Genomic DNA, 57671 nt, shown 5'->3' with positions numbered 1-57671 from the left:
ACCTGAGCCCCTGTCAGGGTCTGGCAACTGCGAGCACCAGCGCGGCGTCGGCCGAGCCGGTCGCCGGCAGGTGATTAGCGCTTTGGTAGGCCTTCAGCGCATCGCGGGTGCCCGGGCCGAACACACCGTCCGCCGTCACCGTAGGCAGCGTCTGCGACAGGCCGACCTGGAGATGGCGGACGTCGAGGCCACGCAGGACGGAGCCACCGGCGGTCCAGGCTAGCGGGCGGCTGCCTGGCGGGTGGTCGTTGTTGAAGCAGTCCGGCGGCGGCGCGCTAAGCGTCGTGCTGGAAATCTCCTGCCCACGGACGACCATCGGCAGGTCGAGGTTCCACAGGTTCATCTGGATCATCGCCTGGAAGGCGTCCATGCGGTACACGGACGTCGCCAGGTCGCCCCTGCGCGAGAGCAGCCAGTTGCGACGCTGGGCGACGTACGCGGCCACCCATCGGTGCTCGTCCGTGCCCGGCATGCCGCCGACCGCCGCATCGGTGAGCGCGCGAATCGCCGGAAAGCTTCCCTGCACGTAGCTGTCGTAGACCACGGCCGCCCCGAGGGCGCTGTGGATGCCGAGCCGCGCCGCGGTATCGACGGCAGGCATCAGGTAGTTGGCGTCGAAGTACGCATCCTGGACGGCGCGCATCACGCTGTCATCCGCCGCCGCGCGCAACAGGTTCTGGAAATACCTATCCGTATCGAGCCCCACGTCCAACGCCAATGCACGCGGCACGTAAGGCTGGATGGCGGTGACGTACGCAGCGCCCGCCGCCGTGACGTAGGCCTGCAGCAGGCGTCCGAGGTTACCGCTCTTCAGACTGACCTGTGCCCGTCCGTAACTCACGTGACCGGCATCGTTCTGGCTGAAGGTCACCGTGCTGTAGCGGCCCACCACGGACGAGGTTTCGAACACATTGCCAATCGCGGCAATGGTGCGGAGTTGAAGCGTCTGCAACGCTTGCGCGGCGGAATTCATCGGCGGCTCCCCATTTGGCCGTTCCGCCAATATTACACAGCGTTTCCGGCAACGTGGACTAAGTGTTTCTACGGCACGGGGTCCAGTTTTCCGGTGTAGTACGGCAGGCGTACCTCAACGTCCGGCTTCACCTGCAGGCCATCGTCCATCAGCGTCTTGATGTTCTTCTGCGCCTGCGGCCGCTTCACCGACGTGATGAAGGCATCCCATCCCGCGCCGATTTCCTTGTCGGGCGGCAGGCTGTTTTCGTTGACCAGGTTCTTGATATCGGCGAGCGACTGCTTGTCGAAACGCGAGATGCGCCGGGCCAGCTTGTCGACGAAGTCGTCCAGCTGGGCATCGGGCAAGGAGCGATTGACGTAGCCGTAGCGCTCGGCCAGATCGCCATTGATGTCGTCGCCGGTGAGGACGACTTCGAGTGCACGGCCGCGGCCCATCATGCGCGGCAGGCGTGCCATGGGGCCGCCGCCTGGCACCAGCGCGGCGCCGATTTCCCATTGTGAGAACAAGGCCTTTTCGCGGCTGGCAAAGCGCATGTCACTGGCCAGCGAGAGCTCGCTGCCAACGCCCGTCGCGCGTCCGCGCACCTTCACGATGGAGACCACCGGCGCCTTGCTCAGCCGCACGAGCATGTCCGGCAGCGGTGGCAGGCCGGTGCTGCCGTTCTTCATGCTCGTGGTGTCGGTCAATGCCGGTACGAAGTCGTAGTGGGTCAGGAAGAAGCCGGGCACGGCGCTCTCGAACACCACGACGCGCACCTTCGGGTCGGTCTCGAGCGCCGTGATCACCTTGTTCAACTGCGGAATCGTCTCCGGCCCGAAGATGTTGAAGGGAGGATGGTCGATGACCACGCGCCAGTACTCCGGCGTCACCTTCACCACCTTGATTTCGTCCTTCGACGGCTGGTTGCCCTTGGGTGCATCCGGTGCCTTCTCGGCAAACGCGGGGGTAAACGCCATGAGGCCTGCGGCGACGAACGCCGAGGCAAGGAGGGTCGCTTTCATCATTTCAGGCCATCCGGGTGTTGCCGGCGGAATTCCAGGGCGGGTAGTCCGCCCCAGCCCCAGTTTTCGAGCGGTACTTCCTGGATCACGACAAAGGTGGACACCAGCGGCTTGTGCAGTACGCGCAGCAGCAGCTCGCTGGCGCCCTTGATCAACTCGGCCTTCTCCTGCTCGGTGACGCTGTCGCGCCCGTCGCCGGAACCTTCGCGGGTGATCTGGATGGTGACGATGGGCATGCAAGCTCTCCCGCCGTAGGACCCACCGATATCGCGCCCGCTTCCGTGACGTTTGGGTTAAGTGCGCGCTAAAGATTCGATCTGGAAACGACGCGACGGCAGGCTAGTCCAAGCCACGGAAAGTTAGCGGGTGCATGCTCCCGCCACAGTCACCATCCCGTTCCTGGAAACCTTTTATGCAGATCGATACGGACCCTCTACGCAGGCATTTCCTCGCCATGGCCGGCACGTCGATTGCCGTGGCACTGGTTGGCCCGCAGGCCGTTGCGTCGTCGTCATCGGTACTCGCGGCGACGGGCGCGCATGCCGCGCCTCCGACCCCGGCGACGTTTGGCCCGGTGAAGCAGATCCATGCCGGCGTGCTCGATGTCGGTTACATCGACATGGGCAAGTCGAAACACCCGGCGGTGCTGCTCCTGCACGGCTGGCCTTATGACATCTACGCCTTTGCCGACGTCGCTCCTGCCCTCGTAGCCAAGGGCTACCGGGTCATCGTGCCCTTCCTGCGTGGCTACGGTTCCACGCGGTTCCTTGATGAGGGAACGATGCGCAACGGCCAGCCCTCGGCCATCGCGGCGGACGCCATTGCTCTGCTCGACGCGTTGAAGATCAAGAAAGCCATTGTCGCGGGCTTTGACTGGGGCGCGCGCACGGCGGACATCATGGCCGTGCTGTGGCCGCAGCGTTGCAAGGCGCTGGTGTCGGTGAGCGGCTACCTGATCGGCAGCCAGGAGGCCGGTAAGAAACCCCTGCCGCCGAAGGCCGAGCTGCAATGGTGGTACCAGTTCTACTTCGCCACGGAGCGCGGTCGCCTCGGCTACGAGCAGAACCGCCACGACTTCAACAAGCAGATCTGGCAGCTGGCGTCGCCGCAATGGCACTTCGACGATGCGACCTTCGATCGCACGGCGGCCGCGTTCGACAACCCGGACCACGTGGCCATCACCATCCATAACTACCGGTGGCGCATGGACCTGGCCGAGGGTGAGGCAAAGTACGCCGACGATGAGGCGAAGCTCGCCACCGGCCCGACCATCGGCATCCCCACCATCACCATGGAAGGCGACGCCAACGGTGCGCCGCATCCGGATCCGTCCGCGTACAAGGCCAAGTTCACCGGCAAGTACGAGCACCGCAACATCACCGGCGGCATCGGCCATAACCTCCCTCAGGAGGCGCCGGAGGCCTTCGTGCAGGCCATTGTCGACGTGGACCACATGTGATGGCGTGATCCGTTAGCGCGCGAGCGCCTCGCGGTTATGCCGCGGGACAATCGTCGCGGCTGTTGTCCGCGATCCCCGCGATGACCCACTTGCCGTCCGCACGCACCAGATGGACGAGGTCCGTGCCGCAATGCACGACCTTGCCGTTGAGGCGGAAGTCGTAGCGCGTCCAGATGATGGCCAGGTTGTCGTCGATGCGAACCAGCGGATCGTAGATCCGCTCTTCGATCTGGTCCTTGCCCGGCTTGATGTGGTCGATGAAGCCGGAAAGTGTGTTGCGCATCACCTTATCCTTGCGCAGCAGCGCCACGCTGCCCTCCGGCTGCACGGTGGCGCGCATCGCCGCCTGGTCGTATTTCGCCATGCCATCGAGGAAGGCCTGGAACGGCGCCAGCACCGCCTTCTCCGCGGCGGTGGGTTCGGCCGCGATCGCGGGCGCGGCGGCAAGAAGGCAGGCAACAACGGCAATCGTGCGAACGGACATGGGGTTCCCCTCCCGGTGGATGTGTCGCCGATGCTAGCCGCGTCCCCGTGCGGCGCGCCTGTGTCTTTTGGGACGTGAGTCGCAATTTCTTGCGCCGCGTGCACGGATGAAACATGAACGTTTCGCACGTTTCTGCTGCGCCGCCAGATGACAGCCGTGTGTCGCTCGCCCATCCTCGCCGCCGCGAGCACGAGGGGCGTTCGACGCACTAAAAATAACGTCACAAGACGCGGGGAACTCCATGAATTTTCGCTATTCGACGCGCGGCCTCGCCGTGCCTGCCACCCGCCACCGCCCGTTGGCGACCGCGTGCGCCATGACCCTGCTGCTCGCGTCCGGCGCCCTCCAGGCGCAGGAGCAGGCCCAGAACCCGAGCCAGCCGACGACGCAGCCGGCCCCCACCGACGCCAATGCAAAATCGGCAAAGGACGCGAAAGCCAAGAAGCCCACCAGCGCCGACGGCATCAGCAACCTCGACGCCGTGGTCGTCACCGGCATCCAGGCATCGATCCAGAATTCGCTGAAGGCGAAGCAGAATTCCAGCAACATCATCGAAGCCATCTCCGCCGAAGACATCGGCAAGCTGCCCGACAGCAGCATCGCCGAGAGCCTCTCGCGCGTGCCCGGCCTGGCCACGCAGCGCGTGGACGGCCGCGCCAACCAGATTTCGATCCGTGGCCTGTCGCCGGACTTCGTCGGCACCACGCTCAACGGCCGCGAGCAGGCCACCATCGGCGAGAACCGCGGCGTCGACTTCGACCAGTACCCGTCCGAGCTGATCAGCGGCGTCACGGTGTACAAGACGCCCGACGCCACCCTCGTCGGCCAGGGCCTCTCCGGCACCGTCGACCTGCACACCATCCGTCCGCTGGACCAGCCCAAGCGCACCATGTCGGTGAACCTGCGCGGCGAGACCACGGACAACGGCAACCTCAACCACGGCAGTGGCGTGGGCGACACCGGCCATCGCGCGAGCTTCTCGTACATCGACCAATACTTCGACCACACCCTCGGCCTGGCCGTGGGCTTTGCCCAGCTCGATTCGCCGATCCAGGAGAAGCAATACCAGGCCTGGTGGTGGAGCCTCAACAATGGCTCGCAGGGTGCCGAGACGAACTGGGGCGCGCCGCACACCCCGGGCATCCCGGACAACGTGCTCTCGCAGGAGGGCATGCAGCTGCGTGCCAAGTCGGAAAACCAGCTGCGCAATGGCCTGATGACGGTGCTGGAATGGGCACCCGACGACCATTACCACTCCACGCTGGACCTGTACTACTCCACGTTTGACCAGAAGACCCACCTCAACGGCGCGCAGTGGTCGAGCAGCCCGTCCGACAATGTGTCTTACTCCAATGTCGGCACCGTGCCGACCCTGCCCTACCCGCTGGTCACCACGGGCCACATCGATGGCCTGAAGGCGATCCTGCAGAACGAATACACGAAGGAACAGGACAACCTCTTCTCCGCGGGCTGGAACAACCAGTACGACTTCGGCAACGGCTGGGCGATCAACGCCGACGCGTCGTACTCGATGTCAAAGCGCCGCCTGCACGATGGCTACCTGTTTGCCGGCCTGCCCGGCAACGCCACCAGCTCCACGGATTTTGCCACGCCGGTGCACGAGCACTTCCCGGATTTCATGCCGGGTACTGACTTTGCCGACCCGTCGGTGGTCCAGTTCACCGATCCGAACAACTACGGTTACAACGGCCGTTACGAGTACGACAAGCAGAAGGACACCATCAAGGCCTTCCGCCTCGAAGTGACCCACCCGGTGGGCTGGATCTTCAGCGATGCGGTGCTCGGCGCGAACTACTCCGATCGTGAAAAGACCAAGTCCGCCGACGTATTCTTCGCCTGGCTCAACGGCAACGGTTCGGACGCCGACACCTACGTCCCGGGTTACGGCTCACCGATCGACCCGTCGTTCCTGAGCGGCATCACCGACCTCAGCTACGGCGGCTTCCCCGGCGTGGTCAATTACAACGTGATGGACGCGCTGGGCAGCCAGTTCTACCTCACCCAGCGCAATGGCCAGTCGGACTGGAGCCGCAACTACACGGTGCGCGAGAAGGTGCCGGTGGGCTACCTGAAGTTCAATATCGACACCAATGCGGGCGGCATCCCCATCACCGGCAACATGGGCGTGCAGGTGGTCCGCACGGACCAGTCGTCCACCGCGCTGCAGACCAATGGCGACACGCTGGTGGGCCGTATTTCCGATGGCGCGAAGTACACCAAGGTACTGCCCAGCCTCAACATCGTGGCCGAGGTAGCCGACAAGCAGTTCGTGCGTTTCGGCCTGGCCAAGACCATGGCACGTGGCCGTATCGACGACGAGAAGGTGGCGACGTCCGCCGGCGTGGCCCAGATCGAGGACGGCCCGGCCGCGGGCCAGGTGCTGTGGTCGGGTAGCGGCGGCAATCCGAAGCTGAAGCCGTACATCGCCGTGGGTGCGGACCTGTCGTGGGAGAAATACTTTGGCGATGCGAGCTACGTGGCCGCCGCGGTATTCAACAAGAACCTGTTGAACTACATCTACAACGAGACGGTGCTCGATTACGACTTCTCGAAGTACGTGAACGACAACCCGACGCTCACCCCGACCAGCACGGTCGGTTCCTTCACCACCCCGCAGAACGGCACGGGCGGCAAGATCCAGGGTCTGGAATTGCAGGGCGGCATCGAAGGCAAGCTGATCGCCTCCTGGCTGGATGGCTTCGGCGCGCAGGCCAACTTCTCGCTGACCAACAGCACGCTACCCGTCAGCGCGGTGTCCAGCATTCCCGGCGGCCCGAGCACCCTGCCCGGCCTCTCGCGCAAGGTGGCAAACGCCGCCGTGTACTACGAGAAATACGGCTGGTCGTTCCGCGTGGCCGAGCGCTACCGCTCGTCGTACACGGGTGAAGCCGTCGCGCTGTTCGACCAGCTCGGTTACACCACGGTGCTGGCCGACAAGCAGACCGATATGCAGGTGGGCTACGAGTTCCAGGAGGGGACGTACAGCGGCCTGTCGATCCTGCTGCAGGTGAACAACCTGACGGATTCGCCGATGAAGACCTCGCAGACCTCGGCGCTGCCGAACAACGTGAAGATCCAGCGCCCGCTGGAGTTCGACACCTACGGCCGCACCATCATGTTCGGCATCAATTACAAGATGTAACCGCCGGGGCGGGCGCCGGGCTGCATGCCCAGCACGGCAAGGTCACGCGACAGCCGACTTCCTCGTCGACGTACGTGACCTCGCCGGCCCCCTGGCAGATCGGACATGGGGTGGATTCGGGGGTACTCATGCCCCCGTTATACGCCCCCGATCCACCCTCAGCACACCCTCAAGGACGACCCATGAAGCACCTGCTAGCAGCCGCCTTGCTGATCGCACTGCCCGTTCACGCCGAGGACTGGGCCAGCGATCTGCGCAAGGACGCGCAGGCGATGCACGACGACATCGCACGCAACCATCCTGGCCCGGTGGACCCGGCGAACCCCGGCTTCGCGGCGGCCAACGACAGGGGCCTGAAGCTCGCACTCACCCGTGCGCAAACCACGACGACGTACGGCGGCTACCGCTTCGCGCTGCAGGCCTATGCGGCCAGCTTCGACGACGGCCACCTGGCGTTCTCTCCCGCGGACCTGGCGAAGGAACCGAAGCTGGACCTGCAGTGGCCTGGCTTCCTGACCAACTTCGACCGCAACGACGTGCAGCGCGTGGTGTCCCGCGCCGCCGACGCGCCGGTGCCCAACGGTGCGCGCCTTGTCGCCTGTGACGGCGTGGACGCGACGACGCTGGCGGCCCGCAACGTCGGAACCCAGTACGGGCGCTGGAATCTCCACGCCACGCGCGTGGTGCGTGGCGCGCGCCTGTTCATCGACCCGGGCAATCCGTGGATCCAGCGGCCGCGCCACTGCACCTTCGAGGTGGACGGCAAGCCGCGTGACGTGGACCTGGCGTGGCGGCCGTTCACCGACGCCGATGGCAAGCTCCATCTCCCCGCCGCCTGGCACCGTGCGGCGGAACCCATTGGCCTGCGCACGCTGGACGATGGCACGGTGTGGATCGCGCTCAGCGACTTCGATGGCGATCTCGACCATCCGGCGGCCAAGGCGCTGACGCCGCTGATCGCGCAGGTCACGGCGCAGCGCGCGACGATCCTGGCGGCGCCCCGCGTGGTCCTCGACCTGCGCGGAAACACCGGGGGCAACTCGGAGTGGGCGATGCGCATCGCCGAGGCGCTCTGGGGCAAGGAGGCGTTTGAAAAGGTCAACGTGAATTCCACCAGCGTCGACTGGCGCGCCTCCACCGGCGTGGTCGACCGGCTCAGCGAGATCCTCGCGATGGAAGAATCGCACCCGGGCACGCCCGCCACGGACATCGAGTGGATCCGGACGACGCGAGCGGGTGTCATCGCCGCGATGAAGGCACACAAACCCTTCTACCACAGCGCCAACGATCCCCAACCGCCCACGCCGGCGCCGCCCAGGACGCATGCGCGGATTTACATGGTGACGGACGCCGGCTGCGCCTCGGCGTGCCTGGACGCGGCGGACGTCTTCCTGGCGCTCGGTGCCATCCACGTGGGCGAGGAAACCAGCGCCGATACCCTGTACATGGATGTGCGCACGCCCGTGCTGCCCAGCGGCTACGGCAAGCTGGCGGTGGCGATGAAGGTGTACCGCGGGCGCCCCCGTGGCAATAACGTGCCGCTGGTGCCCAGCCATCCCTACCCCGGCGACCTCGCGGACACCCCGACGCTCGAACGGTGGATCACGACGCTGTAAACGGCAGCGTCAGCCGGGCGGCGCGTCGCGCCTGAAGCGCGCGGGCGTCTGGCCCATCACGCGCAGGAAGGTCTTGCCGAAGGCGGATTCGGAACGGTAGCCGACGCGCTCGGCCACCGCGGCGGCGTTGAGTTCACCACGGCGAAGCAGCTCGGCCGCCAGGTGCATGCGCAGCAACGTCAGTACTTCGTGGGGCGACTGCTTGCCCTTCGCTTCGAAATGCCGCGCAAACGTCGCCCGCGACATCGCCGCCTGCGCCGCGAGGGACTCGACGGTCCACTCGTGCGCCGGGTCACGGAGCATGGCGAGCATGGCGCGACCCAGGCGCGGGTCGGCAAGCAAGGTGAGCAAGGAGGGCGGCATCAGCCCGTGGGCCAGCTGGGCGCGCAGGGCAAACACCAGCAGCGCCTGGCTGAGCGCCGTGACGACGGCGAGCGCTCCCGGCGCCAGCTCACCCACTTCCGCCCGGAACACGGCGACAATGGCTTCCAGCGTGGCGATGCCGTGGCTGTCCGCCAGCGACGCGTGCAGGACATCGGGCAGGCTCGCGAAAAGCAGCTGGCCGGCGTCAGGGGCGTGGACAAAACGCCCGCAGAGCAGGTCCAGCACCTCGCCCTCACCTTCCGTCCGCCGCACCGCCAGTGGGCCGGACGTATCCAGCGTGATCGGAGCCTGGGTGCGCGCGCCATGGGCATCACGGATTCGGTGCGTAGTGCCCTTTGGAAGCACGACGAGGTCACCGGCCTTCATCTGCAACGCCCGCTTGCCGGGCAGCTCCATCACGCCCTCACCCGCAAGCACCAGGTGGAACGGCGCCTCGCCCGGCGCCGCGTCGGCGTGGTCCAGGCTGAAGCCACCCGCGAGCTGGCAACGCAGGTCTAGCGCGCCGCGCACGCGGGCGAGGTCGAGGATCCGGGTCAGTGCGTCCATGGTTCCGTCAGGCGCGAGTGTGTCGCGAGTATCGGCACGTAAGGCGGCATGGACAAGACCCGGAAGGCATCACAGGCGATAGCCGACGCTTGCGCCGTACACCCACGGGTCGACATGGGCGGTGCCGACGCGCGCACCGTTCACTTTCACCTTTGAGTCGATGTCGATGTAACGGGCGTCGACGGTGAACGTCCAGCGCTCGTCGAGGCGCACATCCACGCCGGCATGCCCGGCGGCGCCCCAGCTGTTTTCCATCTGCACGTGCGTGCCCTGCAGGGCGTTGCGGCCTTTCTTGTCGAAGAACCAGGTGTAGTTCACGCCAGCGCCGATGAAAGGCGACACCTTCGCCCCTTCCATGAAGTGATAGTTCACGCCCAGCAACGGTGGGAGCTGCTTGACGCTGACCGCGCGCGTGCCGTCCAGGCGCACCTCGTGCTGGAACGGCAGCGCGGCCAGCAGCTCGGCCGTCCAGCCCGGCGCAAACCGGTATTCCACGCTGAAGGTGGGTCGGGTGCTCTTGCTGACGCGGGCGGGTATGCCGGCGAGCTGGCCGGTATCCGACTTTGGATCGACGACGTGGGCGCCAAAGTGCAGCGTCCACGGCGTATCGGCCGCCTGTGCCGCGAACGGCGCGGTGAGCAAGAAGGCGGTGGCGAGGGTCTTGAGATGAAGCACGGGGTGACTCCTTGGGGGCGATGGCGAAAGGGTAAAAACCTCGCGCCCGTCGCTTCCTGACCTCGCTCAGTTCCTTCGGCGATCGCCCACGCCGTCCACCATGCACAACGCGTCGAGCAGATCGCGACGGAAGATCCGCAGGTGACGCCCGCTGGCGGAGAGCACGCCGTTCTCTTCCATGCGCCCCAACGCCCGGCTCACGGTTTCCACCGCCAGGCCGAGGTAGCAGGCGATGTCGCTACGGCCCATCGGCAGGCGCAGGCAGTCGGTAGGCCGCGACAACCTGTCGTAGCGCTCCAGCAGGCTGCGCAGGAACATCGCCACGCGTTCGAGCGCCTGCTGGCGACCCATGGCAAGCACATGTTCCTGTGCACTGGCCACTTCGCGCCCCAGCTCGCGCATCATCTTCGGCTGCAGTTCGGGGACCTGGTGGAACAGCTCTTCGAGCCGGTCGAACGGCACTTCGCAGATGGTGGTCCGCTCCAGCGCCGTGGCGTCGGTGCGGTGGCTGTCGTCGAGCAAGGCATCGATGCCGAGGATCTCACCGGGAAGGCGAAAACCGAGCACCTGCTGGCCGCCATGGGCATCGCCCAGCGCGACGCGCACCGCGCCGGAACGCACGACATAGAGCGCGTTGAAGGGTTGGCCCTGGCGGAACACGGTATCACCGCGCTGGTAGGTGCTGCGCTGGCGGGTGAGCCGGTCGAGCCGGGCAAGCCCGCCTTCGGTCACGCCCTCGGGCAGGCAAATGGCGTGCAGGCCGCAGTCCGAGCAGCCAAGGCGTGCCGCCATCGTGGTCGGCTGGTTCATGAGAATTCCCTCTCGTAGTCAATTACCGCCCGACCGTACCAGCGGCACGGCGAGGCGCCGCCGGCTGTCAGCGGGGTGCGACGTCCTGTCCCCGAATCGGCCGGAACCACGTGGGTGAGACGAATCCGCCAAAACACGCGTCATTTGAGCATTTAGCGGCCCACGGGCCGGTGCCAAACTATCTCCATGGGCAGCGCATGCCGCGCTGCCGTCTTGATGGAGTCACGGACATGCTTGACTGGGTTGCTTATAAGAAAGAGCTCATGGGCCGTATCGGCGAGATCGGCAAGCTGAGCCCGGATACGTTGAAGGGTTACCAGACGCTTTCGGCCGCGAATGCGAAGGAAGGCCAGCTCGGCGCGAAGACGCGTGAACTGATTTCGCTCGCCGTCGCTGTCACCACGCGTTGCGATGGCTGTATCACCGTGCATACCGACGCCGCCCTGAAGGCGGGCGCCAGTCGTGAGGAGATCAGCGAAGCGCTGGGCGTGGCGATCGCGATGAATGCGGGTGCGGCCCTGGTCTACTCGGCACGCGTCATGGATGCGGTTGAGGCGTACAGCCCGAAGGCATAACGCCTTCGCCGCTACATTCGCGTCGGGACATCGATGCCCAGCAGGTCCAGCGCGCGCTCCAACACCGCCAGGGTGAGCTGGCAGATGCCCAGGCGGTGTGAGCGAACGGCGTCGTCGGGTTCGCGCAGGATCGGGCAGCGGTCGTAGAAGCGGCTGAAGCGCTGGGCGATGTCATAGGCCCAACCGGCGAGGACACCGGGCTGAAGCAGGTGCGCCGCTTCGCTGACCTTGTCGCCGAACGCCAGGCACGCGAGCACCAGCTCGCGTTCGGCAGGCTGCACGGCATACGGAGCGCCTGCCGGTGTGTCGTGGGCCTTTTCGAGTACCGAACGCATGCGGACCACCGCGTACTGCAGGTATGGGCCGGTCTTGCCTTCAAACGCCACCAGCCGCTCCGCATCGAACACGTAGCCCGACAGCCGGTCGCCTGACAGATCGGCGAACTTCACCGCGGCGCTGCCGATCATCCGCGCGAGCGCTTCCCGCTCGCTGGCGTCCACGCGATCGGATCCATCCACGCGCTCACGCGCACGTTCCACCGCCTCATCGAGCAGGTCGCGCAGGCGCGCGACACCGCCCTGGCGGGTCTTGAAGGGCTTGCCGTCCTTGCCGTTCACCGTGCCGAAGCCCGCATGCACCAGCTCGACGCCGGCGGCGATGCCGCCGCGACGTGCCGCGCGGAAGACCTGCTCGAAGTGCAGCGCCTGGCGCTGGTCCACCACATACACGACCTTCGCCAGCCCGGGCATCGCGGCACGAGCCTGCAACGTGGCAAGGTCCGTGGTGGCATACAGGGCGGCACCATCGCTCTTGGCGAGCAGCAACGGCGGCACCTCGTGCGTGTCGCCGGGCAACGCCACATCCACTACCAGGGCGCCTTCGCTTTCGCGGGCCACGCCACGCGCACGGAAATCGGCAACGAGCGGCGCGACCGCATCGCGGACATCGCTCTCGCCATCGAGCGCATCGAAGTGCACATCGAGCAAGGCGAAGTCCCTGGCCTGCGCATCGACGCTGAGCTTGCGCAGGTTGCGCCACAGCGCCATGAGGCCGGGGTCGCCCGCTTGCAGCGCCGCCGTGTCCGCGCGCGCCTCGGCCATCCGCGCCGGATCATCGCGACTCGCGGCGGCCGCTTCCGGGTATAGCCGCTCGAGTTCATCCAGCGTCACAGGTGCCTCGGCGGGGTAAGACCCCGCCCCCGTGAAGTAGGCCAGGCCTGGCGCCTCGCGGCGAATGGCAGCACTGAGCATCCCCATCTGCAGGCCCCAGTCACCCAGGTGCGCATCGCCATGCGTCCGCCAGCCCAATGCGCCGAGGATCCGGCGCAGGCTCTCGCCCAGCACCAGCGAGCGCAGATGCCCCACGTGCAACGGCTTGGCGACGTTAGGACCACCAAAATCCAGGACCACGAGGCTACCCTGCCCCTCATCGCTCACGCCCAACCGGGGATCGGCCAGGGTGGCGGCCGCCACCTCCGCCAGGAAGGCATCGGACAGGCGCAGGTTCACGAAACCGGGGCCGGCGACTTCCACGGCAGCAAAGCGGGGATCGCCGCGCAGCGAGGCGGCGATCTCCTCGCCGATGGCACGTGGCGGCTTGCGGACCAGCCGGCCGGCGGCCAGCGCCGCATTGCACTGCAGATCACCCAGCTCAGGCCGCGCGGACGGCTCCGCACGGGCTAATTCGACGGGCAAAGAAAGAGTCTGGAAGACCAGGGCCAATGCCTGGTCTACCTGCGACATTAAGGACGGCATGGCACGGATGTACATGAAAGGTAGAGGCTTCGCAAGCAAGCGACAGCTTTCCTTTTATGCTCGGGGTCAGTTATTGCGATCAGGAAACCCTTCCATGACAACAAGCAGGCATCGGGTAGTGATCGTTGGTGGCGGCGCCGCCGGCGTGGAACTGGCCACCCGGCTGGGCAGGCGCGACGCCTGCGATGTGGCGCTCGTCGACCGCGATCCCAGCCACTTCTGGAAACCCCGGCTACACGAACTGGCCGCCGGCCTGCTCGGCGATGGCGAGGAGGCGGTGCCGTTCCTCGCCCACGGCACGGTGCATGGCTACCGTTATGAACCGGGCGCCATCAAGCATGTCGATGTGGAAGCCAAACAGATCGACCTGGCCGAAGTGCACCTGCCAGGCACCGATGAGCTGATCCTGCCCGCACGCAAGCTGTCCTACGACACGCTGGTGCTCGCCTTTGGCACCCGCGTGAACGACTTCGGGACGCCCGGCGTGCTCGAGTACTGCGACATGCTGGATAGCCCCACCCAGGCCGTGCGCCTGCGCCGGCGCATCCTGGCCCTGGCCCTGCGCACGGCCGGTGATCCGAACTTCAAGATCCGCATCGGCATCGTCGGCGCGGGTGCCACGGGCGTGGAGCTGGCGGCCGAGCTGCACCATGCGTTCAACGACATGCACCGCTATGGCGGCCTCTCGCCCGCGACCAAGCTGGAAATCACCTTGATGGACATGGCGCCACGGGTGCTCCCCGCGGTGGATCCACGCACCTCGGCGTGGGCGCAGCGCATCCTGCAGCGGATGGGCGTGAGCGTACGCGTGGGTGTCGGCGTGAAATCGGTGCAGGAGGGTTCGTTCACCCTCACCGATGGCTCGCATATCCCCTGCGATATCCAGGTGTGGGCGGCGGGCGTGATCGGCCACGATTTCGTGACCGGCCTCGGGCCGTTCGAACTATCGCGTGATCGCCGCATCGTGGTGGACGGGCATCTCGCCGCGAAAGGCGTGCGTGATATCTACGCGATCGGCGATTGCGCGTACGCGGCGTTCAGCCCCGAGGGCACGGTGGTGCCGCCGACGGCGCAGGCCGCGCACCAGCAGGCTACGTGGTTGGCGAAGGCGTTGCCACGCCTGATGCAGGGGCAATCCGTCACGCCGTTCAAGTACCACGCCAAGGGCACCCTGGTGTCGCTGGGCGTGCGCCAGGCGGCCGGCGAAGTACCCACGGTACCGCCGGGTCGTTCCGTGCTGCCATTGCGCGGCTGGCTGGCGAAGATGCTTTACGTATCGCTGGAGCAGATGCACCGCGTGACGCTGCACGGGTACGGGCGCGCGACGGCGCTGTGGATCGCGGACCGGTTGCGCCGTACGACCTACCCACCGGTCAAACTGCACTGACGCGACGGCCGAAACCGCGCCGGGCGCGCCCGGCGCGGGTGTTCTGCTTATTTCACCGCGTGTTCAAGGGCTTCGAAGTCTTCCTTCGAGAGCTTCACCGAAGCGCCCTTCACGTTTTCCTCCAGATGCTCCGGGTCACCCGTGCCGGGGATCGGCAGCATGACCTTGGAGCGCTCAAGCAACCACGCGATGGCCACCTGGCCGTTCGTGGCGCCGAGTTTCTGGGCGATCTTCGACAGCACCGAGCCTTCTTTCGCCAGTTCGCCCGCGGCCAGCGGGAACCAGGGGATGAAGCCGATGTCGTGCTTGTCGCAATAATCCAGCACGGCCTCACTCTGGCGGTTGCCCAGGTTGTAGAGGTTCTGCACGGTCGCGACCTTGAAGAACTTCTGCGCGGCTTCGATCTGCTCGACGCTCACTTCGGAGAGGCCGGCGTGGCGGATCAGGCCTTCCTTCTGCATCTGCTTGATCACGTCAAACTGTTCATCCGCCGGGACCTTCTCGTCCACGCGGTGCAGCTGCCACAGGTCGATACGCTCGATCTTGAGGCGGCGCAGGCTCATGAGCACGCCCTGGCGAAGGTACTCCGGGCGGCCCACCGGGGCCCAGATGTTCGGGCCGTGGCGGGTGAGGCCGGACTTGGTGGCCACCACCAGGCCCTTGTACGGATGGAGCGCCTCGGCAATCAGGTCCTCACTCACGTAAGGGCCGTAACTATCTGCCGTATCGATGAAATTAACCCCAACCTCAGGCAATTTCTTGAGTACGGCGAGGGCCTTGTTGCGGTCCTTGGGCTCGCCCCAGATGCCGTCGCCGGTGATCCGCATGGCGCCGAACCCGAGGCGGTTCACCTCGAGGTCGCCGCCGATCCTGAACGTACCGCTTGCTGCCGCGTTGATGCTTGCCATCGATGGACTCCATGGGTGTGGAAGGAAATCAACTCCATCGACATTGGTACGCGTTGTCTTGTTTAAAGTGGGCGAAAGAACCTTCGATCAGAAGGTGACACGCACCCCGACGTTCGCCGACCAGCCCTTCAGGCCGTAGTTGCCCACGTAGTGCTGCCAGGTGCCCTCGCCGTAAAGCTGCACATGATCGGTGAGCTGGCTGGTGGCGCCGGCAGCCACGCGGTAAGCGTTGCCGGTGTTGCCGGTCTGGAAGGTGTCACCCGTGTTCCAGGCCTCGCTGGAAGCGCTCAGCGTCGGGTTGCCGTTGCTGGTGTGGATGAGGTCCAGGCGGCCGTAGGGGGCCAGCACGGGGTTGGCGGTGCGGCCCACCTGGATGCCGAGGCGCGAGGTGGTCTGCACGCTGTTGCCCAGGCGGATATCCAGGCCATCCTTGTCGCGGAAATCACGGAAGTTCAACTGCTGCGCGCGGAACTGGAACTGCGGCTCCACGGTCCAGTCGCCGCCCAGTGGCAACGGCTTGCCGACCTCCACCGACATGGTCCAGCCCTGTGCGCGCAAGCGGCCCACGTCCCCGCCACGCAGGTCCGTGCTCACGTCACCCTGGAAGCGCCGGACGCCGAGCACGCCGTCCACCCACAGGCCGCTGCCATGCTGGTAGGTCACCCAGATGCTGCCACCGTTGGCGTAGTACTTCGCGTGGCTGTTGCCATCGGCCGCGCTCGGGGTCACGCGCGTGGTGCCATGGTCCAGCGCCCAGCCAGCGCGGATCGAACCCTGGTCATCGTCCACCGCGACGATGCCGCCGCCCACTTGCAGCGCATTGATCTGCTGATCAAAGTCATAGCCGTAACGCTGGAACGAAAGGTTGCGCGAATAGTTCAGCTGGCTGCCGATGGCGCGGGCGAACACTTCGCCGCCCACATCCACACCGTAAGCGCTATCGCGGATTTCACCCAGGCGCTGGTGCAGGCCATCGCTGAGGGTGTTGCCGTAATTCTGCAAGGCCATCGGTGCAAGCATGTACGAAGGCAGCTGCGGCACCACGGCGACGCGATCCACCGGACCGGGCTCGCCTGGCAGGACCGGATCCGCGGGATCGACGGGGGTCACGGGGTCAACCGGATTCACCGGGTCAACGGGGTCCACCGGATCCACCGGATGGCAATCATCCCCGCAATCGCTCACGTACCGGTTGCCCAGGCGGTAATCCCACTGGAAATCGCCGCCGCCCAGCTCGCTTTGCGAGGGATCGACCTGGCCCGGACCGAAGCCGTGAAGCGTGTACTGCCAAGGGCCCGCTGCGACGTAACCGCCAGCAAGCACAAACGCATTCTCGTGCGAGCTACCTGCCACCTGGATGAGCGAAATGCCTTCGTTGTTATCGACGCGCCCGTCGCGGTTCGTGTCGGTCAGCGCACCCTCGCCCGTCGGAACCACCGAAATGATGGTTTTGCTGCCCGCATCCACGTTGCCATGCACCAGCAGGCGATCCGTGAACTGCCCTTCCGTGCCGCCCGCGTTCAACAGCGTGTTGAACGTCATGCGGCCGCCGGTGCCAGTGAAATCTCCGCTCACGTTGAGGGCTTTATAGTCGCCGGCCTTCGCGAACGAAGCCTCGCCATCGAGCCGCAGCGCGGCTACCGTGGAGTCGCCGGTAAGCTGCCAGCCACCGGTGGCGTCGATGCCCATCGTGACGCTGCCCTGGCCGGACACCTGGCCCACCAAAACGCCCTTGCTGCCCAGGTTGACGCTGGCGCTCGCGAGGTTCGCCGCGGTGATATTGCCCACCACGCTGCTGTTCGCGACGCCGACATCCGCATGCATGCGGGGGCCCACATCGATAGCCACACCGTTACCGCCGATGAGGGCACCGCCATTGACCACCGAAATGCTGGCGTTCGTATCCGTCGGGATACCGTAACGCACGGCGACCGCCGCCCCGGTCAGGCCCTGGACCGTGGAGCCGTCCACGATGAGGAAGCGGCCCGGATCAGGCACGCTACCGCCATGCGAATCACCAAACAGCATGGCGCCGTTGGTCCCGCCGGAGACGAGGGTACCGTTCTGAAGCGTTGCCGTGCCGCTGTCGACCTCGATACCCACGCCAGCGCTTCCCGTTCCCGTGATCTGGGCGTTTGAAGTGGTAAGCGTGCCGCCATTGCCGACCGAGGCCCCGCGATTCCCGCCCGAGATAGCCGCACCGGTCACCGAGGCACTCGACGGCCGGTCATCACCTTCACTGCCACCCTGGCCCGTCACGGCAAGGCCGATGCCCATTTCCGAACGGATCTCACCACCCTGGATCGTCGCGACCGATCCGTTGGCGACCGACAGCGCCAGATCGAATCGCGTGCCGCCCGTCGTCCGGATGGACGCATCCGTCGCGTCAAGGGTGGATGTGGTGAGCGCAATACCCAGCGTGCTGGCGCCGGGGTTCAGCGTGAGCATGCCGTTACCGGTTACCACCCAGTTCTGCACTGGGTCACCCGCGCGCACGGTGTACTGCTCACCGGGGTTGAGCACGCGAGCATGCGTGCTGAACGCAGGTACGGCCAGCGCCAGTGCAATGGCATGACAGAGGGCGGCGCGGCGGGCAAAAAGGGGACGTGACGTACGCATGGCGGGTGTTTCCTTGGACAAGAGGCACGCGCAACCGCCAGGAAAACCCGGAGGACTGGCGGCAGGGCAATGGGAAGCCGGGTATTCCAGCAGCCGTGCCGCCCCGTCGCCATGGGGCGTTGTCCTAAAAGTGCGCGCGCATTGGTTCCACGACATTCCGTGTCGCCGGGTGGTGCGGCCCGTACCCGGGTGTCCGGCCCTTGGGTGCGGGTGACGGCGATGCCGTCGGAAAGCCGATTAGCGCTCGTCCTGTGAAACAGGCGTGAAACCGACCTTGCCCAGGGCCGTGCGCAGGGCCTCGGTCGCGGCCTGCCACCCTTCCGCTTCGCCGTCCAGCGCGTCCTCGACACGCGAAATGGCCGCATCGAGTCCTTCGAGCCGAAGCACCAGCGAGGCGCCGTGCAGGCGGTGGATGGAAAGCCGGGCCGCCGCCCTGTCACCCTGCCGCATGGCCGCCATGGCGGCATCCAGATCGCGCACGCCCTCCGCCCGAAAGACAGCGAACACGTCATCGTCGCGCGCGGATGGCGAGAGGACGTCGCGCAGGCGATCCAGCGAAAGCGGCTTGCCCATCACCACATCGATGCCACTGTCGCCGCAGCGGCGTACATGATCGTCGCCCTGGTTGGCGGAAATAGCGATGAACGGTGTACGTGGGCCGCCCTTGCGCGCTTCATGCGCTCGCAATTCCGCGGCGATGTCGTAGCCCTGCATATCGGGCAGCTCGCAGTCGAGCAGCACCGCGGCGAAACGCCCCGGTTCAAACGCATCGATGGCGGCCTGTCCGTGGTCCGCCGCGAAGGTATCGAACCCCAGGAAGCGCAGCTGCGCGGCGATAATCTGCCGGTTCGCCGGATGATCCTCGACGAGCAGTACCGTGCCGCCCGCCACATCGGCATCCAGTGCCGCGACGGGTTCGGAGGCAGGCGCGGCGGGCACCAGGCTCGTCGGCATTTCCACCCGCACCGACGTACCCACCCCCTCGTCACTGGTCAGCACGAACCGGCCGCCCAGATGCATGACGATCTCGCGGCAGATGCCCAGGCCAAGCCCCGTGCCGCCCAGCCGGCGCGAACGCGCGCCATGGGCCTGGGCGAAGGGGCGGAACAGCTCGCGCTGCCGCTCGCGCGGAATCCCCACGCCCGTATCGAAGACCTCGAGGATCAGGCGGCGGGTGTCATCGGCCCCGACGGCCTGCCACATGGCGATGCCGACATGGCCCTTCTGCGTGAACTTCACCGCGTTCGAGAGCAGGTTCTCCAGCACCTGGCGCAGGCGCAGTTCATCCAGCAGAAGCCACGGCATGGGGCCCATGGGCAGGTCCAGGCGCATGGACAGGCCTTTCTTCTCCACCTCGGCGGCCTGCGCCTGCATGGCGTCACGCGCCACGGCCAGGGCATCACAGGACACCAGATCGGGCGTGAACCCCTCGGTTTCGGTGCGGGTGTAATCCAGGGCACTGCGCAACAGACCCTGCAGGTTGCGCGAACTGGACTGCGCGATCGCCATGAGGTCCCGCTGCGCCGGGTCCATGGGGCTGCGCGCCATCAGGTCGATCGATGACACAACCGCATTCACCGCGTTGCGCACCTCGTGGCTCATCACCGCCAGCAGCATCGTCTTTTGCTGCTCGCCACGCCGCGATGCCAGCTGGGCGCGGCGCATTTGCCACAGCGCGAAGACAAGCACGATGGCCAGCGCGAAGCCCAGCCCGATCTCCACCCGGTACACGGAGACGATGTGCGCCACCGTGGGCGCCCTCAGGTACGCCGTCTCGAGCCAGCGCTCGATCACCGCCTCGTTCTCGTCGACGCTGATACGGCCGAGGCTTTCATCGATGAGCTGGAGCAGCTCGGGCGAACCCTTATGCACGGCCACGCGGACCGTCACCGGCATCTCGGGCACGTCGCCGGCCACGCGCAGGCTCAACGCGTAGTCACGGCGGACAAGGGGGTGGTAAGTGACGTCCACGCCTACGGCCACATCGGCGATGCCGCTTTCCACCGCGGCCAGCACCTGGTGCACATCGGCCAGCGGCAGGCGGTGCATGGAAGGATGTTCGCGCCGCAGCCAGCTATCGTATTCACCGCCGCCCTTGAAGGCGATGGTGCGGCCGTCGAAATCCGCCAGCACCGCCCTCGACGGGCTCACCGTTCGGGTAATGATAAGCGTGCGGCCCACGTAGAACGGACGCGACAACAACGCGTCACTGCCCAGGTCGCTTACCAGCCTGTCCGTGAGCGACGGCAGCAGATCGACCCGGTTCTCGCGGAATGCCTGGACGGACTCTTCCCATGAGCCGGTATGCACCACGGCGAAGCGCAGGCCGGTCTTCTTTTGGGCGAGCGCGAGGTATTGGGTCACCAGCGGGTTGGAGGCGCCACCGCCGATCCGACCGCCCTGCTGGTCATCGATGGCGATACGCACCACCGGGTGCGCCACCACCCACTGCTTCAGGGCGGCCTCGTCACTCGCGGCCAGCGCGGGGTACGCGACCCACGTCAGGCACGCCCATGCCACGGCAACCAACCATCGCCTCACTCCTGCGCACCAACCATGGCAGCCACATGCTCGCGCAAGCTGAACAGCTGCACGTCGCTTTCGACGGCCAGTTTGCGATAGGCGGAGGATTTCTGTGCGCTGATGGTTTTCAGGCTCCTGCCGAACTTCGCAGCAATCTGCGTCACGGTCAGGCCATCGAGCAGGCAGCGGATGACCTCGGTCTCCCTGGGCGACAACTGCGCATCGACGCCCTTCACCAATGCGCTCTCCAGCCCCGGTGGCACATAGATGCGATCGGTCATCGCCGCATCGATCGCACGCACGACTTCGTCCGGATCCTGGCTTTTGGCAACGAAACCCTGCGCCCCCGCGGCGAGGATGCGCCTGACCAGCGGAGCCTCTTCATAGGCGGATACCACCACCAGTCTCACGCGCGGGAACGCCGCGCGCAACGAACGCACGAGGCTCAGGCCATCCGGATCGTCAGCCGCCAGGGAGTAATCGATCAGCGCGACATCAGCCGGCATCTGGGCCAGCAGGGACCGGAAGTGATGGCTGTTGGGCGAGCTGCCGACGACGACGAGGGACGGGTACCTCTTAAGGTGCGCGACCAGTCCTTTCAGGACGAGCGCGTGGTCGTCCAGCAAGGCCACGCGCACAGACCCAATGTAAGTTCGCGCGGACATCAGTGGCCGAAAACTCTGTTGCTAGTCATATGCCTGACCGCCCATGGGGTTGGCGGTCGGAACCATATCGCGGGCCCCGACGCTTGTAAACGTTGCTTTCGCCGGCTTTCGTTCAGCTGCGGCTATCGGCCATTGGTAGGAGCCCGTAAGCCATACAGAGAATCCGGGCCCGCGTTGATACGCTTTTGGCCACCCGGTATGCCGGGATTCTCATAGTCAGGCCAGGGGTGGATGCGGGGATGGATACAGAAAGCCGTCGATCGGGCGATGCCGTCGTGGACGGACACGCCAGCGCCGCCGAACCCTACACCGCACCGTCGCGCTTTGAGCCGCCTGCGCTCGATACCGTGCGGCTGGGCATTGTCGGCCTCGGCTACGTGGGGCTGCCGCTGGCCGTCGAATTCGGCAAGCAATACGCAACCCTCGGATTCGACATTAATTCCCGGCGCATCGGCGAGCTTCGCTCAGGCCACGATGCCACCCTCGAAGTGGACGCCGGCGAGATGGCCGAGGCGAAGCGCCTGCGCTTTTCCTCAGCCATCCACGACCTGGCCGGGTGCCAGGTGTTCATCGTTACGGTGCCTACACCCATCGACGATGCACGACGGCCGGACCTGACTCCGCTCATCCGCGCGAGCGAAACCCTGGGTAAAGTTCTCAAAGCCGGCGACGTGGTGATCTACGAATCGACGGTCTATCCCGGCTGCACCGAAGAGGTCTGCGTGCCTGTCCTGGAGCGCGAATCGGGACTCATTTTCAATAAGGATTTTTTTGCCGGCTACAGTCCGGAGCGCATCAATCCGGGCGATAAGACGCACCGGGTTACGGGAATTCTCAAAGTCACCTCCGGTTCGACGCCGGAAGTCGCCGAATTCGTCGACGCGCTGTACCGCTCGGTAATCACCGCGGGTACCCACCGGGCCAGCTCGCTGAAGGTGGCCGAAGCCGCCAAGGTCATCGAGAACACCCAGCGTGACCTGAACATCGCCCTGGTCAACGACCTGGCCATGCTGTTCAACAAGCTGGGCATCGATACGCTCGAGGTCCTGGAGGCGGCAGGCACCAAGTGGAACTTCCTGCCTTTCCGGCCGGGCCTGGTCGGCGGCCACTGCATCAGCGTGGATCCCTATTACCTGACCCACAAGGCGGCCCAGGTGGGACACCACCCGGACGTGATCCTGGCAGGCCGGCGCACCAACGATGGCATGGGCACCTACATCGCCAGCGAGCTGGTACGGCTGATGGTGCGCAAGGGAATCAACCCGGTCTGCGCCCGGGTGCTGATGCTCGGCCTGGCCTTCAAGGAAAACTGCCCGGACCTGCGTAATACGCGGGTGGTCGACATCGTCGCGGCCTTGCACGCCTATGGCGTCACCGTGGATGTGCACGACCCCTGGGTACGCGCCGAAGAGGCCATCCACGAGTACGGCATTGCGCCGGTGGAGACGCCGCGCCCCGGCACCTACGACGCCATCGTCGTGGCCGTGGGCCACCGCGAGTTCAAGGCCATGGGCGCGGAGGGTATCCGCGCCTTCGGCAAACCCGCCTCCGTGGTGTACGACGTGAAATACGTGCTGCCACGCGACGCCGTGGACGGCAGGCTCTGATCCTCGTACCCGGGAGACACGGCTGTGATCCTTGATTACCTTGACGGGTCGGCACCTGCCGACTATCAGGCCGACCTTTGCGTCATTGGCGCAGGGCCGGCCGGCATCGCCATTGCGCGAGCCTTTGCAGGTACCTCCGTTCGCGTGTGCCTGGTGGAAAGTGGCGGCCTCGCCGGTGAAGACCGCAGCCAGGGGCTATACGAAGGCACGGCCCATGGCGGTGCGCCGTTCGACATGGCGCACTCGCGCATGCGCGTCTTTGGCGGCAGTTGCACACTGTGGGGCGGTGGCTGCATTCCGCTGGCCGACACCGACATGGAACCGCGCGACTGGGTACCTGACAGCGGCTGGCCCTTGCGCTATGCCGACCTGGCGCCCTGGTATACGAAGGCACGCGACTTTTGCCAGATTGATCCCGCGCATGCGTTCGGACCCGGGCAGTTTGACGGCCCGGCACCGCGAAAGCCGCTGGACCTGGACCCCGACGCGCTGGTGAACCTGCTGTTCGCCCGCAGTCCCATCCTGTTTGGCGAAGCCTACCGCGACGAAATGCGCGCCTCGCCCAATATCACCGTGCTCCTGCACGCCAACCTGATGGAGCTGGAGGCGAACGCCGCTGGCACTGCGGTGGTGAAAGCGCGCATCGGCGGCCTGACGGGGCGCCGGGGCCACGTCCACGCGCGGCACTTCGTGCTCGCGGCCGGCGGCATTGAAAACGCGCGCCTGCTGCTCCTTTCCGACAGCGTGGCACCACACGGCCTGGGCAACGACCGCGACCTGGTGGGCCGCTACTTCATGGATCATCCGCGCGGCACCCTCGGTACCGTGCGCTCGCAGACGCCCGACCGCCTGACCCGCCCTTACGAACGCACCATTGGCAAGGTGCGTGCGCCGGTCGCTGCGGAGATCGGCATGGCGCACAGCGCCCAGCAGCGCCATCGTGTGCTGAACGGACGCGTCCATCCGTTCCCGGTGGAGGGCGCCGTTCCCCAGGGCATCCGGGCGTTGCGCAACGTGCGCGCTGCCCTGCGGCCGCCGACCCGCGACGAGGGCGCCCTGCTGGAAGCGCGGCTGTCTGCCGCCATGCAGAACGGCCCCTCGGCAGCGACCGCCGTCGCGGTGGCTCCCAACCTGGCAGTTAACGCCGTGCGCCTCGGGTTGCACATCGGTGACGTGCTGCGCGCCGTGGCCCAACGCGTGTCCGACAAGCCGACGGTGCAGAGCGAACGCGTGGAGCTGGTCGGCTTCTTCGAACAGGCCCCCAACCGCGACTCCAGGGTCACCCTGGGCGACACCCACGATGCCCTCGGCCTGCGCCGGGTGAATGTCGACTGGCGCCTCACCGAGCTGGACCGTTACACCTACCGCACCCTGACCGACCTGGCTGGCAAACCGCTGGCGGAGGCGTGCGGGGGCAGCTTCGAAGCCTCGCCCTGGGCGCTGGACGAGACCGCCAGGCCGGAGGTGTTCGGCACCGCCCACCACATGGGCACCACGCGCATGTCGACCGACCCTGCCACCGGCGTCGTGGATACCGACGGCACGGTGCATGGCGTACATAACCTGCACGTCGCCGGCAGCTCGGTGTTCCCCACGAGTGGCTGGGCCTTCCCGACGTTCACCATCGTCGCCCTGAGCCTGAGGCTGGCCGAGCACCTCCGCGTGTTGCTGGCTGCTTGCGAAGGCAGCGGCATGACGTGATGATGGTCGCATGGCGGTAAAAGCGAAGCAGGATTTCGTCGACCGGTTCGAAGGAGCGGTCCGCGAGACCGGGTTTGGCGCGTTCAAGGCGCGCCAGGCCGCCGTGCTGATATTCGACGCCAACCGCTATTCGGATACGGAAGCCGAGGCCGCGGCGCTGCTCGATACACGCGAACGCACGCGGGCGGCGCGCTTTCAATTCCCCAGCGACCGCACCACCTACACCGTGGCGCACGCCGCCTGGCGCGTGGCGATCGGCGTGTGCCTTGGCATACCGGCGGAAGACGTGCCTTTGGCGTTCACACCCGAAGGCCAGCCGCGCCTGCACGGCGTTGCGCTGAGTACCAGCCTGAGCCACAGCCGCAGCCACATCCACAGCATGGTCGCGATCGCCGTGTGTACCGGCGAGACCATCGGCGTCGATATCGAGACGGTGCCACTGAAGGTGAACCTGCTCGAGCTGATGCCGGTCTTCTGCACGCCGCAGGAGATCACCACGATCAACGGGTTCCCGTGGTACCGGCGCGAGCACGAGCTGCTGCGCCTGTGGACGCGCAAGGAAGCACTGCTCAAGGCATTCGGCGTGGGCCTGCTCACCGACCCTGCGAAAACGCCCGCGCCTGCGCATGAAATGCTCTGGCCGCCGGAAGGCTGCGATCATCAACCGGCCTGCCATGTGCGCAACATCGAAACCGGCGAAATGTGGCTCGGCGCATTGGCCGCGCCCCGCCTGGTGGACGACATGGTGTTGCACATCTTGTGATACACGGGTGTTACATCCATTCGGCCTAGCCATCGCACGACCGTAAGTGGAATCGACACTCCCGCCCCCGGCGCCTAGCCTTCAACGCATCGGCACGCACAGGATGCGTGCACCAAGGGGATGCTGATGTTGCGCTTGTTCCGACAGCCGATCGTACGATGGCTCACGCTGCTGGGCGTCGTGGAGTTGCTGCTCCTGGCCACGTCGCTGAACCTTGCGACCTGGATTCGTTTCGCACCCTCGCCGGACGACCTGCAGGCGTCGCAGAACACCGTCATCATGCGCGCGGCGATGTTCGCCGTGGTGATCCTGCTCGGCATGGCCGCGCTCGGTGAGTACCGCGGCAACTTGCGGATGAGCTGGCGCGGCCAGCTCGCTCGACACGCCATCGCGTTCGTCCTCGGCGGCCTCGCCCTCATCGTTGGTTACTACGTGATCCCGCAGGCGTACGTCGGCCGCGGCGTGCTCGGCATGGCGCTGGTGTTTGGCTTCCTCTCCACCGCGGCCTTCCGCGGCCTGTTCATGCGCCTTGTCGAGATGGATGCGCTGAAACGTCGCGTGCTCATCCTCGGCGCCGGTGAACGCGCTGCGCAGATCCACACGCGCATGCGTCGCCGTTCGGACCGTCGCGGCTTCTATCTCGTCGGTTACGTCCCGGGCCCGCACGACATGCCGCGCGTGCCTGAGCCGCTGCTGATGCCGCGCGATGTCCCGCTCTCCGTGCTGGCGCAGCGCGAGCGGATCAGCGAGATCGTGGTGGGCGTGGATGATCGCCGCGGCTCGTTGCCCATGGAAGACCTGCTGGCCTGTCGCCAGCTCGGCGTGCAGATCACCGACCTCACCACCTTCGTGGAACGCGAGGCCGGGCGTGTGCAGCTCACCATGCTGGATCCCTCGTGGCTGGTGTTTTCCGGCGGATTCAACGCCACGCCCGTGGCGCTCTTCGTCAAGCGTGCCTTCGACATCGTCGCCTCGCTCGCCATCGCCCTGCTCTGCTGGCCGCTGATGCTCGGCGTGATGCTTGCGATCCGGCTGGAATCCGGCCGTGGGCAACCGATCCTCTATCGCCAGGAACGCGTCGGCGAGCAAGGCCGCACCTTCTGGCTCTACAAGTTCCGCAGCATGCGCACCGATGCCGAGATGGACGGCGTGGCGCGCTGGGCCAAGGCCAACGACGATCGCGTCACCCGCGTAGGCAAGGTCTGCCGCAAGCTGCGCTTCGATGAACTGCCGCAACTGTGGAACGTGGTGCGCGGCGACATGAGCATTGTGGGCCCGCGCCCGGAACGCCCGCAGTTCGTCTCGGACCTGGAAGGCAAGATCCGCTATTACGGCCTCCGCCACAGCATCAAGCCGGGCCTGGCCGGGTGGGCGCAGCTTTGCTACTCCTACGGCGCGTCGGAAGAGGACGCTGCCGAGAAGCTCAAGTACGACCTGTTCTACGTCAAGAACCACAGCCTGTTCCTCGACCTGGTGATCCTGATCGAGACGGTGGAAGTGGTGATCTTCGGCCGTGGCGCGCGCTGATCAGCGCGATGGATGCGACGCGTGGACGTGCAACGTCCTGAGCGGTGAGCTGTACCAGTCGACCACGGCGCCGCCCTCGAAACGGACCCATGAGGGGCCGTATTCCCAGCGGTCCGCGCTGCGCAGCGTGGGTTCGCCTTCGAGCGCGACCACCTCGTCATCCTTCATGCCGATGTCGAGCATGCCCCGGTTCACCGCCGGCAGGGCGACGTCGGCGCTGACGATGGGTACGCCTTCCGCGGGGGCCTCCGGGTTTTCCGTTTCCGGTACAAGCATCCATACCAGGGCGCCCGCCACCACCAGGGTGGCCAGCCACGCGAGCTTGCGCGCGCCGTGTCTTTCCGGTGCAGGCTCGGCGCCGGCTTCAGCGGCTGTCGGCGTGCCGGCAGGCTCGACCGACTCGGCTGCGGCGGGACGTGGCACGAACACCACGATATTGCTCGATACCGCCGGGGCAATCCTGGGCGCCGCGGCCCCGGGCAGCCGCCCGTGCTGTTTGTGGAATTCCATGGCCGCCGAGTATTGCGCCATCAGCCGTTGCAGGCGGCGCGCGACCAGCGCATCCGCATGCGCGCCACGGCTACGCCGATCCGGGTGCCATTGCGACACATGCCGGCGGTACGCCTGCTTGAACTCGGCCACGGAACAGTCCGGCTGCAGGCGCAGCTTGCCGTACAGGTCGAGGAAGTCGGTTTCGTCTGCCACGATCAGGCCCCGGAACAATACGCCGCAGCGTGCAGCGTGGCTCAGCGATTGCCTCGTGACAAGTACAACTTTTGGAGGATTTGCATGCGCTTGCTGTTTTCTATCGCCGCCCTCGCCGCACTGGGCCTGAGCGGCCCGGCCGCCATGGCCACCGAGCCCGGGCCCTCGCTGGGCGCGCATGTATTCCTTGGCCAGGGTGAGGGGCTGGGCACGGATCCAGCCGTGACCCCGCCCATGGATACGACCGCCACCGGCAGCGTGCTCATCGCCTTCAATGCGGGCTATGCCAGTAACGATGGCACGCTGAAGGACACCTACGGGAACCGCTGGAAATCGCTCGGCCGTGCGATGACCTACGCCAACTACGGCGAACGGTTCGATGTGAAGGCGTATGTGGCGCTGGCGGCTAAGGGTGGTGCGGGGCATACGCTTTCCATTGCCAAGGCCGGCGAGCCCAGGGGCGAGCTCTCCCTGCCCTTCATCGAGGTGCGCAACGCCACCCGGGTCCAGGCATTCGCGCAGAACTATGCCGACGCGGCGCTCGAGGTGGCGAGCAAGGAAATCACCGTGGATGGGCCGGCCACGCTGCTCGCCTTTTGGTGGGGCGATGGCGGGGTCAAGCGCATGACGGCCACCCCGGGGGACGGCTTCACCCTGATCGACAGCTTCCTGCAGCTGCCCGACGAGAGCGGCGTGCAAGGCGCCGTGGCCTGGCGGCAGGTGGATAAGGCGGGAACGTATCAAGTGCACTGGACAGCCGCTCCCGTTCAGGGCGCGGCGTTGTGGATCATCGCGATTCGATAGGGGCTTTCATCGATTTCGGACACGTTGACCGAAACTGGAAAGCGCGAATCGAGGCGTGGTGCGGGGTCTGGCGGCATAGCGAAATACGGCACGAAAGCGGTGTCCGAAAACGGACGCTCACGCCTACAACGAAAAGCATATTCTCTTTTTATTTCATGCGCTTATAGTAGCCCCACGATATCCCCCCGGGCGCCGCCGCTGCGGCGAATGGATCGCTTAGGGATGATGGCCCGACAAATGGATGCCGCCAGGGACGGTGGCAAGGGATTGAGACTGGGCACATGGAGGCTCCGGTGGCCCCGCGGGAGGTATCGGCTTATCCCACTCGCACGGAGGCAACACCATGAAACGGAAGTCACCGGCGCCGTCGCGCCCCGCTCCCTATCGCCCCGACGCCGCACGCCGCTTCCCCATCTGCCTGGCCACGACGAAGCCGCGGCGCCGAGGGCGTGCCGGTATTCGTGCCGAAGATCCGTCCCTTCCGTTGCCGACGGTGGAACCGTCTGCGCTTGCGCGCCCCATCGCTGATCTACCGGACGGCGTCGAGCCCGATGGCCTGATCAGGCTTAGCGCTTACGAGGACGGCTTTACCGTGAACCTGGGGCCGCTGGCCTCGGTCATCCCCACACCCACGGGGCGCGAATCCATCACGCTCTACATGGACGGAACGATACTTCAGGCCACCGTCAATATTGAAGAAGACGAAGACTTCAATTTCGGACCGGATCCGGTCGACATTAACGTGCCGGGCCTCCTGTTCGGTCCGGTAGCCATTGACTACTACACGACCCGCATGTGGTATCGGGTCAACTACGGGACCGGCGCTTCAAGCGACAGCAGGAAAGGACCTGTCGCTCTCGATTCAATACCTCCCGCCCCCGGTAGCGCTTTCCTCGGGGCTCTCGTGTTCGCCCCGGAGATCATCCGTGACGGCATCACGGTCGATTCGTTCGGCGCAAACGACTACATCGACGCCGAGGTGCCCGGCTATAGCGGGGAAAAGCCCGGTGATCATCTGCGCCCTTATATCAATGGCACGCTCGATCCGGATCAGTTGCATTACGCCGTCATACCGTATGAGAACAGTGGTCCCAGGATTCGCCTGCGGTTTTATCGCTCGTTTATCGAAAGCGTCGGTGACGGAAGCTGGCTATTCCAGTGTGATGCCTTCCCACGCGAGGAAAATGCGTCTCCGCTGTCCGACGGCGTAAGGATCACCGTCAGTATCGACGACGCCATCCCCGCGCTGCTTGAGCCTGGTGTACCCGCTTATGACGACGACACAGGCATCAACATCATCAGTGAAAACGATGCTCGAAATAGCCTCGTCGTCACGGTACCGGCGCAGCCGGACATCACTGCCGACGATTTCATCTCCATTCTGTGGGGTACGACGGAATCCGTGCGCATCCCCATCGCCGATCCGGCAAATATTCAGGTAGTGGTGGGCTACAAAACGATTCTCGATGCGTGGCTCGCCAGCAACCCCGATGCGGGCGACAAGGCGCAATCCTTTGACGTGAGATACCGCATTTATGGTGCAGCCAACAACCTGCGCGGAACGTCCCCCGCCCATACCGTCGAGGTTAACCTGCATGTGGGAGGCGGCGTCGTGGATCCTGATCCCGGTACCGAACCGAACGAAAATCTCGTGCCGCTGACCCTGGTCAGCGACTCAGGCAGGTTCGACAGCATTCCCATTACCGACCGCGGGAAGCCCGCCACCGCAAGAGTCCCATGGCTCTCCCGTGCTGATGATGGCGCTGGCGACCTCCTGCCAGCCTTTGGCAAGGGTGATGTCATCACCGTCCATGGCCCGGACGGCAGCGCACTCGTATCCCACACGGTGGCAAATGGCGACCTGGATCCGCCATCGGGCTATTTGGAGATCACGCTTCCCTGGACGACGCTGGAGTCGATACCGGGTGGCGTGGCCGAGTTCTCCTACTGGATTACCACGACGCTTGGCGACGGCACGAAGAATGACAACAAGTCACCGCCCAAGGACGTAGAGATCCAGACGGAAGACGCGCTGCCAGGCCGCGGCACGCTCGAGAACGTCATCCTGCCGGAAATGGGAAGGGTTGCACAGGGATGGGTCGATCTGCCCGACGTAGAAAATGGTGTGGTCTTCGCCTTCCCCATGCCGGTTGAGAACTTCAACCCGCTCACCGACACGATTGTCCTATCCGTCCCGATGTACCTGGTGGGCCACAACGGCACCGAAACACCCGTCGCTGGGTTTGGTGATGTCGAAGGCGAGAACCGCTTCGTCCTGTCGGGCAATCATGAAATCCACGAAGCCGACACCGGACCCGTCGATGAACCACCGGGCGGAGGCACCCCCACGCGACCGCCGGTCAATCAGCCGTACATACTCTTCCGGCTGCTTCCAGGTCGCTTCCCCACGTTGCATGGCAATGAGTGGTATCACTCCCACGTGACGTGGTCGATTACCAACGAGGTCGGCACGGGCAGGTCCCCGGCGGGGGGGCTCATGGTTCGCTTTGACGTTCGCGGCTCGACGGAGACCAGGCGGGCGCCGACCAAGGCGAAGCCATCGCAAGCTGTTGAAACGGCCCGCGAGGAAGGCGTTGCTGAACTCGTCGTGCGGCTCTTGAAGCGCTGGGCCGGCTAACCCAGTCACGAGGACATTTGCCATGGATAGCAAGCAACGGCACCCGCGTACCCTTGCTGTACGCACCGCACCCGCCGGGCGCTTTCATCCCCGGCAGGTGACGGTCGAGGAACCGTACCAAGGGCGCACGACCGCCCTTGGGCCCCTCGCCCTTTCCCCACCCAAAATCAACGGCCGTGACGAAGGCAGGCTTGGTTATGCCGAGCTGCTCGGTTCACTCGACAAGCTCGTCTTCGTGACCTGCAACAGCAGTAACATCATTTACCCGCCGGCCACGGCCGAGCTGTACTGGGGTGTCGACGGGGCGGGCGAGGCGAAGCTCCTCGACAGCATCGTTATCCCCTCGGAGACCGACAGCGTGACCTTCGCTGTGCCTGGCCGCCTGGTCGCCGGCACCGCCGACCCGACCAGCCACCGCTATACCGGCGATGGCGTGCATTCGGTGTTTGTGCGATTGCGCTACGAGAGTAGTTTCGACGACTCACCCGAGGTCACCGCGACGGTGAAGTGCAGCGAGCCCGGCGGCCCCGATCCGGTCGGTGCCACCCGCGACATCAACGAGAACCTGCCCAAGCCCACGATCACACCGAGCCCGATACCCGATGCGAGCACGCCGGTATGGGTCATCGTGGAACACTACGACGTGCGCGAGATCGGCGATCGCATCACCTTCGAGTGGGGCGGCCCACGCCATGCGTTCTTCCAGGTGGTCGATAGCGCGAGTGGGGCCATCAGCGTCCAGGTACCGCCGGAGATGATCGCCGATGTGGGCGGCGGCCGGATTCCCGTCAGTTATTACGTCACCGATGCCGTCGGCAACTGGTCGAAGTACGCGCCTTATGCCGATCCGGATGTCGACATCGATCCCGGCACGCTGACGGCGCCGCAGCTGTTCTACCTCCATGGCACCGCGGTCACCAGCCTGCTTGATCTGGACACGGTCGGCAGCGACAGCGTGATCGTGCGCGTACCGACGCGAAGCCTGTCCATGGGCGACATTGTCAACGCCGAGTGGGAAGCCACCCTGCCCGATGGCACCTTAAAAAAATACTCCTCCAGCGATCTGGTGTTCGACGACGAGGACAGCCAGTTTTTCCTGGACGCCGTCATCGACAATCGCATCGCGCGCGAAGCCGCCGGTGGCACGGTGAAGATCTGGTACGTGGTCAAGGGCACCGGCGCGATCGCCAAACGCCGCACCTACAAGGTCAGCGAGCTCCCCGACCGTGTCCTCCTGGCGCCGACAGTGCCGCAGTCCGACGGGGCCACCCTGGACCCGTTTGCTGTCGGCAGTTACGTCACCGTCAATGTGCCGTTCGATCCGGCGCAGATGGCCCTTGGCGACAGCGTCACCCTGATTGTCATCGGCAAGCGGGGCGCCGCCAGCAGCTACTGGAGCGATACCCTGCAACTCTCCTCGGGCGACCTCAGCGACCCCATTCCCTTCTACTGCCCGCCGAAGGTGCTGCAGGACGTCGAAAACGGCGAGGCTACCTTCTATTACGAGCTCGCCTCGCCGCGGGCCGTGTCCGCCGATGGCGCGGCCATCTACGCCACCGCGCGCGAATCGGCGAAGCTCACCCTGCAGATCCGTCGTGCGGGCGCCATCGACCTGCCGCCACCGATCGTCACGGACGTCAAGGACGGCGCCCTCGATCCCGACCTGCCGCAAACCCACGTACAGATCCCGAACTCCGCGGCCGCACTGCCAGGCAAGGAGGCAACCCTCAACTGGTCGGGCAAGGTGCCTTACAGCGCCAGGGGCATCGTGCCGTCCACGGGACTGCTCGATTTTCGTGTGACGGCGCCCTATATCGATGGCAATCGTGACAGCAACGTCACTGCCACCTACACCATCGACCGGATGACCTCTGCGCCGCTCACGTTCGTGGTGGGCTCGGCCGATGTGCCCCTTCCGGAACTTTCGCAGCCCTCGGTGAAGCAAGCCAGCGGTGCATCGCTTGATCCCGTGCACGCGAAGGATGCCCTGACCGTGCTGGTCCCCGCATATGGCTGGAAGGAAAACGACCGTCTGGTCGTGAAGTGGATCGGGGCCGGCGGCGAGGGCGATTACACCTCGTCGGAGCTGGAGCTGACCACCGCCGGGCCCTGGGACGTGCCGGTACCTCCCCGTGTCGTGGCCTTCAACCTCGGTAGGACGGTGATGGTGAGTTATACCGTTTACCGGGGAACCTCAACACAGGATTCGCCCGTCCTTCTGCTTACGGTGCAATGGATCAGGCAGGATGATCTTCCAGCGCCTCACATCGTCGAGGCCGTGGATGGCGTTCTTGATGTGAGCAAACTGGTAGCGAAGGCAAACGGCACGATGACCGCGTACCCGCTCATCGCCGAAGGACAGCGGGTATGGCTTCGCGTTTACGGAACGAAGAAAGACGGAACGTCCTACCAGCGTGACCTCTGGGTCGGCCATGCCGTAGACGCGACGGAAGTGTCGCAAGGTTTCAACTTCGAGATCTCGAAAGCTGACCTTGACACCTTGAAGGAATCGTCCACGCTTCGCATCGAAGTCAAAGCGACTTTCGATAAAACATCGAGCGAAGGAAACGCCGTTCTTTTTCCAGCATCTCTCGTGACGATCGCGGTTTCGGAACCGGACGTGTATGAAGATTTTAACACCTTAAGCGACCACAAACTGCTACAAGGCCAGCCTTTCCAGGCAGGCAAGTTGCTATTGACAATTACTTCTGGGAGTGGGTGGTTACTTGAAGGAAGATTTTTTCTTGAGTATGGCGATCGAGTTTCCCTAATGCTCAATTGGGATACCTGCTTGATCACCCTGCCTGGAAGTTATCGTTCGATCCGGTTTGGCTGCATAAATGAGAGAAGCTCCAGAGATCCAAGCACTGTCAAACTCATCGACAGCAAAGGCTCTGTCATCGACACGGTCATCAAACCATACCCACCTGATTCCGGCATGATGTGGTTCGCTTACACGTCGAGGGGAGAGAAAATCAGTGCTATCGAAATTACTGGCGGTGGAGAAGGACGCAACTTCTACGACAATTTCACCCTGTCACAATCGGATTTATCCGATTCCTGAGGATCACGGCATGACACTGTTGGCGGCTCGACGGACGCGGTGCGTGCGCTAGCTTGCGTTTGCACCGCACCCGCAGGGCGCTTTCATCCGCCCTGCCCCCCCTTGGACGGCCCCGCCTTGCACGGGGCCGTCTTCGTACTGAGTTCCCGTCATCACCCGCCCTGTCCGGCACGTGCCGACGCGTCCATCGGCCAAACGCCCACCCCCGGCTAGCGCGCCAGTTGTATAGGCCCCACCCCGGCCAAAGCCTATAAATGATCCCGCGAGCGCAGTTCTTACAAAGGCTGCGCAAGATCACGGGGAATCGCATGAACGCGGACGGGATGAAGCGGGGCTTGAGGGACCAGGGGAGGCGGAAGGGCTTGCCGGCCGGTTTGGCGGGTCGGTTTTCCGTTGCCCTGGCCATCCGGCCTATGTCGTCCCGGCGCCGGTCCAGCAGCACGGGGCGTGGCCATGAATGAACTGTTTCTCCCGGATGTTTCCCTTGATGCCACGGTGCAGGCGCGCTTTGCGCGGATGGCTGCGCAGTTCCCGGAACGGGTGGCGATTGCCTCGGATGACCTGACGCTGACGTATGCCGAGCTCGATGCACGCAGCGATGTGGTTGCGGCGGGGTTGATGGCGGCAGGGGTGGAGAACGGGTCGTACGTTGCGTTGTTGATGGAGCGGTCGGCGCTGGCGGTGGTGGCGGTCTTTGGGGTGCTGAAGGCCGGTGCGGCCTACCTGCCCATCGATGGCTCGTGGCCGGCTGAGCGGGTTGGGTTCGCACTGCGGGATGCGGATGTCGCGGCTGTCATTGCGGATGAGCCGTCGGCCATGGAAGTGGCTGACGTTCCGGTGTTTGGGTTCGGGGATTTCGAGGCGGTGGCGGGGTACGGTCGCACCCTAAAGGGCGTAAACGCGCAAGCGCGCTCCTACAACGGCACGGGCGATGACCTGGCTTATGCCATGTATACGTCGGGGTCCACGGGGACGCCGAAGGGCGTGGAGATTCGGCATAAATCCATTCTCCGGCTCGTCCTGAAATCCGACTACATTGATTTTGATGCGCCGAGGATCCTGCATGCGGCACCGTTGGGCTTTGATGCGTCGACCCTGGAAATCTTCGGGCCGCTGCTGAATGGCGGTACCTGCGTGGTTTACCAGCAGCGCGTGCCGACCGGGTGTGGCATTGCCCGCACCGTGGAGACGCATGGTGCTGAGATTGCCTGGCTGACGGCCGCCCTGTTCAATGCGATTGTCGACGATGACGCCTCCAACCTCGCGGGCCTGCGCTGCATCCTGACCGGTGGCGAGGCGCTTTCGGTGCCGCATGTGCGCAAGGCGCTCGCGGCGCTGCCGGCCACCACGCTGATGAACGGCTACGGCCCGACCGAGTGCACCACCTTCACCACCACCTACCGTATTCCGCATGAACTGCCGGATGACGCGGGGGCCATTCCCATCGGCATGCCCATCGGCGAGACCTCGCTGCATGTGTGGGATGAAAACCGCCAGCCCGTCGCCGATGGCGAGGTGGGTGAGCTTTACATCGGTGGCACCGGCGTGGCGCGCGGTTACCTCAATCGGCCGGAGCTGACGGCCGAGCGCTTTGTCGCCTCCGAGCACGGGATGCTCTACCGCACGGGCGACCTGGTGCGCTTCCTGCCTGATGGGAACCTGGCGTTTATCGGCCGGGTGGACGGGCAGGTGAAGATTCGCGGGTATCGGATTGAGACGGGTGAAGTTGAGTTTGCGCTGCGTGCGCTGCCGGGGGTTGCGGCGGCAGCAGTGATTGCACGGGAAGACCAGCCTGGCGATAAGAGGCTGGTGGCGTATTACGTGGTGGCGGATCACACCGATAGTCGCGCGCAAGCGCGCTCGTACAGGGATCAGCTGGCGCAGACGCTGCCGGAATACATGGTTCCTACGGCCTGGGTGCGGATGGAGGCCCTGCCGATCAATGCCAATGGCAAGCTCGATCGCAAGGCGCTGCCGGCGCCGGATCGTGCCCGGCCGGAGCTGGCGGCGGCATTCGTCGCCCCGCGCGGTGATACCGAGCTTGCCCTTTGCACCGTCTTCGCGGAAACCCTCGGCGTGGAACGCGTCGGCCGCGAAGACAACTTCTTTGACCTCGGCGGTAATTCGCTGCTGGCGACGCGTGCCGTGGCGCGGATCCACGCGGAGCTTTCCGCCGTCCCTACCCTCGTGGGCTTCTTCGCGGAGCCGACGCCGGCTGCCGTCGCGGCCACGATCGAGGGGCGCGCCACCCGCCAGGCCCTGGCAGGACGCCTGGCGAGTGGCGCGCCGGCGGCGGGCGAGCCGGTGGCGATCATCGCCATGGCCGGCCGCTTCCCCGGTGCGCCCGATGTTGAAACGTTCTGGGACAACCTGTGCGAAGGCCGCGAATCCATCCGCTTCTTCGCCCCCGATGAGCTGGACCCGGCCGTGCCGGCGTCCGACCGTGACGACCCGGGTTACGTGTTTGCCCGCGGCATCGTCGATAACGTCGGCGATTTCGATGCGCCGTTCTTCGGCATGTCCCCGCGCGAAGCCGAACTGACCGACCCGCAGCAGCGCCTGTTCATGGAGCTGTGCTGGGAGTGCATGGAGCGCGCGGGCTACGTGCCCGACGGGCAGGACGCGCCCGTGGGCGTGTTCGGTGGCATGCACAACGCCACCTACTTCCAGAAGCACATCAGCGGCCGTCCCGACCTGATTGAAAAGCTCGGTGCCTTCCAGGTGATGCTGGGCAACGAGAAGGATTATGTCGCCACCCGCGTGGCGCACAAGCTCAACCTCACCGGCCCGGCGATCAGCGTCAACACCGCCTGCTCCACCTCGCTGGTCGCGATCACCCAGGCGTTCGACGCCCTGCGTGCCGGCCGCTGCGACATGGCCCTCGCCGGCGGTTCGTCGATCGCCTGCCCGCCGAACAGCGGCTACATCGCGCAGGAAGGTTCGATGCTCTCGCCCGACGGGCACACCCGCACGTTCGATGTGAACGCGCAGGGCACCGTGTTCAGCGACGGCGCCGCCGTGGTGCTGCTGAAGCGCCTTTCCGATGCGCTCCGCGATGGCGATCCGATCTACGCCACGATCCGCGGCGCCGCCGTGAATAACGACGGCGCGGTGAAAGCCAGCTTCACTGCGCCGAACGCCGCCGGCCAGGCCGCCGTGATCACCATGGCGCTGGACAACGCCGGCGTGGAAGCTCGCGACATCTCCTACGTCGAAGCGCACGGTACCGCTACGCCGCTGGGCGATCCCATCGAGATTGAAGGCCTCACCCAGGCCTTCCGCCAGACCACCAACGACAGCGGCTTCTGCGCCATCGGCTCACTGAAGAGCAACGTTGGCCACCTGGTGATGGCCGCCGGGGCCGCGGGCGTGATCAAGACGGCCATGGCGATGACCGAGCGCCGCCTGCCGCCGTCGCTGCATTTCACTGCCCCGAATCCGCGCCTGAACCTCGCGGCCTCGCCCTTCGTCGTCAACGACACGCTGCGGCCCTGGCAGAGCGCCGGCCCGCTGCTCGCCGGCGTCAGCTCGTTCGGCGTGGGCGGTACCAATGCCCACGTGATCCTTGAAGAAGCGCCGGCGCGGACGCCGTCCGATGCCGCCACGGGCGCGCAGCTGCTCACCCTCTCCGCGCGCACGCCCGCGGCGCTCGCTGCCGCGGCGGCACGCCTGGCGGATCACCTCGCCATGCATCCGGACGGCAACCTTGCCGATACCGCCTTCACCCTGGCCCGTGGCCGCAAGGCCTTCGGCCAGCGCACGCATGTGGTGGCCGTCAGTGCCACCGATGCCGAAGCGCGCCTTCGCGATATCGCGGCGGCGGCCATCTGCCATACCTGCAGCACACCGGCACCGGGCGTCATCTTCCTGTTCCCGGGCCAGGGCTCGCAGTACGCCGGCATGGGCCGCGAACTGCACGCCACCGAACCCGTGTTCCGCGCTGCCATCGACGACGTGGCCTGTGCCTTGCGCGACGAGCTCGGCTTTGACCTGCGCGAGCGCATGTTCGATGACGACGCCGAAGCGCTGAAAGCCACCGCGCTGACCCAGCCGGCCACCTTCGCCCTGGAGTACGCACTCGCCAGCCTGTGGATGAGCCTGGGCGTGCAGCCGGTGGCCATGATCGGGCACAGCGTCGGCGAGTTCACCGCCGCCGTGCTGGCCGGCGTGATGCCGCTGGCCGATGCCGCACGCCTTGTCGCCCGCCGCGGCCGCCTGATGCAGGCGCTGCCGTCGGGCGCCATGCTTTCCGTTCGCCTGGGGGCCGCCGAACTGCGGGCGCGGCTTCCGGGCACTTTGTCCCTTGCCGCCGAGAACGCCCCCAATGCCACGGTGGTCTCGGGCACGCACGCCGACGTGGATACCTTCCGCGCCGCGCTGGAGGCGGAGGGCGTCGCCTGCCGCCTGCTGCACACCTCGCACGCCTTCCATTCGGCGATGATGGATCCGGTGCTCGACGCCTTCCAGGCCGAGGTCAGCGCCACGCCGCTGAACGCACCGCGCCTGCCGATCATCTCCACGGCCACCGGCCTGCCGCTGAGCGACGCCGAGGCCACCTCGGCGGCCTACTGGACGCATCACCTGCGCCACACCGTCCGCTTCTCGCCCGCGCTGCTGCATGCGCTCGATGAGGCCACGCACGCCTTCGTGGAAGTGGGCCCGCGCGGCAGCCTCACCCAGCTGAGCCGCCAGCATGCCCAGGCCCGGGGCCGCACCTTCATTGCCTCGCTTGGCGACAACGCCGGCGAAGAGCGCGCAGCGATGCTCAACGCCGCGGGCTCGCTGTGGGCCGCCGGTGTCGCCGTGAACACGGATGCCCTGGACCATCGCGAGCATCGCCACCGCGTGCGCCTGCCGACCTATCCGTTTGAACGCAAGCGCCACTGGGTGGATGCACGCATCCCGGCCTCCGTGACGACGATCGCCGCAGGCCTGCCGCTGCCAGACAACCTTTCAACTGAAACCCTGAACCCATTTGTGGAGCCCGCCATGCCGATGCCCGCCGCCTCTGCCCGTCCGCAGCGACTCGTCACCGAGCTGGTGGCCCTGTTCGAGGACGTCTCGGGCACAGAACTCGAGAACATCGACCCGGGTGCCAACTTCGTTGAGCTGGGGCTGGATTCGCTCTCGCTCACCCAGGTGGCGTTGCAGCTGCAGAAAACCTATGCCCTGAAGATCACCTTCCGCGAACTGATGGACGGTTGCTCTTCGTTCGAGCGCCTCGCGGCGCACATCGATCGTCTCCTGCCGGCGGAAACCGCGCCGGCGGCACCCGTGGCCCCGGCGCAAGCCGCACCGGCCATGGCGGCGGCACCGGCTGCGCCTATCGCAGCCAGTGGTGGACTGATCCAGGACGTGATCGCGCAGCAGATGCAGATCATGCGGGACCAGCTGGCGTTGCTGTCGGGTGCCGCCGCCCCGGCCGCGATCGCTTCGCCGCCGGTTGCGGCACCGATGCCGACGCCGGTAGCGGTGGCGAACGCCGCCGTGGCCGAACCGGTGGCACCGAGCGCGCCTACCGACGCCGAAGAAGCCGCCCTTACCCACACCACCTACGACGTCAAGAAAGCCTTCGGCGCCATCGCCCGCATCCACACCGGCGGCACCGAACTCAGCAACCGCCAGCGCGCCCGCCTGGACGCCTTCATGCGCCGCTACATCGAGCGCACCAAGGCCTCCAAGGCCTACACCACCGAGCATCGCGGCCACCTGGCCGACCCGCGCGTGGTCAACGGCTTCCGTCCGCTGCTGAAGGAAATCATCTACCAGATCGTGGTGGAACGCTCGAAGGGCCCGAAGGTATGGGATCTCGACGGCAACGAATACGTCGACGCCCTCAATGGCTTCGGCATGAACCTGTTCGGCTGGCAGCCCGACTTCGTGCTGGATGCCGTACGCAGCCAGCTGGACGCCGGCTATGAAATCGGCCCGCAGCATCCGCTTGCCGGCACCGTGGCGAAGCAGGTCTGCGACCTCACCGGTTTCGACCGCGCGGCGCTGTGCAACACCGGCTCCGAAGCCGTGATGGGCTGCGTGCGTGTCGCGCGCACCGTCACCGGCCGCGACACCCTGGTGATCTTCACCGGTTCCTACCACGGCATCTTCGACGAAGTGATCGTGCGCGGGACCAAGAAGCTCAAGTCCGTCCCCGCGGCGCCGGGCATCCTGCGCAACACCTCCGAACACGTGCTGGTGCTCGATTACGGTACGCCGGAATCGCTGGCGATCATCCGCGAGCGCGCGCATGAAATCGCCGCCGTGCTGGTCGAACCGGTACAGAGCCGCCGCCCGGACTTCCAGCCGGTGGAGTTCCTCCAGGAGCTGCGTGCGATCACCGAAGAGGCCGGCTCGCTGCTGATCTTCGACGAAGTGGTCACCGGTTTCCGCTCCCACCCGCGCGGTGCCCAGCAGGTGCTGGGGATCGATGCGGACATGGCCTCGTACGGCAAGGTCGTCGGCGGAGGCTTCCCGATTGGCGTCATCGCCGGCAAGCGTCGCTTCATGGACGCGCTGGACGGCGGCGACTGGCGCTTCGGGGATGCCTCCGTACCGACCGTCGGCGTCACCTACTTCGCCGGCACCTTCGTGCGCCATCCGCTGGCCCTGGCCGCGGCGCACGCCGTGCTGAACCACCTCACCGAGCAGGGCCCGGACCTGCAGGCCACGCTCAACGGCAAGGTCACTGCGATGGCCGCCGCCATGAACGACTTCTGCGCAAGCGTCGGCGCGCCGATCAAGGTGGTGCACTTCGCCTCGGTGTGGAAGACCACGTTTACCGAAGACCACCCGTTGCAGGACCTGCTGTTCGCGATGATGCGCAGCCGCGGCATCCACATTTTGGACAACTTCCCCTGCTTCTTTACCACCGCGCATCGTGAGGAAGATTTCGCTGCCATCACGAACGCGTTCCGCGAATCGATCCTTGAAATGCAGGAAGCGGAATTCCTGCCGCGCCACCGCGACGCTGCCGCCTTCGATCCGAACCTGCCGCCGATGCCGGGTGCCCGGCTCGGCAAGGATCCGGACGGCCAGCCCGCGTGGTTCGTTCCCAACCCGGATGCGCCGGGCAAGTACCTGAGGGTAACCGCATGACGCCTAACGAGCTGGCCGCCGCCACGGCGGTCGACTATGACCCGTTCGCCGGAGCCTCCGTCGCGCACCTGGTGCCGACGACGGAACCCCAGCGCGAGGTGTGGCTGGCATCCCGGCTGGAGCCGGAAGCCTCGCTGGCGTACAACGAAGCGGTAGCGATCAACCTCAAGGGCTTGCTCGACGTCCCGGCTCTCGAAGCGGCACTGCAGGAGGTGGTGAACCGCCACGAAGCCCTGCGCTCCACGCTGAGCGGCGACGGCGAAAGCCTGTTCATCGCCGACCACGCGGCGTTGCCCATCGCCTTCCACGACCTGGGCCTGCTCGCCCCGTTTGAAAGCGACGCGCGGCTGATGGCGGCGTACTCGCGCATCGTCACCACGCCGTTTGATCTTGAACATGGGCCGATGGTCCGCGCGGAGCTTTTCCGCATGGCGCCGGACCGCCACATCCTCACCGTCGCCGCCCACCACATCGTGTGCGACGGCTGGTCGTTCGGCGTGATCGTGCGCGATCTCGCCGCCCTTTACGCGCAGCGCACTGGCCAGGGCCCCGGCCCGGCTCCCGCGCACGCGTTCTCGAACTTCGCGTTGGCCGAGGCCACGCACGCTGGTACGGGAACGGCACGCGACGATGAACAGTACTGGCTTGCCCGCTTTGCCGGCACGGCCCCAGCACTGGATCTTCCGACCGACCGCTCGCGTCCGCGCCGCCGTACGTTTACCTCACGGCGCGAAGACCGCACGCTCGATGCCACCGAGGTCACCGCCATCAAGCGCCTCGGCGCCGCCAGCGGGGCGAGCTTCTACGCCACCCTGCTGGCCGGCTTCGCGCTCCTGCTCCGCCGCGTGGCGGGGCAGGACGACGTGGTGATCGGCATCCCGACCGCGGGCCAGGCCGCCGAAGGCCTGGATACCCTGGTGGGGCATGCGGTGAACGTGCTGCCGTTGCGTGCGCGCATCGACGATACCGCCAGCTTCGCCAGCGTGCTCGGCACGGTGCGCAACGACCTGCTCGACGCCTTTGAACACCAGCGCTACACCCTCGGCAGCCTGCTGCCGAAGCTGTCGATGACACGCGACCCCTCGCGCCTGCCGCTGGTCAGCGTACTGTTCAACCTGGACGCCGTGCTCGACGAAAGCACCGTGCGCTTCCCCGGCCTGCGTTTCAGCGTGGATGCCATCCCGCGCGAGTACGAGAACTTCGAACTCTTCATCAACGCCGTGCAGGTCGACGGCGCCCTGCGCCTGGAGTGCCAGTACAACGCGGATCTGTTCGAAGGCGCGACGATCCAGGGCTGGCTGGATGCCTACGCCATGCTGCTGCGCGAGGCCGCACTGCGTCCGGCCGAGCCCGTGGCGAAGCTGCCGCTGGTCTCCGACGCTGTCTACCGCGAACTCGCCGCCCTGCAACCGGCGCCGACGCCGTTCCCCGAACTGCGCCTGGCCCACGAATTCTTCGAGCAGCAGGTGGACCGCGCGCCCGAGCGCGCCGCCGTGCGTTATGGCGACCGCTCCCTGACGTACGCCGCACTGGAATCGCGCGCCAACCGCATCGGCAACAGCCTGCGCGAGCGTGGCATCGGCCACGGCTCGCTGGTGGGCATTTCGCTCGCGCGCGGGCTGGACATGGTGGCCGCCGTGCTGGGCGTCATGAAATCCGGCGCCGGCTACGTGCCGCTGGATCCGGCCTTCCCCGCCGACCGCCTCGCCTTCATGGCCGAAGATGCCGCCCTCGCCGCGCTGGTGGTCGATGACGACACGCCGCTCTCGTTCCCCTTCGACCTTGAGCGCGTGCTCGCGCTCAACAGCGACGAAGTGGTGCATGCCTCGATCGACCGCCCCGAGCGCAACCGCAAGGCCGCGACGCCCGATTCCGTGGCCTATGTGATCTTCACCTCCGGCTCCACGGGCCGGCCGAAGGGCGTGCGCGTGCCGCATCGCTCCGCCGCCAACTTCCTCACCAGCATGCAGCGCGTGCCGGGTATCGCGCCGGACGACCGCCTGGTGGCGGTCACCACGCTGTCGTTCGACATCGCCTTCATGGAGCTCATGCTGCCGCTGACCAGCGGTGCGGAGATCGTGATCGCCGGTCGTGACGATGTGCGCGACGGCGCCCAGCTGCGCCGCCTCATCGAAGAAAGCGACGCCACCATGATGCAGGCCACGCCGGCCGGCTGGCGCCTGCTGGTCGATGCCGGCTGGCACGGCCGCCCGGCGTTCCGTTCCGTCTCCGGCGGTGAGCCGCTGCCGGTCGACCTGGCCGAGGCCCTGCTCGACCGCTGCGGCGAAGTCTGGAACGGCTACGGCCCCACCGAGACCACCGTGTATTCCACGTACTGGCGTGTTTCCGATCCGCGTGAAGGCATCTACATCGGTCGCCCCATCGCCAACACGACGGTGCACATCCTCGACGAGCAGGGGAACCATTGCCCGCTCGGCGTGCCGGGTGAGATCCACATCGGTGGCGCCGGCGTCACGCTCGGCTACCTCGACCGTCCTGAACTCACCGCCGAACGCTTCGTGCCCGATCCGTGGTCCGAAATGCCGGACTCGCGCATGTACCGCACCGGGGACCGTGGCCGCTGGCTCGCCAACGGCATGCTAGAACACCTCGGCCGCCTGGACTTCCAGGTGAAGGTGCGCGGTTACCGCATCGAGCCGGGCGAAATCGAATGCGTGCTGGCGGACGTGGCCGAAGTGGCTCGCGCCGTCGTCATCGCCCGCGAGGACCGCCCGGGCGACGTGCGCCTGGTCGCCTACGTCGTCGCCCATGACGGCCTGTCGCTGGACGAAGACAGCCTGCGTGCCCGCCTGCGCTCGCGCCTGCCCGACTACATGGTGCCGCAGCACATCATGGTGCTTGATGCGATTCCGCTGCTGCCGAACGGCAAGATCGACCGCAAGGCCCTGCCGGCACCGATGGCGCATTCGCTGGCGGAAGCCGGCGTGCGCATCGCGCCGCGCAATGAGGACGAGCGCCGCGTCGCCAGCGCCATGGAAGCCACGCTGTGCCTGCCCGACCTGGACGTGCGCGACGACTTCTTCGCCCTCGGCGGCCATTCACTGCTGGCCGCGCAGCTCACCGCCCGGCTGAACCGCGAGTTCGGCATCACCCTGTCCTTCCGCACGCTATTCGACGCCCCGACGATCGAGCAGCTCGCCGCCGCCATCGGTTCCCAGGTGGCCAGCGGCAGCACGCCCGCCGCCGAGCCGATCCACCATCGCACCGACGCGGAGCAGGACCACGCGCCGCTGTCGCTGATGCAGCGCCGACTCTGGGCGCTGGAGCGGATGCACCCGGGTCGCGTCACGTATAACGCGCCGTCGGCTCACCGCCTGCGCGGCAAGCTCGATGAGCACGCGTTCGAGATGGCCTTCCAGGCGTTGATCCAGCGGCAGCCGAGCATGCGCACGGCCATCCGCGACATGGGCTCCGACGTCATGCAGGTGGTACAGGCGCAGCTGAATTACCCGCTGTTCCCCGCCGAGGACCTCAGCCACCTGCCGCCAGCCGAGCGCGACGAGCAGCTGATGGCGCGCCTGCGCGAGCTCACCGACACGCCGTTCAACCTGGAGACGGCGCCGCTGTTCAGCGCCCGCCTGTTCAAGCTGGCCGCCGACGAGCACGCGCTGTTCTTCATGCCGCACCACATCATCTGGGACGGCTGGTCGTTCGACATCTTCTGCAACGAGCTTTCCGCGCTGTACCGCGCCTTCGCCAACGGCCAGCCCTCGCCACTGGCGGCGCTGCCGGTGACCTACGGCGATTTCGCCGAGTGGCATGCGGACTGGCTGGAGTCACCCGCGTTCCAGACCCAGCTGTCGTTCTGGCGCGAGCGCCTGGCCCTGGTCGGTGACGTACACGCGCTGCCGACCGACTATCCGCGCCGCCCGGGCATGTCCGGCGTGGGCCGCACGGAGTGGATCCATGTGTCGCGCGAGCACACCGATGCGATGCACGAAGTGGCCCGCCAGGCGGATGCCACGCTCAACATGACCCTGCTCGCCCTCTACTTCACCATGCTGTCCAGCTCGGCCGGCCAACGCGATCTGGTCGTCGGCACGCCGGTGCGTGCGCGCAACCAGACCGAAGTCGAATCGGTGATGGGCTACTTCAACAACCTGCTGCCGCTGCACGTGCACGTCGATCCGGGCCTGTCGTTCCTGGAATTCGTCCGCCACGTGAAGCGCACGGCGATCGACGCCTTCGGTTCACCCGATGTGCCGCTGGAATACCTGCAGCGCGAGCTGAAGGTGGGCCACGGCGCGGGTGCCACCCTGTACCAGGCCCTGTTCTCCTTCCAGGATGCCCGCCAGCGCGCGACGGACTGGGGTGGCCTCAGCCACGAACAGATCCTGCTGTTCCAGAGCGGCGCCACCGAAGACCTCGGCATGTGGTTCCTGGAAGGCCATCGCGGCATGGTCGGCGGCGTCACGTACAACGCCGACCTGCTCCAGGCCGGCACCGCGCGCCTGATGCGCGAGCGCTACCTCGACATGATGCATGTCGTGTCGCAGAACCCGTCCATCGCCGTCGGCCAGCTCACGGCCGCCAGTGCGCCGGAGCGCGAGCGGATGCGCACCTGGAACACCGGTTGCGGTGGTTCGCCGCTGCCGGCGGATCTGTTCGCCCTGGTCGACAACCAGGCCCGGCGCACGCCGAACACCACGGCCGTGGTGCACGGGCTGCGCAAGCACACGTACGCCCAGCTCATCGGCCAGGCCCTGCGCATGGCCACCCTGCTGCGCGACCGCGGCGCGGTGAATGGCGCCGTCGTGGGCCTGTGCGTCGAGCCCGGCTTCGACCGTGTCGCCGCCCTGCTCGCCATTGGCCTCACCGGGGGTACCGCCCTGCTCATGGATCGCGGCTACCCCGCAGCCCGCCTGCGCGACATCGTCGCGGATGGCCGGGCCACGGTCATGGTCGGCGATGCGTCCCTCGAAGCGTCGCTCGACTGGCCGCGTGCCTGCGCGCTGTGGCTGGACGCCGACCACGCGGAACTCGAAGCCACCGTCGGCGATACCGACACCTTTGCCCAGCGCACCTGCGCGGACGCGGCCGCCATCGCTTTCCACGTGCCGGGCAGTGACGGCAAGGCCTACGGTGCCTCGCTCTCGCACGCGGCGATCGCCAGCATCGTCCACGGCCTGGAAGAGTCGCTGGCCGTCGACGCGGGCCAGTGCCTTAGCGGCGACGCGATGCCGGCCGACCCGATGTCGCTGATCGAGCCCCTCGTCGCGCTGGGTTGCGGCGCCACGTGGTCGGTGCAGGATCCCAACGAACTGGCCCGCGGCGAACTCGACGACCTGGACTGCTTCATCGCCTCGCCGGAAACCTGGAACACGCTGTTCGAGCAGGGTTGGGCCGGTGATGGCCAGCTGCGCGCGGCGATGCTGGGCGGCACGCCCACGCAGGAAACCGCCACGCGGATTGCGGATGCGACGGCTGGCCTGTGGACGCTGTTCGGCGATGCCATGACCGTACCGGCGGCAACCTGCGGCCGCGTGGAGCGCGCCGCTGACGCCCTGCATGCGGGCCGCCCCCTCGGCGGCACCGAGATCTGGATCCTCGACAGCGATGGCGAGCCCTGCCCGATCGGCGCCACCGGCGAAATCGCCGTGGCCGGCCCCGCGCTGTCACAACGCTTCGGCACGCGTGCCACCACCGACCACCTGGTTGGCGACGAGCACGTCCTGCGCACGGGCTACCGCGGCCGCTGGCTGGCGGACGGCCTGGTCCAGGTGCTGGACCGCGACGACCGCCGCATCCGCCGCCATGGCCTGGACGTGGAACCGGCGGCGATTGAAGCCGTGCTCCACGCACAGACGGGCATCGTCCGCGCGTTGGCGGTGCCGCGGACCAATCGCCTCGGCGAGCAGCACATCGACGCCTTCGCGGTAGGCGCACCGGGCTACCAGCCGGACGCCGAAGGCCTGCGTGCCGCGCTGGCGGCCCAGCTGCCCGCGTGGTCCATGCCGCTGCACGTGACGCTGCTCGACGCCATGCCGATGCTGGCCACGGGCGAGCCCGACGTGGATGCCCTACCGCAGCCGGACGAACGCGCTGATGCCTCGATGACCGACAACCACAGCGTCGAACCCAGCACCGCGAGCGAACGCCTGCTGGCCGGCGTCTGGCAGGAACTGCTCGGCATGGCCCGGGTCCGCACCAGCGATAACTTCTTCGACGTGGGCGGCCATTCGCTGCTGGCGGTCGACATGGCGCAGCGCGTGCAGAAGCTGACCGGTATCCAGATGAACCTGCTGGACATCGCCAACGGCACGCTCGGCACCCTGGCGGCGGACCTCGCGGTGGCGACGCCTTCCGCGCAGCAGCCGGCCAGGCGCGGCGGCCTGTTCGGCAAGCTGTTCGGCCGCAGTTGATCCACGACGTCATCGGACAGGGGGAGACGTCATGACACATATCGCCTGGTGGGCCTGCTGGGCCTCGGCGTTCCTGCTGGTGCACATGTTCGCCGGCTATCCGCTGCTGATGTGGCTGTGGGCGCGCGTGCGCCCACGGCCGGTGGTTCGCAAGGCGTGGCTGCCCACGGTGAGCATCGTGGTGGCCGTGCACGATGGCGAGCGCTACATCCGCACCAAGCTCGCCAACCTGCAGGGGCTCGACTACCCGCCGGAACTCATCGATATCGTCTTCGCCTGCGACGGCTGCCACGACAACACGGTGACCATCGCCCGCCGCAGCACCGACGCGCGACTGACGGTGCTGGACTTCCCGAACCGCCGCGGCAAGGCCGCGTGCGTGAACGACGCCGTCGCGCTCACCCGCGGCGAGGTGCTGCTGATGACCGACATCCGCCAGCGCCTGTCACCGTCCGCCCTGAAGGAACTGGTGGCCAGCCTGGCCGATCCCGACGTCGGGGCGGTGGGCGGCGAGCTGCACATGGAAAACGTGCGCACCGGCTTCGCCCAGGGGGTGGACTTCTACTGGCGCTACGAGAAGCTCATCCGCCACGCCGAAAGCCTCACCGGCTCCACCATCGGCGTCAGCGGCGCGCTCTATGCCATGCGCCGTTCCCTGTTCAAGCCGCTGCCGGCCGGCACCGTCCTCGACGACGTGCTGATCCCGATGCGCGTGGCCGCCCAGGGCAAGCGCGTGGTTTTCGAGCCGAAGGCAATGGCCTGGGACCAGCCCTCGCAGGAACCCGAGGCCGAGCGCCGGCGCAAGATCCGCACGCTGGCCGGCAACTTCCAGCTGATCCAGCTCGCGCCGTGGCTGCTCTCGCCATGGCGTAACCCGTTGTGGTTCCGCTTCGTCAGCCACAAGGTGCTGCGCCTGCTCGCGCCCTGGCTGATCGTGGCGCTCACCCTGAGCAGCGGCTTCCTGTTCAACCGGCACCCGATGTACGCCCTGGCCTTCTGCGCGCTCGGCGGCGGTGCCCTCCTGGTCGGCGCCGCGCGCGTGCGCCCCGGGCTCGGCCGGTGGATGCCGGCACGCATCGCGGTCGCCTTCTTCTACCTCAACCTTTTCGCCGCGCAGGCCCTCCTGGCCTTCGCCCGTAATCGCAGGCTGCACTTATGGTGATCGACATGAATGGACGTGGCGCTCCGGGTATCCGTGGACGGCTTGGCGAGTTGTGTTACGCCAGTGGCCTGCTGCACTCCTTGCAACGCGTGCGCTCGTGGCTGCACCGCGACCTGCGCGTGCTCGCCTATCACCGGGTGATGCCGCTGCCGGATCCGGATACCTACGAATTCGACATGGAGCTGATCAGCACGCCGCCGGACGAATTCCGCGACCAGATGATCCGCCTGAAGAAGCACTTCCGGCCCATCCGCCTGACCGACGTGGTGGCCGCCCTGGACGCGGGCGAAGCCCTGCCGCCAGATAGCGTGGCAGTGACCTTCGACGACGGCTACGACGACAACTACCGCATCGCCGCGCCGATCCTCGACGAGCTCGGCGTGCCGGCGACGTTCTTCGTTTCCACCGGGCATATCGACAGCGGCCAGCCCTATCTGTACGACTGGCTGGTGCACATGATCCTGATGACGAAGGCGCCGCGTCTCGTGCTGCCGGAGCTCGGCATCGACGTGGTGCTGCCGCCGGAGCGCGCGCTGCGCCGGCGTATCGCGGGCAACGTGCTGCTGCGCATGAAATGGCTCGACGCGCACGGCCAGAGCGCGATGACCGAACGCCTCGAGGTCGAGTGGAACATGCCCTCGGCCGGCGCACGCCCGATCGATTGCCGCCCGATGACCTGGGACCAGGTCCGCGAGATGGAAGCGGCCGGCCTCGAGTTTGGCTCGCATGGCGTCCATCACCGCATGCTGGCCCGCCTGCCCGTCGAAGAGATGGAAGCGGAAGTGCTGGCCTCCAAGCGCACGCTCGATCGCGAACTGCGCAACCCGGCGGTGCTCATGTCCTACCCGGTGGGCGGCGACCGCGCCTATAACGACGCGGTGATCGCGGCCACGCGCAACGCCGGCTTCCAGCTGGCCTGCAGCTACATCTGCGGCACCAACCCGGAGCCGTCGGAGAACCGCTATTCGCTGTATCGCCTGCCCGTGGAAGCCAACATGGGCCCGGGCTGGTTCGCCGCGATGCTGGCGCTGCCCCAGCTGATGAGTTACCCCACCGCGGCCCATGAATCGCATGGACCGCAGGAGCAGGCATGTTCCCCCTGATCCTCCTGTACGTCATCCTCACCATCATCCGGCCGCAGGATTACGTCGCCGGGCTGGATACCGTGCCGATCCTGCCGGCGGTGCTGGGCCTGGCCTTCCTTGCCTGGCTGCCGTCGCGCGAAAAAACCTTCGAGGCGCCGCAGTTCATCATCCTGCCCTGCTTCCTGCTGATCCTGATGGTCTCCCAGGTGAGCAACGGCTGGACCGGCGGCGCGCTGGACGAACTGGCCCACTTCGGCCCCGTCGTCATCGCCTTCTTCATCCTCGGCGCCTGCTGCACCACCCAGCGCCGCGTGCGCGTGTCCATGGGCATCCTGGTGGCCTGCGCCGCCGTCCTGGCCCTGCACGGCGTGGAGCAGGCCCGGACCGGCATGGGCTGGACGGGCATCCCCATCGGCGAAGGCAACCGCATCCAGTACGTGGGCATCTTCAACGACCCCAACGACCTGGGCCTGCTGTTTGCCGCAACCTTCCCCATGGCCGTGTTCCTCGGCCGCCGTGGCGCCACGGCACGCTGGTTCTGGCTGGCCTGCGCCCTGTTGCTGCTGTACGGCACCTACCTCACCAATTCCCGCGGCGCCCTGCTGGCCGTGCTCGTCGTCGCCGGCTGCTACATCTGGTACCGCAAGGGCGTGGTGGTGGCGGGCGTGCTCGGCGTGGCCGGCCTGGTGGCGCTGAAGCTGCTCTCGTCGCGCATGGACGAGCTGGATGCCGGCGAAGAATCGGCCGCGGGCCGCGTGGACGCGTGGTACGCGGGCCTGGAGATGTTCCGCGACAGCCCCTTGCTGGGCGTGGGGCCGGGCAATTTCACCGAGTACAACGAGCTCACCGCGCATAACTCCTTCGTGCTGGTGCTCGCAGAGACCGGTTTTCTAGGCTTTATCCTCTGGCTTGCCTTTGTAGGCTATGGCTTCTGGATGATGTTGACGATCCTCCGGCATCCGCATACTGCGTCCAACGAACCGGGGCGTGAGGCGGAATGGGCAATGGAACGGCAACTGGCCCTGACGCTGCTCCTGTCGCTGTGCGGCCTGTTCGCCGCCGCGTTCTTCCTGAGCCGCAGCTACATGGTGGTGCTGTACCTGATCACCGCCGTGGTCGCCGGCCATTACGTGGGTGCCCGCCAGCGCTGGCCCGAGCTGCCGGCCTTCCGTTTCTCCCGCGATGGCTGGCGCTGGGTGCCAGCGGCCTTCGCCGGTGTCGCCGGCCTCTTCGTGCTGGTGGCCGTCCTGCTGAGAACCCAATGAGCGTCTACGAGCCCCTGCTGAGCAAGGTGTTGTGGCCTGCCTACGAGGGCGGCCTGCGCCGCCGGCAGACCCCGCGCTACCTGCGCGACTACGCGCAGGCGCAGTGGCTCTCCGCCGATGAAATCGCCCACCTGCAGTTCACCCGCTTCAAGGCGCTGCTGGACTGGTGCCAGCGCGAGGTTCCCTTCTATCGCGAGCGCTGGGCGCAGATGGGTCTCTCGCCTGCCGATATCCGCGAGCCGTCGGACGTGTCGCTGCTTCCGGTCCTGACCAAGGCCGATATCCGCGAGCATGACGACGCGCTGAAGGCGGTGTCGCTGAAGGATGGCCTGGCCTACAAGGCCACCGGTGGCTCTACCGGAGAACCGCTGCGCTTTGGCTACACCCGCGAAAGCAACGACCGTCGCGTCGCCGTGATGTGGCGTGGCTACGGCTGGGCCGGTTCACGCATGGGTCGGCGCACGCTGTTCCTGTGGGGTGGCGCGGTCGGTGAGCCGAGCGCCGCCCATCGCTTCAAGGACCGCGTGTACAACACCGTCTTTGCGCGAAAGCAGCTCAACAGCTTCGCGATGACCGAGTCCAACCTCGCTTCGTACGCCGATGCCATCGACGCCTACCGGCCCGAGGTCATCGTCTCGTACGTCGGTCCGCTCCTGCGCCTGGCGCAGTACCTCGTCGCGGAACGCCGCCGCGTGGCTCGCCCGGTCTCGATCATTGGTGCCGCCGAAGCCCTGCATCCGTTCCAGCGCGAGCTCATCGAGCACGCCGTCGGTGCGCCCGTCTACAACACCTACGGCTGCCGCGAATTCATGCTCATCGCCTCCGAGTGCGAACACCGCGACGGCCTGCACGTGAACGCCGACCACCTGATGGTCGAGACGCTGGGCACCGATGGCAAGCCCACCCAGCATGGCAGCGGCGACGTCTGCATCACGGACCTCTTCAATTACGGCATGCCGTTCATTCGCTACGTCAACGGCGACATGGCGACGCACTTCCACGGCCAATGCGCCTGTGGCCGCGGCCTGCCGCTGCTGGCCAGCATTGACGGACGCAAGCTCGACGCGATCCGCACGCCGGCAGGCCACGTGCTGCCGGGCGAGTTCTTCCCGCACATGCTCAAGGATGTCCCCGGACTGACCCGTTTCCAGCTCGTGCAGCGGCAACTCGACCGGCTGGACCTCTCCATCGTGCGTGGCGACGGTTTCGACGACGAGTCGCTGGCCTATATCCGCCGCGAAGTGGCGAAGGTGCTGGGCGATAGCGCCGAGCTGCACTGCCATTTCGTCGACGACATCCCGCTCACCCGTAGCGGCAAGCTGCGCGTTACCGTCTCGGAGCTGGCCTCGTGAACATTACCCATGTCGTCGAAAACCTGAATCGCGGCGGCCTGGAACGCATGGTCATCGACCTGGTGACCCAGCAGCACCGCGAGGGCCACAAGGTGCAGGTGGTGTGCCTGTTCGAGCGCGGGGCCATGGCCACCGAGCTGGAGATCAAGGGCATCCCGGTGCGCGCGTGCGAGAAGCGCACGGGTGTCGACCTGCGTGCCATTGGCCGGGCTCGCGATTTCATCGCCAGCCATCGCACCGAGGTGCTGCATACCCATAACGCGGTGGCCCATTACCAGGCCGTGATCGCCACGGCGGGCATGGGCATCCGCCAGGTGGTCAACACGCGCCACGGCATGGGCGCCACGCGAAAGCCCGGCCGTCGTGAGTGGCTGTTCCGCCGCGCCATGGCCGCGACCGATACCGTGGTCGCCGTGTGTGAAGCGGCACGCGCCGACGCGGTCACCCGCGGCATGTTCCCGGCGCGCAAATGCTGCGTCGTGCCGAACGGCATTCGCCTGGACGGTTTCGACGTCGCCAACGATGCGATGCACGAGCGCCTCGCCCGACTGATCAACGTACCCACGCGCACGCGCATCATCGGCACCGTGGGCCGGCTTAACTGGGCGAAGGACCAGGCCAGCCTGATCCGCGCCTTCCGCGCCGTACGCCACCATCGCCGCGATACCGTGCTGGTGCTGATCGGCGACGGCGAGCTTCGCGAAACGCTGCGCGCCTGCGCGTTTGATGAAGGCATCGCCGGCTGCGTGCACTTCCTGGGCGACCGCGATGACGTGCATGAATTGCTCCAGGGGCTGGACCTTTTCGTCCTCTCGTCGGTGACCGAAGGCTATTCCATGGCCTTGCTGGAAGCCTGCGCCGCGGGCCTTCCGATTGTCGCGACGGACGTGGGTGGCAACGCCGAGATCGTCCGCGATCGCGCCACCGGCCGCCTGGTGCCGCCGTGCGACGCACCGGCCCTGGCCGACGCGATGCTGGAAATGCTGCACGCCTCGCAGCAGGCCTTCGCCTTTGGCCGCGCGGCGCGTACCTGGGTCGAGCAGAACGGCTCGCTGCAGGCCATGGCGGCCCGCTACACGCGCCTGTACTTCGGCCACATGGAAGCGGTGCCGTGAAGATCCTCGTCCTCACCAACCTCTTCCCTACCCCGTGGGATCCGCGCCGGGGGACGTTTAACCGGCAGCAGTTCGAGCGGCTGGGCGAACGGCATGAGGTGGACGTGCTGACCGCCGTGGACTTCCGCGAGCGGATGGCAGGCGCCAGGGGCCAGGTGCACGTGCCCCACGTCAACCGGGACCATTTTACGTTTTACCACCCGCCGGGCATTGGCCGGTTCCTCAACGCGCTGTGCTACGTCGCCTGTGTCATGTGGCAGCGCGGCCGCGAGCTGCGCCGCGCCCGCTACGACGTGATCCTGGCCAGCTGGGCGTATCCCGACGGGGCGGCAGCGGCATGGATTTCCCAGCTGCTCGGCGTGCCGTACGTGGTGAAGGTGCACGGCAGCGACCTCAACGTGCAGGCCTCCTCCCGGCTGCGCCGCCTTCAGATCCGCCACGCCTTCCGCGGTGCGGGAGCGGTGCTGACGGTCAGCAAGGCCCTGGCCGCGAAGGCCATCGAGATTGGCGCGCGGCCCGACGCCGTCGAGACCATTTACAACGGCGTGGACGGGCGCGTGTTCCGTCGCGGACATCGTGCCGCCGCCCGCGAGCGCCTCGGCTTGCCACTGGATGCACCGATCATCCTGTACGCCGGCAACCTGAAGGTGAGCAAGGGCTGCATGGACCTCATCGACGCGTTCCCGCTGCTGGCGAAACAGCGGCGTGACGCGCGGCTGTATTTCGTCGGCGATGGCCCGGACGCATCGACCCTGGAGTCGCGTTCCGCCTCGCTATGCTGCGGCTCGTCCGTTCATTTCATGGATTCGGTCGCTCATGCGGCGCTCGCCGACTGGTTCCGCGCGGCGGACCTGCTGTGCCTGCCCAGCCATAACGAGGGCGTGCCCAATGTGGTGCTCGAGGCCATGGCCTGCGGCACGCCGGTGGTGGCCACCGCGGTGGGTGGCATCCCGGAAGTGGTGCCCGCCTTCGCCGGCATCCTGGTGCCGGCCCACCACCCCGAGCTTCTCGCCGGCGCCCTGGCTGAGATGCTCGGCCGCCATGTAGACAGCGAAGCCATTGCCGCGCATGCGGCGACCTTCCGCTGGGACGACAACATCGACCGGCTTGAGCACATGCTCGAGCGGGTAACTGCCGGTGCGCCGGTTAACGTGAGTGTGAACGTATGATCCGCCGACCGAAGAAACACGAGCTGCTTGGCCTCCTTCCCGAACGCCTGCTGATGACCCGGGCGAAGCAGGACGCCACCTGCTACCTCAGCTTCGACGACGGCCCGGAGCCGGCGCACACGCCCAAGCTGCTGGATGTGCTGGCACGCCACGGCGTGAAGGCGAGCTTTTTCCTGGTCGGCGAGAAGATCGAGCAGTACCCGGAAATCGTGCAGCGGATCGTGGGCGAAGGCCACATGATCGGCAACCACTCGTACAGTCACTGGTCGTTCCGCAACATGAACCTGCGCAAGCAGCTCGATGAGGTGTATCGCACCGACGCCTTGCTGCGCCTGTTCGACGACCGACCGCATCACCGCATGCGCCCGCCGCATGGGTATATCGGCGCCAAGCTGCTGGTCCACTTTGCGCGGCGCAAGCGCAGCTTCGTCTACTGGTCGTACGACAGCCTGGATTATCAGGACCAGCCGATTTCATGGCTGATCGACCGCCTGCGCAACGATCCGCCCGCCGCGGGTGACATCGTGCTGATGCACGACGACAGCGACAAGGCCGCCGATGCGCTGGACACCTTGCTGCCCGAGTGGCTGGCCAAGGGCATGCGCTTCGATGCCCTGCCGGGAAGCAACGCGTGAATATCCTCTACCACCACCGCACGCGTGGGCGCCATGTCGAGGGCGTGCATATCCGCGGCATCGTCAACGCGCTGCGTGAGCTGGGGCACGATGTTGCGGTGATGTCGTTCCCTGGTGCGGATCCGGAGCATGATCACGAGGTGCCGGCGGGTGGTGCGTCGGCTTCGGCGGCGTCTGCGGGTAACGGACGGTTGGCTGGCCTGGTGACGAAGCTGCCGGGTGTGGTCTTCGAGCTCTGCGAGCTGCTGTACAACGCGGTGACCTTCGTGCGGATGTCGCGCGCATGGCGCGCCGCGCCGCCGCGGCTGGTGTATGAACGCTATTCCCTGTTCCTCTTCGCCACCGTCTGGATGGCGCGGCGCCGCGGCATCCCCATCGTGCTGGAGATCAACGACTCCGCCCTGGTGGAGCGCGTGCGCCCCCTGACCATGCGCGGGCTGGCGCAGCGGGTGGAGCGCTGGTGCTTCCACCAGGCCACCGGCCTTGTATTCATCTCGACCTATTTCCGTGACAAGGCCGCGGCGGCGTATGGCGATATCGCGCCCTCGGTGGTCTCGCCCAATGCGGTGGACCTTCCCAGCTTCGATCCGTCGAAGTTTGATCGCGACGCCCTGCGCGCCGCCCGGGGCCTCAGCGGGCGTGCCGTCTGCGGGCATATCGGTGTCTTTGCGCACTGGCATGGGGTCGACGGGTTCGTCGAGGCGATCGCCAACCAGCTGGAAAGCGCACCCGACCTGGCCCTGGTCTTCGTGGGCGACGGCAAGACGCTCCCTGCCGTGCGTGACCTCGTGGCCGCCCGTGGCCTCAGCGACCGCGTGCTGCTGCCGGGCCGCGTGCCCCATAACGAGGTCGCCAGCTGGATCGCGTGCATGGACTACGCCGTCCTCCCGAACTCCAACCATTACGGTTCGCCGATGAAGCTGTTCGAGCTCATGGGCATGGGCGTGGCCGTGGTCGCGCCCGACTACGCGCCCGTGGCCGAGGTCATCGCCGACGGTCACACCGGGTGGCTATTCCCCCGGGGTGACGCGACGGCCTGCGTAGAGCTCGTGCTCGCCCTGGCCAGCCGGGGCGAGGAATGCCGCCGCGTCGGCGAGGCCGCCCGTGACTACATCGCCAGCGAGCGCCAGTGGCGCAATAACGCCGAGCAGCTGCTGACCCTCGTACCCGCCGGAGCTGCCGCATGATCGCCCTCCTGATCCTTGCCGGCCTCGTCGTGCTGTTCGCCGCCGCCGTGACTATCGCCATCCGCGCCCGCAACATGCAGTACTGGCTGTGGGGTTACCTCACCCGCAAGCCGGCACCGAAGGTCGAGGGCACGAAGCACATCCTGTTCTGCTTCGTGGACCACTTCGAGCCCAACTGGGGCCGTGTGGACATGGACCGCCAGCGCCACCGCGTGGACCGCTGGTGCAAGGAATACCGCGAGATGGCCAGCCGCCACCGCGACGCCGATGGGCGGCCGCCGCAGCACTGCTTCTTCTACCCGGAAGAAGAGTATGTGGAGGAGCACCTGGACAAGATCGCAAGCCTCTGCGCCGACGGCTTCGGCGAAATCGAAATCCACCTGCACCACGACGACGACACCGCCGAGAACTTCGTCGCCACCATCGACCGGTTCAATCGCCTGCTCCACGAGCGCCACGGCGCGCTTCCGCGCGACCCGGTCACCGGCCAGCTCCGGTTCGCCTTCATCCACGGCAACTGGTGCCTGGCCAACAGCCGGCCGGATGGCCGCTGGTGCGGCATCAACAACGAACTCCCCCTGCTGCGCGAGCTCGGCTGCTACGCCGACTTCACCCTGCCCTCCGCCCCCAGCGACACACAGACGCGCATGTCGAACGCGATTTATTACGCCGAAGACGGCCACGGCAAGCCGAAGGGCCATGACACCGGTGTGCGGATGCGCGTGGGCGGCAAGCCCAGCGGCGACCTGCTTCTCATCCAGGGCGTCCTCGGCCTGAACTGGAAAAACCGTCGGTTCGGCATCATTCCGCGCATCGAAAACTCCGACATCCGCAAGGGCTGCCCGCCCACCCGCGATCGCGTCGACCAATGG

Annotated in this window: 37 protein-coding genes (2 of these 37 cut by a window edge); 24 read left to right on the top strand and 13 right to left on the bottom strand. The window is 66.6% G+C overall.

Going from position 1 to position 57671, the window contains the following annotated elements; all coding sequences use genetic code 11:
- Window positions 1–6: the final stretch of an HD domain-containing protein gene (locus FIV34_RS09345; protein WP_139981887.1), read on the top strand. 636 nt of this gene lie to the left of the window's left edge; 6 of the gene's 642 nt are visible here — the last part of the coding sequence; its start codon lies beyond the left edge, outside the window; it ends in the stop codon at window positions 4–6.
- A gap of 7 nt (window positions 7–13) precedes the next feature.
- On the opposite strand, the gene FIV34_RS09340 is transcribed toward FIV34_RS09345, so the two are convergent.
- The 3 genes from FIV34_RS09340 to FIV34_RS09330 all read right to left on the bottom strand — a co-directional run bounded on the left by FIV34_RS09340 (window position 14) and on the right by FIV34_RS09330 (window position 2213).
- Complete coding sequence (locus tag FIV34_RS09340; protein WP_139981884.1) at window positions 14–973, bottom strand: chitosanase; 960 nt, start codon at window positions 971–973, stop codon at window positions 14–16.
- A 68-nt stretch (window positions 974–1041) separates the two neighbouring features.
- On the bottom strand, window positions 1042–1980 hold the full coding sequence (locus FIV34_RS09335; RefSeq protein ID WP_211352730.1) for an enoyl-CoA hydratase/isomerase family protein: 939 nt from the start codon (window positions 1978–1980) through the stop codon (window positions 1042–1044).
- A complete protein-coding gene (locus tag FIV34_RS09330; RefSeq protein ID WP_139981882.1) occupies window positions 1977–2213 on the bottom strand; it encodes a tautomerase family protein in 237 nt (78 codons plus the stop codon). The genes FIV34_RS09335 and FIV34_RS09330 overlap by 4 nt, the downstream gene beginning before the upstream one ends.
- A gap of 176 nt (window positions 2214–2389) precedes the next feature.
- Here FIV34_RS09330 and FIV34_RS09325 point away from each other — a divergent pair, with 176 nt between their 5' ends.
- Window positions 2390–3436 carry an alpha/beta fold hydrolase gene (locus tag FIV34_RS09325; protein ID WP_139981880.1) on the top strand — a complete coding sequence of 349 codons (1047 nt, stop codon included), beginning with the start codon at window positions 2390–2392 and terminating at the stop codon, window positions 3434–3436.
- A gap of 34 nt (window positions 3437–3470) precedes the next feature.
- On the opposite strand, the gene FIV34_RS09320 is transcribed toward FIV34_RS09325, so the two are convergent.
- Window positions 3471–3920, bottom strand: a complete 450-nt coding sequence (locus tag FIV34_RS09320; RefSeq protein ID WP_139981877.1) for a nuclear transport factor 2 family protein — start codon at window positions 3918–3920, stop codon at window positions 3471–3473.
- A gap of 241 nt (window positions 3921–4161) precedes the next feature.
- Between FIV34_RS09320 and FIV34_RS09315 the strand changes: the two genes are divergently transcribed.
- Both FIV34_RS09315 and FIV34_RS09310 read left to right on the top strand, forming a co-directional pair.
- Window positions 4162–7083 carry a TonB-dependent receptor gene (locus FIV34_RS09315; protein WP_139981875.1) on the top strand — a complete coding sequence of 974 codons (2922 nt, stop codon included), beginning with the start codon at window positions 4162–4164 and terminating at the stop codon, window positions 7081–7083.
- Window positions 7084–7265: 182 nt separating this feature from the next.
- Window positions 7266–8699: a S41 family peptidase gene (locus FIV34_RS09310; RefSeq protein ID WP_170207557.1), complete on the top strand. Its 1434-nt coding sequence runs from the start codon at window positions 7266–7268 to the stop codon at window positions 8697–8699.
- A gap of 9 nt (window positions 8700–8708) precedes the next feature.
- On the opposite strand, the gene FIV34_RS09305 is transcribed toward FIV34_RS09310, so the two are convergent.
- From FIV34_RS09305 to FIV34_RS09295, 3 genes are all read right to left on the bottom strand, one after another.
- Window positions 8709–9629, bottom strand: a complete 921-nt coding sequence (locus FIV34_RS09305) for an AraC family transcriptional regulator (protein ID WP_139981869.1) — start codon at window positions 9627–9629, stop codon at window positions 8709–8711.
- A gap of 69 nt (window positions 9630–9698) precedes the next feature.
- Window positions 9699–10304 carry an OmpW/AlkL family protein gene (locus FIV34_RS09300; RefSeq protein ID WP_139981867.1) on the bottom strand — a complete coding sequence of 202 codons (606 nt, stop codon included), beginning with the start codon at window positions 10302–10304 and terminating at the stop codon, window positions 9699–9701.
- A 66-nt stretch (window positions 10305–10370) separates the two neighbouring features.
- Entirely contained in the window at window positions 10371–11114 is a 744-nt protein-coding gene (locus FIV34_RS09295) for a cyclic nucleotide-binding domain-containing protein (protein ID WP_139981864.1), read from the bottom strand.
- 230 nt (window positions 11115–11344) lie between these two features.
- Between FIV34_RS09295 and FIV34_RS09290 the strand changes: the two genes are divergently transcribed.
- The gene (locus FIV34_RS09290; protein WP_139981861.1) at window positions 11345–11689 is read left to right on the top strand and encodes a carboxymuconolactone decarboxylase family protein; all 345 of its coding nucleotides are present in this window, start codon (window positions 11345–11347) and stop codon (window positions 11687–11689) included.
- A gap of 11 nt (window positions 11690–11700) precedes the next feature.
- Here the strand turns inward: FIV34_RS09290 and argS are convergent, their stop codons facing one another.
- Window positions 11701–13431 carry an arginine--tRNA ligase gene (gene argS, locus FIV34_RS09285; RefSeq protein ID WP_170207556.1) on the bottom strand — a complete coding sequence of 577 codons (1731 nt, stop codon included), beginning with the start codon at window positions 13429–13431 and terminating at the stop codon, window positions 11701–11703.
- Window positions 13432–13537: 106 nt separating this feature from the next.
- Between argS and FIV34_RS09280 the strand changes: the two genes are divergently transcribed.
- Window positions 13538–14830: an NAD(P)/FAD-dependent oxidoreductase gene (locus FIV34_RS09280; RefSeq protein WP_139981855.1), complete on the top strand. Its 1293-nt coding sequence runs from the start codon at window positions 13538–13540 to the stop codon at window positions 14828–14830.
- Window positions 14831–14877: 47 nt separating this feature from the next.
- Here the strand turns inward: FIV34_RS09280 and FIV34_RS09275 are convergent, their stop codons facing one another.
- The 4 genes from FIV34_RS09275 to FIV34_RS09260 form a co-directional block, all read right to left on the bottom strand.
- Window positions 14878–15738, bottom strand: a complete 861-nt coding sequence (locus FIV34_RS09275) for an aldo/keto reductase (RefSeq protein WP_139981853.1) — start codon at window positions 15736–15738, stop codon at window positions 14878–14880.
- A gap of 87 nt (window positions 15739–15825) precedes the next feature.
- Complete coding sequence (locus FIV34_RS09270) at window positions 15826–18357, bottom strand: autotransporter family protein (RefSeq protein ID WP_170207555.1); 2532 nt, start codon at window positions 18355–18357, stop codon at window positions 15826–15828.
- Between the two features lie 237 nt (window positions 18358–18594).
- Window positions 18595–20877 carry an ATP-binding protein gene (locus FIV34_RS09265; RefSeq protein ID WP_139981849.1) on the bottom strand — a complete coding sequence of 761 codons (2283 nt, stop codon included), beginning with the start codon at window positions 20875–20877 and terminating at the stop codon, window positions 18595–18597.
- 17 nt (window positions 20878–20894) lie between these two features.
- Window positions 20895–21512, bottom strand: coding sequence for a response regulator (locus FIV34_RS09260; RefSeq protein WP_211352729.1), 618 nt, complete (start codon window positions 21510–21512; stop codon window positions 20895–20897).
- A 272-nt stretch (window positions 21513–21784) separates the two neighbouring features.
- On the opposite strand from FIV34_RS09260, the gene tviB reads away from it, so the two are divergent.
- From tviB to FIV34_RS09240, 4 genes are all read left to right on the top strand, one after another.
- A complete protein-coding gene (gene tviB / locus FIV34_RS09255; protein WP_139981845.1) occupies window positions 21785–23152 on the top strand; it encodes a Vi polysaccharide biosynthesis UDP-N-acetylglucosamine C-6 dehydrogenase TviB in 1368 nt (455 codons plus the stop codon).
- 24 nt (window positions 23153–23176) lie between these two features.
- Window positions 23177–24853: a GMC oxidoreductase gene (locus FIV34_RS09250; RefSeq protein ID WP_139981843.1), complete on the top strand. Its 1677-nt coding sequence runs from the start codon at window positions 23177–23179 to the stop codon at window positions 24851–24853.
- A 10-nt stretch (window positions 24854–24863) separates the two neighbouring features.
- Window positions 24864–25616, top strand: a complete 753-nt coding sequence (locus tag FIV34_RS09245) for a 4'-phosphopantetheinyl transferase family protein (RefSeq protein ID WP_139981841.1) — start codon at window positions 24864–24866, stop codon at window positions 25614–25616.
- 126 nt (window positions 25617–25742) lie between these two features.
- Window positions 25743–27143, top strand: coding sequence for a TIGR03013 family XrtA/PEP-CTERM system glycosyltransferase (locus FIV34_RS09240; RefSeq protein ID WP_139981839.1), 1401 nt, complete (start codon window positions 25743–25745; stop codon window positions 27141–27143).
- On the opposite strand, the gene FIV34_RS09235 is transcribed toward FIV34_RS09240, so the two are convergent.
- Window positions 27144–27848, bottom strand: coding sequence for a J domain-containing protein (locus tag FIV34_RS09235; protein ID WP_139981837.1), 705 nt, complete (start codon window positions 27846–27848; stop codon window positions 27144–27146).
- An 84-nt stretch (window positions 27849–27932) separates the two neighbouring features.
- On the opposite strand from FIV34_RS09235, the gene FIV34_RS09230 reads away from it, so the two are divergent.
- From FIV34_RS09230 to FIV34_RS09165, 14 genes are all read left to right on the top strand, one after another.
- A complete protein-coding gene (locus FIV34_RS09230) occupies window positions 27933–28652 on the top strand; it encodes a hypothetical protein (RefSeq protein ID WP_139981835.1) in 720 nt (239 codons plus the stop codon).
- Window positions 28653–28995: 343 nt separating this feature from the next.
- Window positions 28996–31290, top strand: a complete 2295-nt coding sequence (locus tag FIV34_RS09225) for a hypothetical protein (protein ID WP_139981833.1) — start codon at window positions 28996–28998, stop codon at window positions 31288–31290.
- Between the two features lie 22 nt (window positions 31291–31312).
- Complete coding sequence (locus FIV34_RS09220) at window positions 31313–34354, top strand: hypothetical protein (RefSeq protein ID WP_139981831.1); 3042 nt, start codon at window positions 31313–31315, stop codon at window positions 34352–34354.
- A 453-nt stretch (window positions 34355–34807) separates the two neighbouring features.
- Window positions 34808–41446 (top strand): polyketide synthase, encoded by a 6639-nt coding sequence (locus FIV34_RS09215; RefSeq protein WP_139981829.1) that lies wholly within the window; start codon window positions 34808–34810, stop codon window positions 41444–41446.
- Window positions 41443–47829 (top strand): non-ribosomal peptide synthetase, encoded by a 6387-nt coding sequence (locus tag FIV34_RS09210; protein ID WP_139981827.1) that lies wholly within the window; start codon window positions 41443–41445, stop codon window positions 47827–47829. The genes FIV34_RS09215 and FIV34_RS09210 overlap by 4 nt, the downstream gene beginning before the upstream one ends.
- Before the next feature lie 31 nt (window positions 47830–47860).
- The gene (locus FIV34_RS09205) at window positions 47861–48991 is read left to right on the top strand and encodes a glycosyltransferase family 2 protein (RefSeq protein ID WP_139981824.1); all 1131 of its coding nucleotides are present in this window, start codon (window positions 47861–47863) and stop codon (window positions 48989–48991) included.
- A gap of 5 nt (window positions 48992–48996) precedes the next feature.
- Complete coding sequence (locus FIV34_RS09200) at window positions 48997–50094, top strand: polysaccharide deacetylase family protein (protein ID WP_246058790.1); 1098 nt, start codon at window positions 48997–48999, stop codon at window positions 50092–50094.
- Complete coding sequence (locus FIV34_RS09195) at window positions 50082–51341, top strand: O-antigen ligase family protein (RefSeq protein ID WP_139981820.1); 1260 nt, start codon at window positions 50082–50084, stop codon at window positions 51339–51341. The genes FIV34_RS09200 and FIV34_RS09195 overlap by 13 nt, the downstream gene beginning before the upstream one ends.
- Complete coding sequence (locus FIV34_RS09190; RefSeq protein WP_139981818.1) at window positions 51338–52693, top strand: phenylacetate--CoA ligase family protein; 1356 nt, start codon at window positions 51338–51340, stop codon at window positions 52691–52693. The genes FIV34_RS09195 and FIV34_RS09190 overlap by 4 nt, the downstream gene beginning before the upstream one ends.
- Window positions 52690–53808, top strand: a complete 1119-nt coding sequence (locus FIV34_RS09185; RefSeq protein WP_139981816.1) for a glycosyltransferase — start codon at window positions 52690–52692, stop codon at window positions 53806–53808. The genes FIV34_RS09190 and FIV34_RS09185 overlap by 4 nt, the downstream gene beginning before the upstream one ends.
- On the top strand, window positions 53805–54977 hold the full coding sequence (locus FIV34_RS09180) for a glycosyltransferase family 4 protein (RefSeq protein WP_139981814.1): 1173 nt from the start codon (window positions 53805–53807) through the stop codon (window positions 54975–54977). Before FIV34_RS09185 ends, FIV34_RS09180 begins: the two co-directional genes overlap by 4 nt.
- A complete protein-coding gene (locus FIV34_RS09175; RefSeq protein WP_139981812.1) occupies window positions 54974–55612 on the top strand; it encodes a polysaccharide deacetylase family protein in 639 nt (212 codons plus the stop codon). The genes FIV34_RS09180 and FIV34_RS09175 overlap by 4 nt, the downstream gene beginning before the upstream one ends.
- Window positions 55609–56799, top strand: a complete 1191-nt coding sequence (locus FIV34_RS09170) for a glycosyltransferase family 4 protein (RefSeq protein WP_139981810.1) — start codon at window positions 55609–55611, stop codon at window positions 56797–56799. Before FIV34_RS09175 ends, FIV34_RS09170 begins: the two co-directional genes overlap by 4 nt.
- Window positions 56796–57671 carry the 5' portion of a hypothetical protein gene (locus tag FIV34_RS09165; protein WP_246058789.1) on the top strand. Its footprint extends 396 nt past the window's final position, so 876 of the gene's 1272 nt are visible here — the first part of the coding sequence; it begins with the start codon at window positions 56796–56798; its stop codon lies beyond the right edge, outside the window. Before FIV34_RS09170 ends, FIV34_RS09165 begins: the two co-directional genes overlap by 4 nt.

It is taken from the genome of Luteibacter pinisoli, assembly GCF_006385595.1.
In the GTDB taxonomy this organism is placed as follows: Bacteria; Pseudomonadota; Gammaproteobacteria; order Xanthomonadales; family Rhodanobacteraceae; genus Luteibacter; species Luteibacter pinisoli.
This window is presented reverse-complemented; position numbering and strand designations above follow the sequence as displayed.

Excerpts from the sequence above, each read along its gene's own strand:
- FIV34_RS09190 (WP_139981818.1), top strand. The coding sequence starts at position 51,338 with ATGAGCGTCTACGAGCCCCTGCTGAGCAAGGTGTTGTGGCCTGCCTAC.
- FIV34_RS09305 (WP_139981869.1), bottom strand. The coding sequence starts at position 9,629 with ATGGACGCACTGACCCGGATCCTCGACCTCGCCCGCGTGCGCGGCGCG.
- FIV34_RS09275 (WP_139981853.1), bottom strand. The coding sequence starts at position 15,738 with ATGGCAAGCATCAACGCGGCAGCAAGCGGTACGTTCAGGATCGGCGGC.
- FIV34_RS09210 (WP_139981827.1), top strand. The coding sequence starts at position 41,443 with ATGACGCCTAACGAGCTGGCCGCCGCCACGGCGGTCGACTATGACCCG.
- FIV34_RS09225 (WP_139981833.1), top strand. The coding sequence starts at position 28,996 with ATGAAACGGAAGTCACCGGCGCCGTCGCGCCCCGCTCCCTATCGCCCC.
- FIV34_RS09310 (WP_170207557.1), top strand. The coding sequence starts at position 7,266 with ATGAAGCACCTGCTAGCAGCCGCCTTGCTGATCGCACTGCCCGTTCAC.
- FIV34_RS09215 (WP_139981829.1), top strand. The coding sequence starts at position 34,808 with ATGAATGAACTGTTTCTCCCGGATGTTTCCCTTGATGCCACGGTGCAG.
- FIV34_RS09325 (WP_139981880.1), top strand. The coding sequence starts at position 2,390 with ATGCAGATCGATACGGACCCTCTACGCAGGCATTTCCTCGCCATGGCC.
- tviB (WP_139981845.1), top strand. The coding sequence starts at position 21,785 with ATGGATACAGAAAGCCGTCGATCGGGCGATGCCGTCGTGGACGGACAC.
- FIV34_RS09340 (WP_139981884.1), bottom strand. The coding sequence starts at position 973 with ATGAATTCCGCCGCGCAAGCGTTGCAGACGCTTCAACTCCGCACCATT.
- FIV34_RS09240 (WP_139981839.1), top strand. The coding sequence starts at position 25,743 with ATGTTGCGCTTGTTCCGACAGCCGATCGTACGATGGCTCACGCTGCTG.
- FIV34_RS09295 (WP_139981864.1), bottom strand. The coding sequence starts at position 11,114 with ATGAACCAGCCGACCACGATGGCGGCACGCCTTGGCTGCTCGGACTGC.
- FIV34_RS09330 (WP_139981882.1), bottom strand. The coding sequence starts at position 2,213 with ATGCCCATCGTCACCATCCAGATCACCCGCGAAGGTTCCGGCGACGGG.
- FIV34_RS09230 (WP_139981835.1), top strand. The coding sequence starts at position 27,933 with ATGCGCTTGCTGTTTTCTATCGCCGCCCTCGCCGCACTGGGCCTGAGC.
- FIV34_RS09200 (WP_246058790.1), top strand. The coding sequence starts at position 48,997 with ATGAATGGACGTGGCGCTCCGGGTATCCGTGGACGGCTTGGCGAGTTG.
- FIV34_RS09320 (WP_139981877.1), bottom strand. The coding sequence starts at position 3,920 with ATGTCCGTTCGCACGATTGCCGTTGTTGCCTGCCTTCTTGCCGCCGCG.
- FIV34_RS09245 (WP_139981841.1), top strand. The coding sequence starts at position 24,864 with ATGGCGGTAAAAGCGAAGCAGGATTTCGTCGACCGGTTCGAAGGAGCG.
- argS (WP_170207556.1), bottom strand. The coding sequence starts at position 13,431 with ATGTCGCAGGTAGACCAGGCATTGGCCCTGGTCTTCCAGACTCTTTCT.
- FIV34_RS09280 (WP_139981855.1), top strand. The coding sequence starts at position 13,538 with ATGACAACAAGCAGGCATCGGGTAGTGATCGTTGGTGGCGGCGCCGCC.
- FIV34_RS09195 (WP_139981820.1), top strand. The coding sequence starts at position 50,082 with ATGTTCCCCCTGATCCTCCTGTACGTCATCCTCACCATCATCCGGCCG.
- FIV34_RS09220 (WP_139981831.1), top strand. The coding sequence starts at position 31,313 with ATGGATAGCAAGCAACGGCACCCGCGTACCCTTGCTGTACGCACCGCA.
- FIV34_RS09175 (WP_139981812.1), top strand. The coding sequence starts at position 54,974 with ATGATCCGCCGACCGAAGAAACACGAGCTGCTTGGCCTCCTTCCCGAA.
- FIV34_RS09315 (WP_139981875.1), top strand. The coding sequence starts at position 4,162 with ATGAATTTTCGCTATTCGACGCGCGGCCTCGCCGTGCCTGCCACCCGC.
- FIV34_RS09290 (WP_139981861.1), top strand. The coding sequence starts at position 11,345 with ATGCTTGACTGGGTTGCTTATAAGAAAGAGCTCATGGGCCGTATCGGC.
- FIV34_RS09270 (WP_170207555.1), bottom strand. The coding sequence starts at position 18,357 with ATGCGTACGTCACGTCCCCTTTTTGCCCGCCGCGCCGCCCTCTGTCAT.
- FIV34_RS09205 (WP_139981824.1), top strand. The coding sequence starts at position 47,861 with ATGACACATATCGCCTGGTGGGCCTGCTGGGCCTCGGCGTTCCTGCTG.
- FIV34_RS09335 (WP_211352730.1), bottom strand. The coding sequence starts at position 1,980 with ATGATGAAAGCGACCCTCCTTGCCTCGGCGTTCGTCGCCGCAGGCCTC.